The sequence below is a fragment of the Psychrobacter okhotskensis genome (assembly GCF_013248965.1).
Classification (GTDB): domain Bacteria; phylum Pseudomonadota; class Gammaproteobacteria; order Pseudomonadales; family Moraxellaceae; genus Psychrobacter; species Psychrobacter okhotskensis.
The window spans coordinates 1-57671 of the sequence record NZ_JABRVQ010000001.1; the positions used below are offsets into that span (position 1 = coordinate 1).

Genomic DNA, 57671 nt, shown 5'->3' on the forward strand with positions numbered 1-57671 from the left:
AAAAACCACCTGTACTGGTGTAGAGATGTTCCGTAAACTGCTTGACGAAGGTCGTGCAGGCGAAAACTGTGGCGTACTACTACGTGGTACTAAGCGTGAAGACGTCCAACGTGGCCAAGTACTCGCTAAGCCCGGTTCGATCACCCCGCATACCAAATTTGACGCAGAAGTATACGTACTGTCAAAAGAAGAGGGTGGTCGTCACACACCATTCCTAAACGGCTATCGTCCACAGTTCTACTTCCGTACCACTGACGTAACTGGCGCAATCCAATTACAAGACGGTACTGAAATGGTTATGCCTGGTGATAACGTTGAGATGGGCGTAGAGCTTATCCACCCAATCGCTATGGACAAAGGTCTTCGCTTCGCTATTCGTGAAGGCGGCCGTACTGTAGGCGCTGGTGTTGTTGCTAACGTATTGAACTAAGATTTAACCTATCAGAGTCATCTGAGAAAGTTGATCAGTTCGTGAAAAGCCATCCTTGAGAAAGGGTGGCTTTTTTTTGGATTTATACGACTATTCTTTATAATGGTGATAGCGTTTAAAATTAGATACGGCATCAGTTCTATCTTCTATTGTAATATGGCGCTTGCCTTGTTATATTAACGCAGCTTTGTACGAAGTCTCTTGGATGAAAGGCACACTTCTTCATCAAATAAAACTGACTAAAATGTACAATTTTACCGCTAAAGGCTTGCATTCTATGCTGAATATTGTATAATGCTGTCCTTTACACCCATAGGCGATTGGCTCAATTGGTAGAGCATCGGTCTCCAAAACCGAGGGTTGTAGGTTCGAGTCCTACATCGCCTGCCATCTTCTTATCACATCTTTGTTGTCTCCCACCATCTCCGAAGCGAGTTCTTTATGAGCAATAATCAAGATAACCTCGAGACTAAGTTATCTGATGCCAAGGCGGGTACTGGTGGAATGCTGTCTAAAGGTCAGCACATCTCAGCAGGTAATCAAACAACTGCTGTTGAAGTGGCCAAGACTGGCTCAGCAAAAGATGTGGTTTTGTGGCTACTTGCCGCAGTAGTATTAATTGGCGCGACGTTAGTTAACCAATATTTACCTGGCTATTGGCAGCCTGCCAATGATGTCTGGGTACGTATCGGTCTTATTGTCGCCCTTATCGTATTGGCATTAGTATGCTTGGCATTAACGCATCAAGGCCGCGCTTTTAAAATATTATTAAAAGACGCCGCCGTTGAGCTACGCCGAGTGACGTGGCCGGGCAAAGACGAAACCTTTCAATACACATGGCAAACCATTGTCATGATTGCGATTGTTGGGTTTTTTGTTTGGTTGCTAGATAACTTCTTTAATTGGTTCGTTGGGATATTTATTGGTTAAATAGTCTAGGATTTGGCGCATATCGTGCATTACGAATAGCGAGTATCTTGCTTGTTTAACTCAAATTTTATTTATAACGACTTACTTACAATGATCAGGAGCGTGATATGCGTTGGTATATTGTCCAAGCGTTTTCAGGATATGAAAAACAAGTACAACGTTCATTAACTGATCGTATCAATCGTAGTGACTTTGCTGAGTCATTCGGTGATGTATTGGTGCCTACGGAAGAAGTCGTCGAAATGAAAGACGGCAAAAAGCGTAAGAGCGAGCGTAAGTTTTTTCCAGGATATGTATTGATCCAAATGGAGATGAACGACAATACTTGGCACATCGTAAAAGACTGTCCACGTATTATGGGTTTCATTGGTGGTACACCTGAGACGCCAGCGCCTATTACGCAAGTAGAAGCCGATCGCATTCTAAACCGTTTGAATCAGACTGAAACTGACCCACGTCCTAAGACGCTATTTGAGCCGGGCGAAGAGTTGTTGGTTATCGATGGTCCATTTACTGACTTTAAAGGGTTGGTTGAAAAGGTGGATTATGAGAAGTCTAAATTGCATTTAACAGTAAACGTATTTAATCGACCGACTCAGGTTGAGCTTGAGTTTAGTAAAGTTGAAAAATTAGACTAAACCTGCAAAAAATTTATCAACCGGGGAGCTGTTAGTCAATAAGGGTTATACCGTATTGATTTGGCGCTATTACCCATAAAGGAGAGTATCTCATGGCTAAGAAGATTGATGGTTACATCAAACTGCAAGTGCCTGCAGGCAAAGCAAACCCTTCACCACCGATTGGTCCAGCATTGGGTCAAAAAGGCGTGAACATCATGGCGTTCTGTAAAGAATTTAACGCTGCGACCTCAAATCAAGAGCCGGGTCTACCGATTCCTACTGAGATCACTGTATACAGCGATAAGTCTTTTACCTTCATCATGAAGTCACCACCAGCGGCATACTTACTACGTAAGGCTGCTGGTATCGCTAAAGGTTCTGGTACCCCAAACACCGCTAAAGTCGGTAAAGTGGACCGTGCTCAGTTAGAAGACATCGTTAAGACTAAAGACGCAGATTTAACGGCTGCTGATCTTGATGCTGCTGTTCGTACCATCGCTGGTACTGCACGTTCAATGGGTATTACCGTGGAGGGTGTGTAAATGAGTAAACTTACTAAGCGTCAAAAATTAATCGCTGAGCGTGTAGAAAACGAAAAGTTATACACTCTTGAAGAAGCGGTTCAAATCCTAAACGATTTGCCAGCTCTTAAATTCAAAGAGTCTATCGACATCGCAGTAAACTTGGGCGTTGACCCACGTAAATCTGACCAAGTCGTTCGTGGCGCTACCAACCTACCTGCTGGTACTGGTAAAACCAAACGCGTTGCGGTATTTGCTCAAGGTGCTGCTGCTGAAGCCGCTAAAGAAGCGGGTGCTGACATCGTTGGTATGGATGATTTAGCGGATCAAATCAAAGCCGGTAACATGGACTTTGACGTGGTCATCGCGGCTCCTGATGCGATGCGTGTCGTCGGTCAGTTAGGTACTATCCTAGGCCCACGTGGTCTAATGCCTAACCCAAAAGTTGGTACGGTAACGCCTAACGTTGCTGAAGCTGTGGCTAATGCGAAAGCGGGTCAAGCACAGTATCGTGTTGATAAAGCGGGTATTATCCATACCACTATCGGTCAAGTTGGCTTTACTGCTGAGCAAGTTATAGAAAACGCTCAAGCATTGCTATCTGATCTAAAACGCGCTAAGCCTGCTACGTCTAAAGGTACTTTCATTAAGAAAATCACCTTGTCTAGCACCATGGGCCCAGGTATCACGATTGATCCTGTTCCATATCGTGTTGCTAAATAATTTTACTGCATAAAAAATTACTCATGATTCAACAGTTTTGAAGCATGAACACACTATTTTAAAGAATTAGGTCAGCGTAGCAAACGCTATGCTGTCTAAGACCGTAGGTAGAAAGCGGTTTCGCGTTATTAGTTTTAATCTTCGGATTATTAATAATAGCAACGAGCTGCTTTTGTTAATCGACGACAGATGAAAATCTCAGTTGTCCTACGCAGACGGTGACCCACCCAGTTGTTGATAAGAGCCGATAGGGCAACCTATCACTTGATGTCATTCTGATAACGGTGCCGTAATCAGTCGTTATGAGTGAATTCTTTATAGAATTTATAAATAACGTGTCGTATCAAGTCAATCTTAGTATGAATTAGATTGATAAGATTAAAGGAGTCAACTTATGGCATTAACGCTAGAGCAAAAACAACAAGTTGTGGCTGAAGTGTCTGAAGTTGCTGCTAATGCTTACTCAGCAGTAGCTGCCGAATATCACGGTATTGGTGTTGCAAAGCTTACTAAGCTGCGCGAACAAGCCCGTGAGAAAGGCGTGATTTTGAAAGTGGTAAAAAATACCCTAGCAAAACGCGCTTTTGAAGGCACTAAGTTTGAGAGCATGTCAGACCGTATGACTGGTCCACTACTTTTGGCTTTCTCTATGGAAGATTTGGGATCTGCTGCTCGAGTCGTTTACGACTTCAGCAAAGATAACAAAGCCCTAGAGACCAAATTGGTATCAGTTGGTGGTGTTGTTTATGGTCCAGAAGAGCTAGAGCGCGTATCGAAGCTACCAACTCGCGACGAAGCAATCTCTATCTTGATGGCTACTATGAATGCACCAGTGACCAAGCTTGTTCAAACTATGAACGCTGTTCCTAGTAAGCTTGTTCGCACGGTAGCGGCAATCAAAGACGCAAAAGAAGCTGCTTAATTGCTTGTTTTAACGTAACTTTGACATCGCCGATTGCACTTCATTGCCAACACTATTTAAAAATTTGGCAAGCAATCCAAGCGATATTAAAATCAATTAATTTTTATCAGATAACGGAGAGTTCTCATGGCACTATCTAAAGATGATGTGTTAAACGCAATCGCTGAAATGTCAGTAATGGATATCGTTGAGTTAATCAGCGACATGGAAGAAAAATTCGGCGTAACGGCTGCTGTTGCTGCTGCACCTGCTGCTGCTGGCCCTGCTGCTGCTGCTGCTGAAGAAAAAGACGAGTTTGACGTTGTTCTTGCCAGCTTTGGCGAGAAGAAAGTTGGCGTAATTAAAGCCGTACGTGAAGCTACTGGTCTTGGCCTGAAAGAAGCGAAAGATTTGGTTGAAAGCGCTCCAGCTCCAATCAAAGAAGGCGTTAACAAAGCTGAAGCTGAAGAGTTGAAAAAGAAACTTGAAGAAGCTGGTGCAACTGTTGAACTAAAATAAGCTGAGCTTATCTTAGTGTTGTACAAAAAAAGCTGGTAATGCCTTGCATTGCCAGCTTTTTTTTATTATAATTCGTAGCTTGACCTTTTGTGTCTGCCAACAGTCGTATGCAACATCACGGTGGATACCCATCAAAAGGACAGACGATAGCTATGCAAATAAACACAGTGCAAGCACACATACCAGTTTTTGAAATCAGTTAATATCAGCTAAACGTCCATAGATGTTTGGCATTTTTTTGTGTCTGCATGCTTTCCCATTAACACTATAGTTTATACTGATTTTAAAAGTCATTGTTCTAAAATTTATAGCTACCCCAATTATTAATCCTGAAAAGCTGTTGATCTTAGGTTGTCCATTTAGCATGGTTTTACTGTCAGTAGGTAGGCTCATAGACGGTAGATATTAGCGACGATATTGATTTTGATAGCAAGTAGTTTAGCATGACTCGAATAGAAGTTATTTCTTCTCAAGAATATTGGTAAATTTGGCCTTTTAGGCAATTGAATATAGATTGGCTGATATTGAAATTGTCGGTCTAAGGCATCATATAGAGTGGCTTAGATACCGATTATAAGATTGAATACAGTGTCATAGTGACGCACTGCTGAAGCACATACCACTGTATCACCTGTACCAATGGATAAACAGTCACTAGCTGAGTATTAACACCCGTTTTATATTATCGTTTACGTTGTCAAGTTTGCATAATATTAATATTAAATAGTATTGATGCACGCTGGCCACGCTTTCAATTCGTTTCCACGTTTACTGTAAGGACTCTCGATGGCATATTCTTATACTGAAAAAAAGCGTATTCGCAAAAGTTTTGCTGAATTGCCCACTGTGATGGACATTCCCTATTTGCTGTCTATTCAAGTAGATTCCTACGAGCAATTTTTGCAAGAGCATAAAAAACCAAAAGCTCGTGAGAATAGTGGCTTGCAAGCTGCGTATTCTTCTATTTTCCCAATTGAGAGTCACTCTGGTAACGCAGAGCTACAATTCGTTGAATATTACTTAGGTACACCTGAGTTTGACGAGCGTGAGTGTATCCTGCGTGGCTCAACGTTCGCAGCGCCTATGCGTGTCAAAATCCGTCTGATTATTAAAGATAAAGACAGCAAAGACAAAGACAGCAAAGCGGCAATCAAAGATATCCGTGAGCAAAGCGTCTATATGGGCGAGATGCCTTTGATGACCCAAAATGGTACCTTTATTATTAATGGTACTGAGCGAGTTATCGTGTCTCAGCTGCATCGCTCTCCTGGCGTTTTCTTTGATCATGATAAAGGTAAGTCACATTCAAGTGGTAAAGTACTTTATAACGCCCGTATTATCCCTTACCGTGGTTCATGGCTTGACTTTGAATTCGATGCCAAAGATCTAGTCTTTGCTCGTATTGACCGTCGTCGTAAGCTATTAGCGTCTATTATTCTTCGTGCATTGGGTTTGAGTACCTCTGAAATCTTAGATTTGTTCTTTGATAAAGTAGCCGTTTATAAGGGCGAAGAGCAGTTTGAGATTGATCTGGTTGCTGACCGCTTACGTGGTGAGATGGCACAGTTCGACATCGTATCACCTGAAGGTGAGGTTATTGTAGAGCAGGGTAAGCGTATCAACGCCCGCCGTATCCGTCAGCTTGAAGAAGCGGGTATGACTAAAATCTCTATCCCTGATGAGTACTTATATGAGCGTATCTTGGCCGAAGATATCGTCGTTAATGATGAAGTTATTGCCAAAGCCAATACGTTAATTGACCATGAATTATTGGTTAAATTAAGCGCGTTTGAAGCCAGTGAGTCTATCAAAGAGTTCAGCATTCTGTTCACCAATGATATCGATCAAGGCAGTTATATTGCCGATACGCTACGTGCAGATAGCACCTCAAGCCGTGAAGAAGCATTGATTGAGATTTATAAAGTCATGCGTCCAGGTGAGCCACCAACGGTTGAGACCGCTGAGAAGCTATTTGATAGTATGTTCTTTAACGCTGATCGTTATGATTTATCTAATGTCGGTCGTATGAAGTTCAACCGCCGTCTTGGTCTTGATTTTGTAGATACCGATGATGCTGATATTCAGCGTGAACGTAGCGTATTAACCAATGCCGATATCGTTAACGTTCTAAAAGAATTGATTGAAATTCGTAATGGTCGCGGCGAAGTCGATGATATTGACCATCTAGGTAACCGCCGTATTCGTTCAGTAGGCGAAATGGCAGAAAACCAATTCCGTGTTGGTTTAGTACGTGTTGAGCGTGCGGTCAAAGAGCGTTTAAGCTCGGCGGAATCTGATAACTTGTCGCCACAAGATTTGATTAACTCAAAGCCAGTAGCGGCTGCGGTAAAAGAATTCTTTGGTTCAAGTCAGTTGTCACAGTTTATGGATCAGAATAACCCGTTGTCAGAAGTGACCCATAAACGTCGCGTATCTGCATTAGGGCCCGGTGGTCTGACCCGTGAACGTGCAGGCTTTGAAGTACGTGACGTACATGATACCCATTATGGCCGTGTATGTCCGATTGAGACTCCTGAAGGTCCAAACATTGGTTTGATTAACTCATTAGCGACCTTTGCAAAGACCAACAGCTTTGGCTTCTTAGAAACGCCTTATCGCCGTGTGGTTGATGGTAAAGTAACGGACGTTATTGAGTATCTATCAGCGATTGAAGAAGTAGGTACGGTCATTGCACAGGCTGATTCACCAGTAACCGCAGAAGGCGCATTATCTGATGAAATGGTCAGTGTGCGTAGCTACGGTGAATTCGTCCGCATGCCGCCAGAAAAAGTGACGCATATGGATGTGTCGCCAAGTCAGGTCGTATCGGTCGCAGCAGGTTTGATTCCGTTCCTAGAGCATGATGATGCTAACCGTGCCTTGATGGGTTCGAACATGCAGCGTCAGGCTGTTCCTACGCTACGTGCTGATAAGCCGTTAGTAGGTACGGGTATGGAGCGTCACGTTGCGCGTGATTCTGGTGTTTGTGTCATCGCTAAGCGTGGCGGTGTGATCGAAGACGTTGATGCCTCACGTGTCGTTGTTCGTGTGAATGAAGATGAGATGATCGCTGGCGAAGCCGGTATTGATATCTATAACCTCGTTAAATACACGCGCTCAAACCAAAACACGTGTATCAACCAACGCGTCATCGTCAACCAAGGTGATGCTATTGCTGTAGGTGATATCTTAGCTGATGGTCCTTCTACGGATCTTGGTGAGCTTGCATTGGGTCAGAACATTCGCATCGCATTTATGCCTTGGAATGGTTACAACTTCGAAGATTCGATCTTGTTATCTGAAAAAGTGGTAAAAGAAGATCGTTTCACCACGATTCATATTCAAGAATTGACGTGTGTGGCACGTGATACCAAGCTTGGCACAGAAGAGATCACTGCGGATATTCCAAACGTCGGTGAAGCGGCGCTATCAAGTCTTGATGAAGCTGGTATCGTTTATATCGGTGCTGAAGTGGACGCTGGTGATATTTTAGTTGGTAAAGTCACGCCAAAAGGTGAGACGCAACTGACGCCAGAAGAGAAATTACTACGGGCTATCTTTGGTGAAAAAGCGGCTGATGTGAAAGACACCTCATTGCGTGTTCCAACATCAAGCAAAGGTACGGTCATCGACGTACAGGTCTTTACCCGTGATGGCGTCGAAAAAGATGCGCGCGCAAGAGCGATTGAAAAATCGCAGCTTGATAGCTATCGTAAAGATTTAAAAGAAGAGCTACGTATCTTTGAAGAAGCAGCACGTGGTCGTATTGGTAATCTATTAGATGGCCAAAAAGTCAGTGGTGGTTCGGGTCTAAAAGCTGGTACGGTTATGGCATTGGCTGATATGAAAGACATGAGCCTTGAGACCTTGCTTGATATCCAGCCGGTTGAAGAAGAAATCTCTGAGCGTCTCACGCAGATTGCCGATTACTTAGTCGATAAGCAAAAAGATATCGATGTTAAATTTGCTGAGAAAAAACGCAAATTGACCGCTGGTGATGATTTGCAACATGGCGTACAAAAAATCGTTAAGGTTTATCTAGCAGTTAAGCGTCGTATTCAGCCTGGTGATAAGATGGCTGGTCGTCATGGTAACAAAGGTGTTGTATCGCGCATTATGCCGGTTGAAGACATGCCTTATGACGAGCATGGCAACACAGTTGACATTGTACTGAACCCACTTGGTGTTCCATCGCGTATGAACATCGGTCAGGTGCTAGAGACGCATTTGGGTATGGCGGCGAAAGGTTTGGGTGAGAAGATTGATGGCATGCTGAAAGCACAAGCTGCGATGAAAGACTTACGTGAATTCTTAGACCAAATTTATAACAAAGTGGGCGGCGAGCAAGTCGATCTTGATAGCTTGTCTGACGACGATATCATGGCATTGGCAGACAACTTGCGTGGCGGTGTACCGATGGGCACAGCAGTATTTGATGGTGCGCATGAGCATCAAGTCAAAGACTTGCTAGAGCTTGCTGGTCTAGCTAGAAACGGTCAGCAGACATTGTATGATGGTCGTACCGGTCAGAAGTTTGATCGTCAAGTAACGGTCGGTTATATGTATATGCTGAAACTTAACCATTTGGTTGATGACAAAATGCATGCACGTTCTACCGGTTCTTACTCACTAGTAACGCAGCAGCCACTCGGTGGTAAAGCACAGTTTGGTGGTCAGCGCTTCGGTGAGATGGAAGTTTGGGCACTAGAAGCATATGGCGCGACTTATACCTTGCAAGAAATGCTAACGGTGAAGTCGGATGACGTTGAAGGCCGTACCCGTATGTACAAAAACATCGTCGATGGTGAGCAATATATGGATCCAGGTATGCCTGAATCGTTTAACGTCTTGACCAAAGAAATCAAATCACTGGGTATCAATATTGAGTTAAAGCAAACCCATTAAGCACGGCTGACTGAAGCTACCTTTAACATAGCTTTAGTTAATTATTATTCTTAGTGGTCAATCTAGAAGCAGTACGCGGATAGCTGCTGCTTTTAGTGATTTGTCTCAACCCTATTCATTGCCTTCATTCATCTTATTTGCGTCAATAGCACGCCATCAGATGATTATAAAGATAACGGAGAAGCAACTTGAAAGATTTACTCGATATCATGCAAAGCCCTACCGGCAACGGTAATCAAGAGTTTGATAGCATCCAAATTACGTTGGCCTCACCTGATGTGATCAAGTCATGGTCGCATGGTGAAGTGAAAAAGCCTGAAACCATTAACTATCGTACATTTAAACCTGAGCGTGATGGTCTTTTTTGTGCCAAAATCTTTGGCCCAGTAAAAGACTTTGAATGTCTATGTGGTAAGTACAAACGCCGTAAATTCCAAGGCGTTATCTGTGAAAAATGTGGCGTTGAAGTCACGACCGCCAAAGTTCGTCGCGATCGCATGGGTCATATCGACCTAGCCAGTCCTGTGGCGCATATTTGGTTCTTAAAATCATTACCAAGCCGCATCGGTCTATTGTTAGACATGACGCTGCGTGACATTGAGCGTGTGCTTTATTTTGAAAGCTATATTGTCACAGAACCTGGTCTGACTTCTCTAGAGAAGTATCAATTGCTTGATGATGAAGATTATTACAGAGCACTTGAAGAGTTTGGTGATGAGTTCACAGCCAAAATGGGTGCAGAAGCCGTTCAAGACCTATTAAAAGACATCGATTTAGATTTAGAAATCGATGAGCTGCGTGAAGCGATTCCACAAACAGGTTCTGAAACTAAGCTTAAAAAGATGTCTAAGCGTCTTAAGCTATTAGAAGCATTCCGTGATTCTAATAACAAGCCTGAGTGGATGGTAATGAATATCTTACCAGTCTTACCACCAGACTTGCGCCCGCTAGTACCACTAGAAGGCGGCCGTTTTGCGACATCAGATCTAAACGATTTATATCGCCGCGTCATCAACCGTAATAACCGTCTTAAGCGTCTATTAGAGCTAAGCGCCCCTGATATCATCGTGCGTAACGAAAAACGTATGTTGCAAGAATCAGTCGATGCGCTACTCGATAATGGTCGTCGCGGTCGTGCGATTACCGGTAGTAATAAGCGTCCATTGAAATCTTTGGCAGATATGATCAAAGGTAAGCAAGGTCGTTTCCGTCAAAACTTATTGGGTAAGCGTGTCGATTATTCTGGCCGTTCGGTCATCGTTGTCGGTCCTACGCTACGTCTACATCAGTGTGGTCTACCGAAGAAGATGGCACTTGAGCTATTCAAGCCATTTACTTATAACAAACTATTGTCTCATGGTTTGGCAACGACGATTAAAGCTGCTAAAAAGATGGTTGAGCGTGAAGAACCGCAAGTGTGGGATATGTTGGCCATGGTTATCCGTGAGCATCCAGTGCTCTTGAACCGTGCACCAACACTTCACCGTTTGGGTCTACAAGCGTTCGAGCCAGTACTAATCGAAGGTAAAGCCATCCAGCTGCATCCACTCGTTTGTACCGCATTCAACGCCGATTTCGATGGTGACCAAATGGCAGTTCACGTGCCATTGACGCTAGAAGCTCAGCTTGAGTCACGTGCTTTGATGATGTCGACCAACAACATCTTGTCGCCTGCGAACGGTGATCCAATCATCGTACCGTCACAGGATGTGGTACTTGGTTTGTATTATATTAGCCGTTCATCAGTAAATGCCAAAGGCGAAGGCATGATTTTTGCCACTGTCAATGAAGCATTGCGCGCGATTGGCTCAAACGATTTACATGTGAACGCCAAAATCAAAGTTCGTGTGACTGAAACGCATTTTGATGAAGAAGGCAACGAGACCAAAGAGATCAGTATCAAAGACACGGTTGCTGGCCGTTTGCTTATCTGGAACATCATGCCTAAAGGTATGACGTTTGATGAGTGTAACCAAGAGATGACGAAGAAAAACATCTCTAAATTGATCAACTCTTGCTATCGTAAAGTAGGTGTTAAAGACAGTGTTATGTTTGCTGACCAATTGATGTATCTAGGTTTTGCGCAAGCAACGCTATCTGGTGTGTCTATCGGTTTGGATGACATGGTTATTCCGCCAAGCAAAAAGCAAATTATCGAAGTTGCTGAAGGCGAAGTGCGCGAGATTGAAGATCAGTTCGAGCAAGGTTTTGTGACCGCTGGTGAGCGTTATAACAAAGTGGTTGATATCTGGTCACGTACCAATGACAAAGTCGCGAAAGCGATGATGGATAACTTGGCAACAGATAAAGTGATCAACGCCCAAGGTGAAGAAGAAGAGCAGAAGTCATTTAACTCTATCTTTATCATGTCAGATTCTGGTGCTCGTGGTAGTGCGGCGCAGATTCGTCAGTTGGCTGGTATGCGTGGTCTGATGGCAAAACCAGATGGCTCAATTATTGAGACCCCGATTAAAGCCAACTTCCGCGAAGGTTTGACCGTACTCCAGTACTTTATCTCTACACATGGCGCGCGTAAAGGTCTAGCAGATACCGCATTAAAAACCGCTAACTCGGGTTACCTGACTCGTCGTTTGGTTGATGTGGCACAAGATTTGGTCATTACCAGTGATGACTGTGGTACTGAGCAAGGCTTGCTCATGAAGCCGCATATTCAAGGTGGTGAGATCATCGAAAAACTCGGTGAGCTAGTACTTGGTCGTGTGACGGCTCGTGATGTGACGTACAACGATGATGCTGATAAGGTATTGATTCCAGCGGGTACGTTGATCGATGAGCATTGGGTCAATGTGCTTGACGAAAACGCAATCGATGATATCTGGGTACGCTCAGTTATTACCTGTGATATCGAACATGGCGTTTGTTCACAGTGTTATGGTCGTGATCTTGCCCGTGGTCATAAAGTCAATATCGGCGAGTCGGTCGGTGTTATGGCGGCGCAGTCTATCGGTGAGCCTGGTACTCAGTTAACCATGCGTACGTTCCACGTGGGCGGGGCAGCAAGCTCAGCATCAGTGGACAACAGCATCTCTGTACGTAATGCTGGTCAAGCGCATTTCGAAAACATGAAAACGGTTCAGCATACAGACGGTCACCTAGTTATCGTATCGCGTTCTGCTGAAATTGCGTTGACCGATGAACTTGGTCGTGAGCGTGAGCGTTATAAAGTTCCTTATGGTTCAAGCGTTCTTGTCAAACACGAAGATCAGGTCGAAGGTGGTCAAACCATCGCTAAATGGGATCCGCACACGCATCCAATTATCACTGAATTCGCAGGTACTGCACGCTTCAGCGATATCACTGATGGTATGACGGCGACTGTGAAGGTTGATGACGCGACGGGTATGAGCTCATTTGAGATTCTAGCCACTCGTGACCGTTCAAGCTCAGCCAAAGACTTACGTCCAGCGATTATCTTGAACACTGACGAAGGTAAAGAAGTGGTTTACTTCTTACCTGCTGAAACCATCATTCGCGTGAGCGACGGTGAAAAAGTAGCAGCGGGATCGATTCTAGGCCGTGTACCGCAAGCGTCTTCAGGTACTAAAGACATTACCGGTGGTCTACCACGTGTTGCTGACTTGTTCGAAGCACGGCGTCCAAAAGACCATGCGATTATGGCTGAAATGAGTGGTGTGGTTAGCTTCGGTAAAGAAACCAAAGGTAAAAACCGCTTCATTATCACCAATGAAGATGGTGAGGTTCATGAAGAGCTGATCCCGAAATGGCGTCAAATTAACGTCTTCGAAAACGAAACAGTTGCTCGTGGTGAAGTTATCGCTGATGGTCCACAAAACCCGCACGATATCTTACGTCTGAAAGGTCAAACGGCGCTTGCTGATTATATCGTAAACGAAGTACAGGACGTTTATCGCTTGCAGGGTGTAAAAATCAACGATAAGCACATCGAAGTTATTATTCGTCAGATGCTACGTAAAGTTGAAATTACTGATGGCGGCGATTCAAGTCACTTCAAAGGTGATCAGGTCGAGTACGCTGATATCAAAGCATTGAATGCTAAACTAGAAGCGGAAGATAAATTCCCAGTACAGTTTGAGCGTCAATTACTGGGTATCACTAAAGCCAGCTTGGCAACGGAAAGCTTTATCTCAGCAGCATCATTCCAGGAGACTACTCGTGTCCTAACAGCTGCTGCCGTCACTGGTAAAGTCGATGAGTTACGTGGTCTGAAAGAAAACGTTGTTGTTGGTCGTTTGATACCTGCTGGTACCGGTCTTGCTTATCATAAAGCACGCAAAGAGAAAGCAGATCAGAAGCTACAAGACAAAGACTTAAATGCAGCGTTTGACATGACAGCAAGCACTGATAGTAAAGACTTTGCTAGCTTTGACGAAGCCTTTGCTCAAGAGCTAAATCAAGACAACTAAGGGTCTGCTGTTAACTTTTGAATAAAAATAAAAAAGCCAGCCCAGTCGCTGGCTTTTTTATGCGTTGAAATATAGAAACATCAGAGAAAAGCAAATACTTGAAAGTCATATAATGAAAATAAATTTTTTCAGAAATATGTCTTAGAAAATAGTAAACTGGAAAAATAGCGTATTCTTTGTAAATACTGACCCTCTAACACAAGGATAATTAAAGCATGGCAGGTAAAACGCGCGTTGCCAAATATCAAGCAGATCGAACCAACCAAAAGCTGTATTTTTGTCGTCTATCTTGCCAAGCGGCAGGAAGTACCAACGATAAGCAGTTATACCAAGCACACTGTGAGACTGCTATTTTTCATTTATACGGCAGTTTTTTAGCCTTTATCCAAGAGCTTGGTCATTTTTATAGCCTAAATATGACCGCCCCAACCTTGGCAGATATCGAGCAAGCGCTGAGCGAACGTACCCAAGTGTCGCCTGAAATTCAACGCTTGCAGCAGTTACAACAACATGGCTTTTTGGCCAATGTAGAGCGGGCTTACCAACGTTGCCTGTATGCCGTATTACCCGATAATTCGACAGCTGAAAATGTTAATACGGTTGAGATAGAACCAAAAGATCTTATCGTCAATGTCGTTACTTTATCGAACCAATGGTTACCAGATGAGGCAACCATACGTGAATGGCGCCAACAGTTTCTTGAGCTGATTGAGCAGTTGCGTGCTGGTATGGTTGAGTTTTAGCAAGGTAGGACTTAACTGATTTTATAAGCAAAGTTTTAAAAGAACAGCTTTGAGAGCATGGTTTTAAAATAAAAAAAGACTGGCTCAGTGATTGCTGAACCAGCCTTTTAACGTTAAATAGCCATTATCATGACAAAGGTTTTACTCTGGCATGGGCGGCATACGCTCCACAGGAGTGACCGACAGCGGGTTTTGTGGCACGCTATCATTGTTACTATTATTTGGTTTTGCCACGGGCGCACGCTCTGCTTCTTCAACCGGCTCAGGTTCTGGTGCCTTACGTTGCTGCGCTTTGGTCTTGACAGGTTTGTTGGCTGAAGTACTGACATCAGTATCCTCGTCTTCGCTAGCAATAGTGCCATCATCCGTCATTTCTATAATTTGTTGTTTTTGCTTTTTAGATTTGGCACGGTTATTAACGGAGACCCATTGATTGGGTACACCTTTAAGCTGGGCTCTCATAAAGTCCATCCACACAGGTAATGCTGCCACACCACCATACTCACGGCGACCAAGGGTCGATGGTTGATCAAAACCCATCCATACGACGGTCGCGTTGGTCGGATGGAATCCGGCAAACCAAGCATCTTTCGCATCGTTAGTCGTACCGGTCTTACCACCGATATCGTTGCGTCCTAAGGCTTTTGCCCGAACGGCTGTACCGCGTTGTACCACATCACGTAAGATATCAGCCATATCATAAGCCACTCTTGGCTTTAAAATACGTGGTGCTTGCGTTGCCATAACGTACTGCACAACAGGCGCTTTTAAGCGATCTGAAGCTGGACTTGCATCATAAACATTTAAATCAAGCGCCTTTTCATCTTTTACCGTATTGTCACTATTTTCTGCATTTAGCTCAGCAGCTGATCCATTCTCTGATGCTTTGTCTTTAGTGTTAGCCTTTTCCTGTTTTTTAGCAGCAAGCGCTTCATTCTCTTTTTCTGTTTTTGCCTGATAATCTTCAAGCAGCTTTTTATTAGCATCTTCCAGTTGTTCGTTAAAGCATAAAGCACAAGCTTGCTGCGGATTGGCTTGGAATAATAGCTTGTTGTCATAATTATAGATTTGTTCGATAAAGTAAGGCTGAATGCGATGACCGCCATTGGCGAAGGTAGAGTAGGCGGTTGCCATTTGTAATGGTGTTGCTTGTCCTGCACCCAATGCCAGCGATAAGGTCGTCGGTAGCTTTTCTTTATCAAGACCAAATTCATCTAATAGGTTACGGGCGTCGGAGATACCAATCGCCTGTAATAAGCGAATGGATACCAAGTTGCGTGATAGATATAAGCCACGGCGTAAGGTGATGTCACCTAAGAAACGTTGATCGGAGTTTTTAGGTTTCCAATCGCCTACTTGAATGGGTCGATCCGAGACAATGCTGTCTGGACGGTAGCCTTTTTCTAAAGCAGTGGTATAGACCAGCGGCTTAATCGTTGAGCCCGGTTGACGCCACCCTTGCAGAGCGCGGTTGAATTTGCTGTGGTTAAAGTCAAAACCACCGACCAAGGCATTAACTGCACCCGTTTCAGGATTTAACGAAACCAAACTGCCTTGCACCTTAGGTACTTGCGCCAGTTGCCAATTACCATTAGTTGTCGGTATCAGACGAACGATGTCATTTTTATTAACAATTTGTCCGGCGTTACTCGGATAATAACCAATACGATTGGCTGAAAAATATTTGCGTGCCCAGCTCATGCCTGACCAGTTAACGGTCACGCTTTCACCTGATGGCATGGTTGCCTCGAAACTACGCGAATTAACCTTGGTAACTTTGGCAGGGGACATGTTGCTGTAACGACGGAAATTCTCAAGTGGCTCATCATTGGCTTCCGCACCGCGCCAGCCATGACGATGATCATAAGCTACTAGACCTGTCAGCACGGCAGCTTCTGCATCGGTCTGGGCTTTGCTATCAACAGTAAGACGCACACGCCAGCCACCATTCATGACTTGCTCACCATAACGCTCAACCAAGGTAGAGCGAGTCATTTCTGCCAGATACGGCATATTAACGTCTAGCTTTTCTTGGTATAAATTGATAGCTACCGGTGAGCTTACCGCTTCATCGTGTTGCGCTTTGCTGATATAGCCAAGCTCAAGCATACGACCAATGATCCAATTACGGCGAGTAAGAGCGCGGCTAGGATTAGCAACTGGATTGTATTTAGAGGGGGCTTTTGGCAGACCTGCTAACATGGCCATCTCAGCGATAGAGAGATGCTCTAAAGATTTACTGTAATATTTTTTGGCAGCGGCGCGGATACCATAAGCACCTTCGCCGAGATAAATTTTATTGACATAAAGAGTCAAAATATCGTTTTTGCTGAGCTCGTCTTCAATTTTGCGAGCTAAAAACAATTCCGTCAGTTTACGATTTAAGGTGCGCTCTGGGCTGAGAAAGTAGTTTTTGGCAACCTGCATAGTAATGGTAGAGCCACCAGTTTGGCTGTCATCATCAGTCACCACTTCGGTGACCGCGCGACCAAGACCTTTAATACTAATACCACTGTGCTGAAAGAATGCCGCGTCTTCTGCTGCTAAAAAAGCATGAGTAAGATCTTCAGGGATTTCATCAAAAGTAACCGGTAGCGAGAGACGGTTACCATACTGACCGATTAATTTGTCATCACTACTATAGATCTGTAAGGGCATCTCTAAATTGGCAGTTTTGATTTCTTGAATACTAGGTAGGGTGGGCAACAAATACATCGCCATACCATAGAAGCCAATAGGCACGGCCAGCGCTAAAATAAGCGCTAACGCTAAGCAGGCAATGAAAAGCCCCACCAAAAAGTGAATGAGACGAACGGTAGCATTTTTTTTGGTCATAATCAGACTTATCAATTAAAATTCGCAACAGATAGACTATTATACCTTGAACAAAATAGGTAGGTCATAATAAATGTGTAAGCTACCCTTAATAACTTATTTAAATGCTTGAATCTATCTGGTAAGTAAAGTATTGTACTAAATTATTACAAATAACTATCAGATTGTACATTTAATATAAGGTATAGAGTTTGTGAGGCTATTTACTTCCAAAAGTCGACATTTGATTGGCATAGATATCTGTGCCACTTCAGTCAAATTGGTCGACATACAGCGCCAACAAGGGATATTTCATCTGAAATCCTATGGTATTGAAAGACTACCGGAAGGCGTAGTCGTCGACAAACTCATTGTAGATACTGAGGCAGTGGGTAACATTATAGCTGGTTTGGCGAGACGCTGTCAGGTAGCTGGCAGCGACGCCGCTGCCGCCGTCTCAGGGTCAGCAGTGATTACCAAAATCATTGATATGGATATGGTGCTAAACGATGTCGAGCGCGAAGCACAAATTCGTTTGGATGCGGATCAATATGTGCCTTATCCATTAGAAGATGTCAATTTGGACTTTGAAGTCTTGGGCCCGTCTTTGATCAATGATGAGATGGTGCAAGTACTGCTTGCGGCCTCACGCTCGGAAAATGTTGACCAAAGAGTAGATGCTTTGACCTTTGGTGGCCTGCAAACCAAGGTAATGGATATTGAAACCCACGCTATCGAACGCGCTTTTGGCCTAATGGCGGATAACCTACCAAACATGCCAGAATTGGTCGCTTTGGTCGACATCGGTCATAATCAAACCACTTTATATATTGCTAAGAATGGTGAGTTTATCTATAGTCGCGAGCAATTGTTTGGGGGCTCTCAACTCACAGAGGCGATACAAAATCGCTATGGACTATCAGCTGAAGAAGCAAATATCAGCAAACGTGAACGTACCTTGCCAGATGACTATTATCCTGATGTGTTGACTCCTTTTATAGAAAATACCATCCAACAAATCACCCGCTCCCTACAGTTTTACTTTTCCTCGAGCCAATACAGCAGTATTGATCATATCGTGCTCGCCGGTGGTAGTAGCTCTATTGCCGGTCTTGCTGGTATGGCGCAACAAAAACTGGGTGTGACGGTCAGTATCGCCAATCCATTTACCAATATGACCATTGCGCCGCACATTGATAATGAGCAGTTGGTCATTGATGCACCGAGTTTAATGGCCGCGTGCGGTCTTGCGTTAAGGAGCTTCGACTAATGGCTCGTATTAATCTATTGCCCTGGCGGCAAGAAGAGCGCGAACGTCGTAACAAAGAATTTCTTACCCTAGTAGTGGCGGTAACTTTACTCGCCTTGTTAGCAGCGTTCGCTTCGTGGAGCTATTTTAATAATGAGCTTGATGAACAACGCAATGCCAATGCCCTGATTGAGCAAGAGAACGCCCGCTTAGACAAAGCGTTGACTGAAATTGATAGCCTAGAGCAACGCCGCGAAGATATCATATCGCGTATGCAGGTGATTCAAGATTTGCAAGGTAGACGTCCCGTCCCTGTACGCCTGTGGGATGATTTGGCCAAAGCCATTCCTCCTGCGCTTTATCTAAATAATCTAAAACGTGAAGGTGACACCCTTACCTTGACAGGTCTTGCGGACAATCCAAATGTCGTATCAAGTTTGATTCGTAATCTTGATAGCAGCAAATGGATGGGCAATTCAGCGGTCAGTAATATTCAGCAAAATATCAGCGCTTATGCACCAGCACCTGCGCTCAATGAAACGGTTACGACTGGTGAACAGCCACGCCCTGTTTATCCTGAAGACAGTTATGTGCAGTTTGTCGTAACGACCAAGGTACAATCAGAGACGGCGGTACCTGCAGATGCTAATGCAACTACTGGGCTTGGAGGTGAGTTATGAAACTTAGCCGTAAAAAAAGCCTAATTAAAACCAAAAAGACGGCTGTCAATCCTAAAAAACAGTTTGACTTGAATGAGTTTCGCCGCAGTTTTGAGTCTTTAGATTCTGAAAACTACGGCAGCTGGCCTCTTCCAGTAAAGATAACGGTGATTGGATTTATTGTTGCTCTGATAGCCGCGCTATCGTGGGCGCTACCGATTAGCAGCAAAATTGATGAGATTACTGCAGCTGAAAGTCAGCAGCAAACCTTACTTGACAGCTACCGTGAAAAAGAATCACGGGCGCGTCATTTAAAGGCTTATCAAGCACAGGTTGTCCAGATGGAAACGGAGTTTAACACCTTACTTGACCAACTGCCAAAAGACACGCGTGTGTCAGAGCTGGTAGAGGGTATCAATATGACGGGCGTTGGCAGTAATATACGTTTCCAAGATATTTCTGTAGAGCCTGAAATTGAAAATGAGTTCTTTATTGAGCAGCCTATTCGCATTGCAGCGTTAGGGGAATATCATCAGTTTGGTAGCTTTCTCAGTGGACTTGCTGCTTTACCACGTATTATTACCATGCACGATTTTGAAGTCAGTAATCCACAACCTACTTTGGATGTGTTGCCGGAGCTGAATTTGGTATTACAAACCAAAACCTATCGCTCAAAAGAGGCGGCACCTGAAGGTGAAGAAGCCGTCGCGACTGATGCTGCTACAACTGATGCTGCAGGAGGCAACTAATGACTATTCAAAAATTGCCCATGCTACTGATTTTAAGCACCGCTGTTTTATCAATGACAGGTTGTAGTGACCGTATTGGTATGGCAGAGCAAGCGATGACAGATATTCGCAATCAGCCCGCGCAGCCTATCGAGCCACCGCCAAAAGCTGAACTGGTAGAAGATTTTGTCTATAGTGCCAGTACGCAGCGCAGCCCGTTTTTGCCACCAAGCTTAGTCAATGTACAAGGTCCTAGTACCTCTATCGATGGCGTACGCCCTGATATCACTAGAGTCAAAGAACCACTTGAGCAATATGAGCTGTCACAGCTGACTTTTCGCGGCGTCGTAATTTCGCCTGAAGGTCAGCAATATGCACTCGTACAACGTCCTGATGGTTCAGTGGCTAGTGTGAGAGTAGGTGATTATCTTGGATTAAATGACGGCCGTATTGTTGAAATCACGCCGACCCAAATTAATTTGATTGAAATTGTGCCAGACAGTCGCGCCGGGTTTATTGAAAAGCCCCAGTCGTTGGTCTCCCCTATAAGTTAAGTCGGCAGATTTTTTGAGGAATAAATAATGACAGTACGCAACAACAAGGTAATGATGATGAGCAACCGCGTCTCTTCTGCTTTTGCCATCTCTGCATTGGCAATCAGCATGGTAGCAGTTAATAGCAGCGCCCATGCCGCCCAGCGCATCAATAATGTGTCTGTGGTACAGACTGCACCCGCAGTGACACAAATGCGTTTAGGCTTTGCAGGCTTGCCAGTATTACCTGCCGCTTACCAGCTGGATGATCCTAGCCGTTTGGTATTGGATTTTGAGCAAGTACAAAACGGACTTGCCAGTCGTTTTAACGAATACAATATCGGTATGGTCAATGATGTTACGACGTTAAGTAGTGACAGTACCACGCGTCTGATTGTTGGGCTTAAACAAGCGGGCAACTATACGACGGCGATTGACGGCAATGATCTGCTGTTGACCCTGACCGATCCCAGTCGCCCAGTCATTACCAATGACCCGATCCAAGACGTACTCAATGACAACAATGCCATTACCACGACGGCAGTAGTCACACCGATTGTAGAAACCAGTAGTGTACCCGTTGCCCCAGTTAGAACAACGTCAACTAGCACGACCGTGATCAATAACCAAGCGCCAACGGATACGATGGTCGTACGCGTAAATCCACTATTAAATCCACAGCTTGCTGCCTCTCAAGTTAGCAAGCAGTATAGCTATGACGGCTTAACGGCTGTGAATTTTTCGGCAGGAAATAACGGCGGCGGCAACGTCAGTATTGCACTTGCCAATGAAGCGATTCCGGTGGATGTGCAGCGCCAAGGTAACAAGCTGGTCGTACGCCTAACGGGTAGCACGGTGCCTAGAAACCTATTACGTCGCTTGAATATTAATAGTGGTCTCGTGAGTAGTATCGATACCAAAAACCAAGGTCAAAATGGCGTTATCACCATCAACATGACTGAGGATTATGAGTATCAAGCTTACCAATCGGGTAACCAGTTAAACGTGAGTATCAGTAAGCCTGAGCTACTAAGAGAGCCAACCCTAGAAGAAAGAGTCTATAGTGGTGAAGCGCTATCTATGGAGTTCCAAGACGTGGAAATTCGTAGCGTCTTAGATATTTTAGCGCAGTTCACTGATATGAATATCGTCGCTAGTGATTCGGTGGCGGGTAACATCACTTTGCGCCTGATCAATGTGCCTTGGGATCAAGCGCTTGATATTATTCTAAAAAGTAAAAATCTGGGCAAACGCGAGAATGGTAGGGTGATCTTAGTCGCGCCTGCTACAGAACTTGCTGAACAAGAAGCGCGTGAGCTTGAAGCGCAGCAAGCAGTTGAGTCTTATGCGCCACTACGCACCGAGTACATTCGCTTAAGCTACGCTAAAGCGGCAGATGTATTAACCCTTATCTCACAAGGTAGTGGCTCATCTGGTGGTAGCAGCGCTAGCAACTCTAACTCTAGCGACAACAATACTTTACTATCCAATCGTGGAACGGTCACGGTCGACGAACGTACCAATACTCTGATTATCAAAGATGTGGCGGACAGTATTGAGAATATCCATAAGCTTATCAGCAAAATTGATATTCCGGTCCGCCAAGTAATGATTGAAGCGCGTATCGTTAGTGCGACTGATAGCTTTAGTAAAGAGATTGGCGTTCGTTGGGGCATCCTATCGAATGGTGCGGCGAATAACCGTAGCCTACTCGTTGGTGGTAGTAATCAGACTTTGGCAGATCTTAAGGATTTTGATATCGAAACCACGACTGTCAATGGTCAAACGGTTTCTTATCCTTCTTACGATATCAGCCGTCCTGATAACTTAAACGTTGACTTAGGCGTGGCCAATCCAGCGGGTAGTATTGCTTTTGGCTTGCTAAGTATGTCGGATGTGATGCTCGATCTTGAGTTGTCAGCTTTGCAAGCCGACAATCGCGGTGAAGTTATTTCAACGCCAAAGATTTTGACAGCGGACAAACAAACGGCCAAAGTATCATCGGGTACGCAGATTCCTTATCAAGAAGCATCGGCCAGTGGCGCAACCACGACCAGCTTTAAAGAAGCGGCACTAAGCTTAGAAGCAACGCCGAACATTACACCTGATGGTAAAATTGGTTTGCAACTGGTCATTACCAATGGCACGCCAACGATTATTAATGATCAGGTAGCGATCGCTGAAGATTCAATCTCGACTAACGTTATCGTTGAAGATGGTCAAACCATCGTACTAGGCGGTGTCTTCAAAAATCGTACTACTAATGAGGTATCTAAAGTGCCTTTCTTAGGAGACTTGCCTTATGTTGGCCGAGCTTTCCGTAAGGATGTACGTAATAACTCTAAAGAAGAGCTACTGATATTTGTCACGCCAAAGCTGATCAACGATGGTGTAAGCCGTTTAAATTAATAATCTTACTATCAATTATCAATCGAAAAAAGCAAGCCTTAGTGCTTGCTTTTTTTATGGATAAATTTAGGTTGATTTGACCATAGCAAGACACTGTCAATCGTATTTTTTGAATTTGGTACAACAATAATCATGGCTCATTACTAGCCAGAATATCAATGACGTTGTATCATACCTAATTTAGCTGAGTGAGTACTATGATGGAGGAATTACCGTCGGTGTTTTTAGTGGGACCGATGGGAGCGGGGAAGACCACCATTGGTCGATTGCTTGCCAAACAATTGGGGCGGACGTTTGTAGATAGTGATTGGTATATCGAGTCGCAAACCGGCGCTGATATTGCTTGGATATTCGCTAAAGAAGGCGAAGCGGGCTTTCGTGAGCGTGAGACACGTGCCATCGATGAGCTGAGCCAACAACAGCAGATAGTATTGGCAACGGGTGGTGGTGCCGTTATGTCTGCTGAAAACCGCGAGTTTTTAAAGCAGCGCGGTATCGTGGTTTATCTTAATGCGCCAGTCGATGTACAAATGGCACGCACCGCGAAAGATAAGTCGCGACCTTTACTACAACAGCCCAACCCTAGAAAAATCTTGCAAGATTTATACAGCACCCGCGACCCATTATATCGGCAAGTGGCTCATATCATCATGCCTACCGGTCATACTTACCCTCGTCATATGGTCAGTCAATTATTACAGCAACTCGAATCGTTCTATTGCACGCCTTCTATAACGCCAGAATCTAAAGAAGATTGATGGCAAAAATAATAGAACATAAATATAACGATACTCAGTCAACTAACGTTCCCTCATTAAAAATGCTCAAGGAGACTTTCATGGCAACGCCACTGTTTCATGATGGCTTAACCGTACACACGCACAGTCATGATTATCCTATTGTCATTACTGAACAAAGTAGCACTGAGCAAAACAGCACTGAGCAAAGCGCTATGGCTCAGCAAATCATGCCCTATATTACTGGTCGGCAAGTATTAATTGTCACCAACGAGACGATTGCACCGCTTTACTTGGCAGCGCTAGAGGCACCATTGGCAAAGCAGTTCATCGTGAAGGTATGTATACTCCCAGATGGCGAACAATATAAGAATCAGACGAGCATTAACCAGATTTATGATGCGCTCATGGCCGAGCATTTCAATCGGGATGTGACATTGATTGCTCTCGGCGGCGGCGTCATTGGTGATATGACTGGGTTTGCAGCAGCCAGTTTTATGCGCGGTGTCAACTTTATCCAAATTCCAACCACACTATTATCACAAGTGGATTCAAGCGTTGGCGGCAAAACAGGCATTAATCACGCACAAGGCAAAAACATGATCGGGGCTTTTTGGCAGCCGCAAATGGTGCTTGCTGAGATGAGTACATTAAAAACCTTGCCAGCGCGTGAGCTATCAGCAGGTCTTGCAGAGGTCATTAAATACGCACTTATTATGGATGCGGAATTTTTAACGTGGCTTGAGCACAATTTACCAGCGATGATGGCGTTAGATTTGGCAGTACTTGGCGAGGCGGTCAAACGCTGCTGTCAATACAAAGCCGATGTCGTGGCGCAAGATGAAAGAGAGTCGGGTGTACGGGCGCTATTAAACTTCGGTCATACTTTTGGTCATGTGATCGAAACCCACGAAGGCTATGGTAATTGGCTGCATGGTGAGGCGGTTGCCGTTGGTATGGTACAAGCAGCCGAGCTGTCTCAAAAAATTGGCTGGTTAACGAGCGAAGACGTGGCTCGTATTAAACGCGTTTTGACATTGGCCAATTTACCTATCACTCCACCTGCTATTGATGTTCAGACGGCTTTAGACTTGATGGGGCATGATAAAAAAGTGAAACACGGACAAATCCGCCTTATTTTGTTAAAATCACTGGGTGACGCGGTATTAACCAATGATTTCGATGCTGAGCTTCTTACTGACGTATTGTCACAGCACAGCTCATCAGAACGTCAAATTTAGTGATATCACTAAACCCTTGCAAGCGAACCATTGCAATGGAGCTGTTAGTCACTACTGTATTGGCATGAGCACAGGTTTAAAGCGTTTAACTCTATTTCACCAAGGACATCCTCATGGCAGCATCTAGCTCGTCGACTCGTAACGCTGGCCAATCATATCGCCGTCAAGCACTGATTTGGTTGTTGGTGACCCTGTTGCTAGGCGTCGTCACCGCTTTGGTTTGGATGTTTAGTCAAACGCCAGCGATGGGTGCCAAGATTGAAAATGCGCCGATATCTGCGCCGCAAACAACGAGCACCGAACTTGAGCAGCCATTGGCCATTGAATCATTGCATGAGCTGGATACGGACGTGCAGCCGATCAATTTTGATGCGACCGTTCGTGATTTACGCAGTTATCCTGATGAGTTTAAAGACAAGCGTTATCTGCTGGCTAATAAAGGCAAATGGACTGTACAGGTCATGAATGTTGCGGAAAACGAGGTGATCGTCAGTTATTTAGAAGGTCGGGAAGACCGTGCGAAGTTTTCCTACTTTCGCTACCTTGATGACAACAATCAAGTCCGTTATATGCTGACTTATGGTTTGATGAGCAGCCTGCAAGAGGCCGTTGGTGCTGCCAAATTGATTGACTTTAGGCTGCCTGCCAATGTGCGTGTCTTACCTGAAGAGATCAATCGCTACGTCAGTATCATCGACAATTATGAGCGCCCTGATCCGGTGAAAGACTTGAGTGCGAGACGCACGCGCTCTGTAAATTTGCGCCCGACCAAACGTGAAGTGCCAGTCCGTCAGAAAGTGCAAGCTAATGATAGTGATGGTGCTAATGAGCAAGCAGCAAGCAATAATACCAGTCGTAGTGGTCAAGAAGCGGCTAACAATAGTAATGATGAAAGCATTCGTCAATCGGTCGATACCTCTGCGACCCTATCGGTCAATGAAGAGCGTACCGTCGGCAATGAAGAGCAAACACTGACTGCTTCGAGCGCTAAAAATGATGATACTCGTAAGCCTGAGCAAGCTGCCAAAAAACCTGCAATTGATAATAGCACGCTAAAAAAACCGCCGGTTGTACCAACGCCTAAGCCGCCAAGTTCGACTAATAGTACAAATAATGGCTCGAATGCCGCTAATAAAAACAGCAATAGTAGTGCGCCTAAAGCCAATAATGACAGTATAAAAGAGCTGATCGAAGAAAAAAGCAATTAATTTTTGGTTAGTGCTATGCCCTAAAAAAACCTCACTAAAACGTTTGTTTAGTGAGGTTTTTTTATGTTTGTCTATCTGCTCATTTACATACTTGCCTATTTTGTTAGACAACTAACCAATATAGAGGTTAAAAGAACTTCGTCAAAGCAGCTTTAAAAACCCTCGTATCCTATAGCTGTAAAAGCCATTGCAGTGAGTTATTGACTGTTTATTAGCAACTCATAATATAAGCTCTTACAAAATCTGGCTGATGAATCGACAGAAAAGACTAGATTTTTTGTCCGTCATTAACTAAGATGACTATGGGCAACGCTCTGTATAGTTATCGTAAATAACGATTTAACGCACAGTCATTTAGTTACGTACTATTAGTGATAACATAGTTGCGTACTAAGCGATTGTTGTCTCAAGCGCAGCGATTTGCCATCGACAGTAAGCTTATTGCAAATCGCAAAATCCCTCTTATTGTCACTGCTATTAGGGTCATTAAGGCGCTTGAATATAGAGCGTCTGATATTCAAAATTAGTCAAATGTCATATTTTCGCATGCTCAACTAGCCGTCGACTAAGCCGCGCTAGTAGGATATAACGCCAAACGTTAAGGTACGTGCTGACGAGTGAGTAACTGGTATACGGGGTATTTTTTATCCAGTTGCCATGGGCGGTTACTGACTATTTATTGGTGCATTTTGTTATAACACCGTTTGTCTGTTATCAGACTATCAAGCGACTGTGAGAGTCAGGGGGTTATCTCACGCTCACAACATAACTATCTACTGAGCTGCACGTCATTTATTAATTCGGATATACGAATATTTACCTACCAGCCCGTTCTGCCTGCGGTCACCAGTTTATGTTCCGCATTGGATATATAAGCTGCCCGTTTACTTAAAAGGACAAGCTATGTCAATGATTTCTTCCCATACGCATTTGGCCACGCCGGATGACTTTTCTGATAACTGTGGCTTTGGTTTGATTGCTCATATTGAGGGACAAGCCAGTCATGATTTGGTAAAAACGGCTATTCATAGTCTCAGCTGTATGACCCATCGCGGTGGTGTTGCTGCTGACGGCAAGACGGGTGATGGTTGTGGCTTGCTACTGGCAACGCCGACCGCTTTTTTTAAAGACATTGCTAGCGAGCAACAGTTAACAGTGACGGATAACTTTGCTGTGGGTATGGTGTTCGTCAATTTAGATGAGACCAAAGCACAGCACAGCCAGCAGGTACTCGCCGAAGAGATTATCGCTGAAGGCTTAGAGGTTGCTGGCTGGCGTGATGTGCCACTTGATTTGAGTATCGTTGGTGAGATTGGTCGTGAGACCTTGCCAGACTTTAAGCAAGTGTTTGTCAATGCGCCTGATAATTTAGATGCGGATGATTTTAACCGTAAGCTGTTTGTCGCGCGTAAAAAAGCAGAGCAACGTCTGGTCGATGACGAGCTGTTTTATGTTTGTTCGCTGAACTGTCAGACTATTATTTATAAAGGTCTGGTGATGCCATCAGATCTACCAGCGTTTTTTCTAGATCTCCAAGATCAACGTTTGGCATCACATATTGTGGTATTTCATCAACGTTTTTCAACCAATACGCTACCACGCTGGCCATTGGCACAGCCGTTTCGCTATCTTGCGCACAATGGCGAATTAAACACCATTACCGGTAACCGTAACTGGTCTGAGGCACGCACACCAAAATTAAAATCTGCCAAATTACCCAATCTGAATGAGCTAACGCCGCTGGTTAATAGTACGGGCTCTGATTCGTCAAGCTTAGATAACATGCTTGAAGTACTTATGTCTGGGGGCATGAATCTGTTCCATGCGATGTCTATTCTAGTGCCACCAGCATGGCAAAATGTCGATAGCATGGATATGGACTTGCGGGCGTTTTACGAGTTTTACTCGCAGCATATGGAAGCATGGGATGGCCCAGCAGGTCTTGTGATTCAAGATGGACGCTATGCTGTCTGTATGCTTGACCGTAATGGTCTACGCCCCTCGCGTTGGGTGACGACTAAAAATGGCTATATCACTGTGGCGTCAGAAGTAGGCGTTTGGGACTATGCGCCAAAGGATGTACTGGCAAAAGGTCGGGTAGGACCAGGTCAGATGCTAGTCATTGATACTTTAACTGGTCAAATCTTAGATACCAAAGCGATTGCGACCTTATTGAAAAAAGCCCATCCCTATCGTAAATGGTTACGCGAAGAAGCCACTCGTATCCGCGATGATGAGCGCTTAGAAGAAGAGTTGGCAGCACAAGCTTGCCGCGGTGATAAGCTAAAAGCGCTGCAAAAAATGTATCACATTACCAATGAAGAGCGCACAGAAATCATTCGGCCTAATGCCGAAAATGCGCAAGAGCCAGTCGGTTCGATGGGTGATGATACGCCCATGGCAGTACTGTCACAGCAGATTCGCCATGTCGGGGACTTTTTCCGTCAGCAGTTTGCTCAGGTGACCAATCCACCGATTGATCCACTGCGTGAGTCGATCGTGATGTCGCTACAGACTTGCTTGGGCGCTGAAACCAATGTGTTTGCGCCATCTGCGCGAGATGCACACCGTATTATCTTATCGTCGCCTGTATTGTCCGCTAGCAAAATGCAGCAGCTTGAAACTTTGGATGATCCAGCGTTTAAGGTTGCCCGTATTGACCTAAACTATGATCGCACCCTAGAGCTATCAGCGGCCATCACTGCTATCTGTGAGCAAGTGGCCAGCAGCATTCGGGCAGGGCAGACGTTGATTGTGTTGTCTGATAAAGACATCGATGCGGAAAAAGTACCGGCCAATGCCATTATGGTAACGGGTGCGGTGCATCATTACCTCATTGGTCAAGGTATTCGTACTGATGCCAATTTAATCATTGAGACGGGTCTCGCGCGCGATTCGCATCAAATAGCCGTATTGATTGGCTTTGGCGCGACTTGTGTCTATCCATATCTGGCTTATGATGTCATTGATGATTTGGTTGCAACCGGTGAGCTATTGGGCGATCCGATTCAAGCGCGGGTTAATTTCCGTAAGGGCTTAGATAAAGGTTTGCTAAAAATCTTATCAAAAATGGGTATTTCTACCATTGTCTCTTATCGCGGTGCACAGTTATTTGAAGCCGTTGGTCTCTCTGAAGAAGTCGTGAGCTTGTGTTTTAAAGGCGTACAAAGCCGTATTAAAGGCGCTACCTTTGCAGACTTGGCTGCTGATCAAGCACAGCTAGCCGCCAATGCCTTTAAACGTCGTGCGCCACTGGATCAAGGTGGTTTATTGAAGTTTGTCTTTAATAAAGAATATCATGCCTTTAATCCAGATGTGATTAATAGCCTGCATACCGCTGTACGTACGGGTGATTATGACAATTATCGTCATTATGCCGATTTGGTCAATAGTCGTCCGGTTGCCACCTTGCGTGACTTATTGCAGTTGAAGACGGACAACCCGATCGATGTTAATGAAGTCGAAGATATCTCCAAAATTTTAACCCGTTTTGATTCGGCTGGTATGTCGTTAGGGGCGTTGTCTCCTGAAGCTCATGAAGCCATCGCGATGGCAATGAACACCATTGGTGGGCGCTCAAATTCTGGTGAGGGCGGCGAAGATCCTGTACGTTATGGCACGCTGCGTAACTCAAAAATTAAGCAAGTTGCCTCGGGTCGTTTTGGTGTGACCCCAGCGTATTTACGCTCAGCAGAAGTCATGCAGATTAAAGTCGCGCAGGGCGCCAAGCCGGGTGAGGGTGGTCAGCTGCCGGGTGGTAAGGTCAATGCTTTGATTGCTCGTCTGCGCTATTCTGTGCCGGGGGTGACGCTCATATCACCGCCGCCGCATCATGACATTTATTCTATCGAAGATTTGGCACAGCTTATTTTTGACTTAAAACAAGTCAATCCAGACGCCTTGGTTTCGGTCAAGTTGGTCTCACGTCCGGGCGTTGGTACTATTGCTACTGGTGTGGCAAAAGCTTATGCCGACTTGATTACCATCTCAGGGTATGATGGCGGTACGGCAGCGTCACCGTTGTCCTCTATTCACCATGCTGGCTCGCCGTGGGAATTGGGTCTTGCCGAGACCCATCAGTCATTACGCGTCAATGGGTTGCGCGACAAAGTACGTATCCAGACCGATGGTGGTCTAAAAACTGGTCTTGATGTGGTTAAAGCCGCTATCCTTGGTGCCGAAAGCTTTGGCTTTGGTACGACGCCGATGATTGCTGTTGGTTGTAAGTATTTACGTATTTGCCATCTCAATAACTGTCCGACGGGCGTTGCCACCCAAAAAGCCCAACTGCGTGACGAGCATTTCATTGGCGAAGCAGAAATGCTGATTAACTTCTTTAAGTTTGTCGCCACCGAAACGCGTGAGTGGCTTGCTGCATTGGGTGTGCGTAGCATGGAGGAGTTGGTCGGACGTACAGACTTGCTTGATGTGCTAGAGGGTAATACCGATAAGCAGCGTCATTTAGATTTGTCGCCGCTGTTATTTAGCCATCCAGCCAGTAGCGGCAAAGCGCAGACTTGTCAGGTAGAACGTAATGAGCCGTTTGATAAAGGCTTGCTTGCGGAGCAAATGATTAGCGATATGCTGCTCAATATTCGTCAAGGTAATGGCGGCGATTATAGCTATTACGTCGGTAACTGTGATCGTTCCATTGGCGCACGTATCTCAGGTGAGATTGCGCAAGTATGGGGCAATCTGGGCATGAATGAGAAGCCAATCAAACTGCATCTGACGGGTACTGCTGGGCAGAGTTTGGGCGTCTGGAATGCTGGTGGCTTACATATTGAGCTAGAAGGCGATGCCAATGACTATGTGGGCAAAGGCATGGCAGGTGGCGAGATTGTCATTTATCCACCCAAAGACTCTAGCTTTACCGCGCAAGATACTGCCATTATCGGCAATACCTGTCTATATGGCGCAACCGGTGGTAAGTTGTACGCAGCGGGCACAGCAGGCGAGCGCTTCGGGGTGCGCAACTCTGGCGCGCATGCGGTCATCGAAGGCACGGGTGATCATTGCTGTGAGTATATGACGGGCGGCATCATGACTATTCTTGGTCGTACTGGTCTTAACTTCGGCGCGGGTATGACGGGCGGCTTCGCTTATGTGCTCGATATGGAAGGGGACTTCTTTGATCGTTGTAATCATGAATTGATTGACTTAAACCGTATCTCAAGCGAGCAGACGGAAGGTCATCGTATTCACTTACAACAAGTGCTTGAGACTCATGTGGATAAAACTGGTAGCGCGTGGGGTCAGACTATTTTGGCTGACTTTGAGCATTACGTGCGCAAGTTTTACTTGGTGAAGCCAAAAGCGGCGAACATTGCAAGTTTGCTTAAGACCACGATGGCTGACCCACAGTAGCTCAGTCAGTAATAGGTTTACGAGCATCTTAACTCATAGGTTTTGAGCAGGTAAATGACAGCCCTTATCCGTAAATTTGCCTCATTGAGGCTGCAGATATTGGCTGTTATCACCCACTATAAAAGAGATAACACCATGGCAAAACGCTTAGAAAATAGTTTTCAGTTTTTAGATGTGCCTCGGCTTGAGCCGACTAAAAAAGACATCGCAACGCGCTCAACGGAGTTTGTCGAGATTTATAAACCATTCGAGAGTGAGCCAGTGGCGCAGCAGTCACATCGCTGTCTTGAGTGTGGTAACCCGTACTGCGAGTGGAAGTGTCCTGTACACAATTACATTCCTAACTGGCTCAAATTGGCCGCCGAAGGGCAGATATTTCAAGCCGCTGAGTTGTGCCACCGTACCAATACTTTGCCTGAGGTTTGCGGCCGTGTCTGTCCCCAAGATCGCCTATGTGAAGGTGCTTGTACCCTGAACGATGGCTTTGGCGCGGTCACTATTGGTAATGTTGAGAAGTATATTAACGATACCGCCTTTGCGCTTGGCTGGCGACCTGATATGTCTGACGTGGTTTGGACGGACAAAAAAGTCGCTATCATTGGCGCAGGACCTGCAGGTTTGGGCTGTGCAGATATCTTGGTGAGAAATGGCGTTAAACCAGTTGTCTTTGACAAACGTCCTGAAATCGGCGGCTTATTAACCTTTGGTATTCCAGAGTTTAAGATGGAAAAAGACGTCATGCGCAATCGCCGGGTCATCTTTGAAGACATGGGTATCGAGTTTCGTCTAGAGACAGAAATCGGTACCGACGTTAGTATCGATGAGCTATTAGGCGAGTACGATGCGGTGTTTATGGGTATGGGCACTTACACTTATATGCGTGGCGGCTTCGCTGGCGAGGAGTTAGACGGTGTCTATGATGCGCTAGATTACCTGATTGCCAACGTGAACCGTTGTAACGATTGGGAAAAAAATCCCGAAGAGTATATCGATTTTAAAGGCAAAAGAGTGGTGGTGCTCGGTGGCGGTGATACAGCAATGGATTGCAATCGCACCAGTATCCGCCAAGGCGCTGAGCAAGTCGTCTGCGCTTATCGCCGTGATGAAGAAAATATGCCAGGCTCGCGCCGCGAAGTAGTCAATGCCCGCGAGGAAGGTGTTGAGTTCTTATTTAACCGTCAGCCAACCGAAATCATTGGCTTAAATGGTAAGGTCAAAGGCGTAAAAGTCGTGACCACCCATTTAGGCGCACCTGACAACCGTGGTCGTCAGCGTCCAGAGCCAATTGTAAATTCTGAAGAGATTATCCCTTGTGATGCAGTGATTATGGCCTTTGGCTTCCGTCCTAGTCCTGCCGATTGGTTCGAGTCACAGCAAGTGGCGATGGACAGCTCTGGTCGTGTTTTGGCTCTCGAAAAGCAAACCTTTAAATTCCAAACCAAAAACCCCAAAATCTTCGCTGGTGGCGATATGGTACGTGGTTCTGATTTGGTCGTAACCGCCATTTGGGAAGGGCGTGAAGCCGCTGAAGGTATTTTGGACTTCTTAGAGGTTTAATGGGTTTGATTTACATCCAGTGACTGATTGCTTTGCTTTGCTTTGTTCTCAAACGTCTTTTACCTTTTAACAGGCAAAAGACGTTTTTTTTGATAGCTGGTTATGCTGCTAATGTCTAAGTAACGCTTAGTCTTTTACGTCTAATGCCATTCACGAAAATTAGAGTAGCAAGAAAAATCGATATCAGCACTGCGTGATGGTTCGATATTACTTTTTACTGATTATATATTCTTCAATTAATAAGAGTACCTGTACGTGAAACCAAAAATTTGGCAACGCTTTATCGCACCATTTATTGAGCCTTATGCGCGCTATCAGCACGCTGATATCTTGCATGCCATACGTATAGGTGCAGCTATTGTACTTGCGCTGTTAGCCAATCAAATAAGCCGTTTTCCGCACGGAGAATGGACGACGATCACCGTCTTTATTATTTTAGGATTGCTACAGTATCAAGGCGCTATTTATACTAAGGCCAAAGAGCGAGTACTGGGTACAGTTTTGGGTATTGTCGTGGCATTTTCGATCTTATGGTTTAATAAAGCGACGGGTGCTTGGTTAGGGGTAGAGTACTTGCTGATTGGAATCAGCAGTGGGGTTATTGGTTATTTTTCGGTTAGGCGGCTAGGCTATACCGGATTACTGACTGGCATTACTATGCTAATGATCGTCTCTAACTTAAATCAAATTAACATAGCGCAAGATGGCGTTTATCGGGCACTCAATATCTTAATCGGTACGGGTATCGCAGTCATGGTGACAGTGGTCTTGCCTCTCAAATCTACCTTGATGTGGCGCTTTTTATTGGCAAATAATTTGGAGGCCTGTAGCACTCTTTATGCTGGTGTCGGACATCATATCGATGCTGAAATAGTGGCTCCTAAGTCGATTGTTTATACTAAAGCGACAAGCTCAGCGAGCCTGAATAATGCCAAAAATAGCGCTACTCTAGATACCCCTGTCAATAAAGCATTGATAAAATCGCTGCAGCAAATAAACAAGCGACTACTCGCAGTACGGCCCCATATCGCTGCCACTGCAAGCGAATCAGGCATTGATAAAGAAACCATAGAAACGATTCAGCGTACCCACCGCAATATCATCGGTACCATCGATTTATTGCTCAGTGCGGCGCCGCACTTGGCGAATATCGATATCGATGATGAAAACCATACGCTACTGATTCACTATCAGCACGAGTTGACACAAGCCATGCAGCATATCGCAGCAGTACTACGCAGTCCAAGCGATCAAACCTTTCGACCGATTACGCGTATTGCGCTATCAGAATATCCTAGCGTACAGACTGCAACGTTTGAGTGGCAGGGCTATTTTTGGCTGACGCAAACGTTGCAAACCCAACTGCGACAGCTAAGTGATCTGCTACAAGTGACCAAACCGCAGTGGTATGCTGCTTCTGGTCTGCGCTATCAAAGGCGCGAGCAGCGTAGAATGAAAGAGCAGGGTGGCGAGTCAGACTTACACTTGTAAGTAACAGAGATACTGACACCCACTTGCAACTACTTGTCAGCGTCTCTTAGTGTTATCAATAGCCAAATGCTATCTTCTTCGGATGTTTTTTTGTCGTTATGTGCTAGCATGTTTTGACCTTTGACGTCTTTTATCTTTTAATAGGTAAAAGGCGTTATTTTTTGACCATCGCTTTATTCGTGGTTAAGCCAGTAGCTAGGATTTAACCAATTTTTTATTCCTTTATTATAAGAGATACCCTGCGTGAAACCGACTGTTTGGCAACGATTTACGGCACCGTTTGTAGAGCCTTATGCCCGCTACCAGCATGCGGATGTTTTGCATGCCATACGTTTGGGTGTGGCCGTACTTATTGCACTGTTGTTAAATGAGTTTACGCACTTGCCGCATGGCGAGTGGACGACCATTACCGTATTTGTGATTTTGGGTTTGTTGCAATATCAGGGAGCGATTTATACCAAGGCCAAAGAGCGGATATTGGGTACTTTGCTTGGAGTGCTGGTCGGGCTTAGCTTCTTATGGTTGATTAAAGATATCGGTGGTTGGCTGTGGTTGTATTATGGGCTGATTGGCATTATCAGTGGCATCATCGGTTATGTGGCGGTCAAGCAATTGGGTTATATTGGGCTGCTAACAGGCATTACCATGCTGATGATTGTATCGAGTCCTGACCACAGCAGTATTGCCCAAGATGGCTTATATCGCGCGTTTAATATTTTGCTTGGCGCAGGGGTGGCGGTCGCAGCAACATTAATTTTACCGCTGAAGTCGACGTTGATGTGGCGGTTTTTGTTGGCCAGCAATCTTGAGACGTGCAGCAATTTGTATGCAGGAGTGGGCAATCATATTGATGCCGATGTACTAGTACCCAAGCCGTTTAAATATAGTAAGGCGACCAGTTCAGCCAGTATTATTTATCCATCGAGCAGTTCTATACCGGATACACCCGTCAATAAAGCCTTGGTGAAGGCGTTACAAAAGATTAATAAGCGCTTGCTTGCCGTGCGTCCGCATATCGCAGCGACTGCCAGTGAATCGGGCATTGATAAAGAAACGCTAGAAACCATTCAGCGTACCCATCGTAATATTATCGGTACCATTGATTTGCTGTTAAGTGCCGCACCGCGCTTGGCAAATATCGAGATTGACGATGAAAATCATATTTTGCTTATCCATTATCAGCACGAATTAACGCAGGCAATGCAGCATATGGCTGCGGTATTACGTAGCCCAAACGATGAGGTATTTCGCCCCATTACTCGCATCGCGGTATCAGAGTATCCGAGCGTGCAGAATTTAGGTTTTGAGTGGCAGGGCTATTTTTGGTTGACCCAAACTCTGCAAGTACAGTTGCAGCGATTAAGTGATTTATTACAAAAGACCAAGCCGCAATGGTTTGCTGCTTCTGGCCTGCGTTATCAGCGCCGTGAACAGCGCCGTATTGAGCATAAAGGCAGCGAGACAGATTTACATTTATGAAGAAAACAAATAAAAACGCTGACTCTCACAAGTCAGCGTTTTTATTTAAACAATATTTTTAGGGCGTGTTTTTCTAGCCTTCTGTATTAACGACCCGTTTTTAGCTTATCCCAATACTGCTGGTACACTTGCAGGGCTTCATCACCGACGTCTTCTTGGAATTCAGCTTTGGCCAACACCTCTTTGCTAGGATAAATGGTTGGGTTATTACGCACGCTTTCCTCCATCAGCTCACGCGCTGCCAAGTTCGGCGAGGCATAACCAATCTCTTCACTGACAATCTTGGCGTTCTCAGGACGCAGTAGGTAGTCGATAAATTTGTGCGCGGCATCCACCTGCTTGGCGTTCTTCGGAATGACAAAGTTGTCCATCCAGAGTATCGCGCCCTCGCTTGGGTACTTATAGACCAAGCTGGTCAAGCCTTCGTCATTGGCCATGACGGCTTCGCCATTCCACGTCATACCGAGTGACGTTTCGCCTTCGATATAAGGCATGCGTGTCGCATCTGAGTTAAAGGTTTTGACGTTTGGCATCAAGGTAGTGAGCTTGTCATAAGCGGCTTTGATCTCGTCAGGATTGCTGCTGTTACCCGAATAGCCAAGGGTGAGGAGCGCCATACCAAACACTTCGCGTACATCATTGGTCAGCATCACTTGACCTTTATACTCAGGTTTCCACAGATCGTTCCAGCTATTGACCGTCGCAGGATCGACCGAATCGCCATTGATGGCCAAACCAGTGCTGCCCCACATATAAGGAATTGAGTATTTGTTCTCAGGGTCAACCTTGGTATTGGTAAATGAGGTATCGAGGTTTTTAAAGTTACTCAGTTTAGATTTATCAAGCTCTTGCAATAGCCCTTCTTTGGCCATTTTTTCGACATAATACGTCGATGGAATCGCTAAGTCATACTGACTAGAATCATCGAGTAGTTTGAGCTTGGCGTACATGGCTTCGTTAGAGTCAAAGGTGGTGTAATTGACCGAAATGCCCGTCTCTTCTTCAAACCCATCTAGAATCTCTTGCGGCATGTACTCTGACCAGTTATACAGATTTAGCGTCTCATTGCTAGCAGTAGCGTTGCCATCAGCGGCATTGTCAGCGTTGCTACAGCTGGCCAGTGCTAGGCCGACTGCCATGGCTAATAAGGCTTTTGGTACTAAACGACCATTACGCGCCGCTGTGTTGGCAGTGGCATGGGGCGATGATAAGTGAGTCAAAATATCTCTCCTAGATAAAGGTAAGGCAAATCGATAAAAATAAATAAAGGCGGCTAATGATTACAGGCTCAGCACCGATAGTTGCCCTGTTATGGTTATTATACCCAGTAATTTAAAGGGCAATCGCGAATAGATATTACGATAGGCAATGCCTTACAAGTCGAAGGCAGTGTCAGAATAGCCCAGCCTAGGTAAAGCAATCAAGGGAAGCAATCATGCTATGATGAGCTGGTTTATTTTTATACCGTATTTTCAATAACGTGAATAGACCAACCATACCATAATAATAAAGGATGCAACATCATGACCCAGAATAACACTGTTATACCGGCGTTATTGCCTGAGAAAGTCGCCATCGTCACTGGTGCCAGTCGTGGACTAGGCGCACAAATTGCCCAGCAAATGGCAGCGGCAGGGGCAAGCATTTGTGTCAATTATCTCAATAGTAAAGAGGCTGCTGAGGCAGTCGTTGCCGACATCGTCGCTGCTGGCGGGCAAGCATTTGCTTATCAAGCTGATGTCACTGAACTTGAGCAAGTACAAGCGCTGGCAAAGGCGGTCGTTGCGCGCTACGGGCGCATTGACATAGTGGTCAATAACGCCTTGCCAAGCTACCAATTTAATCCTAGTGCCGACTATACCAGTATTGAAACCGTTAAATGGGCGCACTTCTCCCAGCAAATGGATGGCATCGTCAAAGGCGCAGTTAATACCGTACAAGCAGTACTACCACAAATGAAAACGCAAAAAATGGGCAAGATTATCAATATCTCAACCAACCTTGTTTATAATCCTGTGGTCACTTATTACGACTATACGACTGCCAAATCGGCGTTGATTGGACTGACGCGTAATTTAGCCGCTGAGCTTGGTCAACATGGTATCCGCGTGAATTTGTTGGCAGGTGGCTTGCTTAAAACCACGGACGCAAGCCGCTCAACCACCGAAGAAGTATTTGATTATATCGCCAGCACCACACCGTTACGTCAAGCAACCTCAGTGGATGACTTTGCCAATGCTGTATTGCTCATGGCATCGGATTTGAGTGCGGCTATTACTGGTCAATCCATTGCTGTGGATGGTGGTTTGACGATGCCTTAACGAGGCCTCAACGATGAATCAACAATGCTTTAAGCGGTTAGTGGCATAGATTAAGACACTAAAAAATGTATAGGTTTTCAAAATTAAAAGATGAATCACTTGATAAGCAACTTGATTGAATTAAGAAGAGGAATGAGATGAATAATCGTAAACGTGCTGCAATAATCACGGCTGTGCTTGGTATCGTCGCCTTTATGACGCTGTTTAACGCGGGCTCACCGACCGCTATTATTAATTGGCCAGTTGAGACCTATATGGGTTTGGCATTTACGATTGGCTGGTTGAGTAGTGTGCCCAACTGGCTGGCTTATATATTGGCGGCAGTGGTACTTGTTTTGATTATGGTCGGGTTTTATAAAATTGGTGGTTGGGTTTATGGATTGATTGCAGGCAAGAATTGAGTTGGTTTATTATACTCGACTTTTGTCTTACTGAATTATATAATCGCTGTTCATAGGGTGAATCAAAACGTTACGCGCTTTCCAAAGCCATAATGCGCAAACGCCCTGTCTATAACTTAATAATAGCGTACATATATCATGAACGAACCAATAGATCCATTTGCCAAATCTAAAAGTATGGCGCGATTAGCAGGAATAGGTATAGCGGTAATATCGGCGGCTACTTTGTTTTATATCTTCACGGGCAATGCGCAATCGGTGCCAAGAATATATGTGATATTACCTTTTATGTTTATGTTGGGAGTAGGCTTAGCGTTATTTCCTATCAGCAAAGCTGAAACGCTTCACCTTTATGGCACGACTCAAATACCGTTCAAGCATATGCCACTTGGAATGAAAATTTGCTTTGGAATTGGAATTGTCTTGACGCTGATGTTACTAATACTTCAGATACTATAGTTTAGTCGAGTAGGGCGCGCCCGACAAAGACATCTAGGTTTTAGTACTTTAGCTACTATGCTGGGTTAAAAGCCCAGCCCATAAAAGCAAACAAGTTTAGCACTCTACTAAGAAGCAATATCCAAACGTTCAAGCACTGACTGAATACCGCGCTCTTCAATCGTGCCTGTGACAAAATCTGCACGCGCAATCAAATCCGGTTGCGCGTCACCCATCGCTACGGCAAAGCCTACCAAATCAAACATCTCCAAATCATTCATGCCATCGCCAAACGCCATGCAGTCGCTAGCGTCGATGCCATAATATTTACAAACATCGAGAATGCCACGCGCTTTTGAGGCGTCACTCGGTAGAATATCCGCGCCAATATGATGCCAATGCACTAATTTCAATCCATCCGAGGCAAAATCGATATCTTGCATTTTATCGACCTGATTATTAAAAAATACCGAGCACTGATAGACTTCATGACTTTGGTAATAACAGGGATCAACGATTGAGTTCGGCGTCCGCGCATTAAACTCTCGCAGACGATCGTTTTCATCTGACCACGCGATATGCGTCGCAGAATCGAATTTATGAATAAGTTGACTGGCTTGGCACAGCGTTACGATTTTAGCCGTTTGCATATCTGATAATGGATAGTGACTGATTCTGCTATGGTTATCAAAGCTATATTGACCATTCATACAAATAATAGCGTCGAGGACATTTGCCTCTAGTAACGCTAAAATGTCAGGCGGCAATATTGCTTTTGAGCGACCTGTGGAGATGACTAATTTAACATCGCTGTCGGCTAAGGCTTCTAAAGTGGCTTGATTGTGTTCTGCGATAATTCCTGCACGACTTAGCGTATCATCAATATCAAAAAAGATGATCTTTGGCGTTGGAATTTTATTGGTACTTGAGGCACCATTAGCTTTGTATTCGGTAAACATAAATATCCTTTATAGTTTTATACTTTATTTTTTATTGCAAGTGTTATTTTATAGATACTAGCTTAAGCTTCTTTATCAAGTTTTTTTAAGAAATCATTAGCATTTTTTAGATGCTCTTTTTGTTGAGCTTTATCCATCTTATCCCACATCGATAGTAGCATACCAATACGCGGATTCTTTTCAAAAAAGTCACGATGGACATGCATAAAGCGCCAAAACAAGCCATCCCATATCGCCGCCCATTCTAGTGTCTCGCCTTTGGATTTGACGGGATAATCACTCATTTTATTAATATAATTACTACCACTGATATACGGCTTAGTCGCCATTAGACCACCATCGGCAAATTGACTCATGCCATAGATATTGGGCACCATGACCCAGTCATAGGAGTCAATAAATAGCTCCATAAACCATTGATAAACCTCATCAGGATCAAACTCACACAGCAGCATAAAGTTGCCAAATATCATTAGGCGCTCGATATGATGCGCGTAACCTGTCTTTAGCAGCTTTTTAATCGTGGTATCAATCGGCTCAATGCCGGTATCACCGGTATAAAAGCTTGGCGGTATCTTACGTTTAAAACCCCAAAAATTACTCGTGCGCTGCTTACGTCCAATAGACTCATAGAGCCCATACATAAACTCGCGCCAGCCGATAATTTGGCGTATAAAGCCTTCTAAGGAATTAATAGGAATGTCATATGCTTCGCTAATCTCAAGCGTGCGCGTGATGACTTGTTCAGGCGTTAACAGTCCCGTATTCAGCATTGGTGTTAAAATACTATGATGCAAAACGTGCTCGTCGGCAACGATAGCGTCCTCGTATTTACCAAAGTCTTTGAAGCGTTTCGATAAAAAATTCTCTAGCCAAGCTTCGGCCTCAATATGACTAGTCGGATAGCGAAAGTCAGGATTGGCCTCACCGTAGTGCGTGCTAAAGTTGTCCTCAACATACGCTATTGCTTCTTCGTAATATACGGTTAATTCAGGGAATTCGACCGCAGGCGGCGTCTGCTTACGTGGATACTTTTTGCGATTGTTTTCATCGAATGACCATTGCCCACCGATAGGTTTTTGCTCGTCATCGATAAGGATGTTTTCACGTTTTCGCGCTTGGATATAGAAGTCATGATGAAACAGTCGATTGTTTTTAAAGAAGTCACAATAGATAGGTAGCGGGTTCAAAAACATTGGCGTTGGCGAAACATCAAACTCAATATCAGCTTTTACTATGGCTTCTTGAATGTGTATCCGTAACCAGTCATCGACGACATCAATGCAGTATATTTTTGCAATGGCATCGCTATTATTAATGTCAGTATCAGGCTCATGCTTAATACTGACAAAGCTAGCAATGAGCTGGCGGCAGTCACTATGCTCATGTGATGAGTCAATATAATGTACGGTTTTGCCAGCATCTATTAGCGTTTGCTCATAAGCTTTCATACTCGCGCGATGCAGGACTAGCTTTTGCTTGTGAAAAGGAAACTGGGTAAAGTATAAATCTTCCTCAATCAGATAGCATTCCTCTTGCCAAAGCGAAGTATCAGCAAACAGTTGATGTGGGAAAATTAGGCTGATACGTTTACTCATGGCGTAAGCTTATATTCACTAAGACAAGCCATTATAAATGAGCGGTTATGAGGTTGTAATGGTGGGTTATGTTACTGGGTTCGCGCCAAAACAACGTCCTTAATACTATTGTTGCGAAGATTAGAAAAGTGTTTTGCTTGGTTGCCACTATAAATCAGATAGCAAAACCACCATATATACATGCATCAATAATAAAAATTAGGACTACCAAATGACCATAGCTGCCAACGACAAAAGCCAACAAGATATAGACGATGATCTATTTAGCTTGTCACCGCGTCATCCTGACAGTCGGTTGGAAGCGGATTGGCTGTTCTTATTCAATAAGCTACCGCCAGACCAATGGTTTAGCGCCGACTATGCTTATAAGACGTCGGGCTGGCTCAAGGTGCATACCAATATTCGTAAACGCCAACGCATCCTCACTCAAATTAGCGAGGCTTATATTGATGGCGAGTATGACTGGGCGGAATATCGCTCACAAATCCTCAAACGTATCAATATGCATGTGCTTAAACTGCATCAACATCATGGCGTAGAGGATGACGGGTTTTTCCCAGAATTTGTGAGGATGTATCCGCAGCTACAGGCAGGGTTTGAGGTATTAGGTCATGACCATGAGTATCTCAATGCGCTACTGGATAAATTGCAAATTCAAAACGATGCGCTGGCGAAAAGTGAGGGTGAGGATAAGGCGCTCGCCGAACAATTGCATGAAACGCTGGTAAAAGTGACGGATTTGCTACAGCAGCATCTGACTGATGAAGAGGATTTGGTCATTCCGATTTTGGGGTTACGGCAGAGTTAGGGATTGGATTTTATGTTTGATCGAAAAGCTAAACCGTAGGCTGGGCTTTTAGCCCAGCATTCTATCTCTGCAAACAAACTCAAGGTCAAAAATATGCGATCTTATATTAGAGATAAGACAAAAGGTGGCACCTATTTTCTGACGATGACCTTATCGAACCGCAAAAGTAGGCTTCTCACAAAGCACGTTAATGAATTTCGCCATGCCTATCGACTGACCAAACAGAACCACGATTTTGAACTTAACGCGATGGTATTGTTGCCCGATCATATTCATATGCTCATCACTTTAGCAGAGGATAGCGACAACTACGCTGTGATCATCGCCAGTATCAAAACGCATTTTTCTCGTCAAATTAAAAAGTCTGCGAGTGAAATCATCACCCATTCTAGAGTGAGAAGCAGAGAGCGCGGTATTTGGCAACGGCGGTTTTGGGAACATAGAATTAGAGATGACTTAGATTACCAGCATCATATGGATTATATCCATTACAACGCGGTCAAACATGGTTATGTCACGCGTCCCATTGATTGGTCGTATTCGACGTTTCAAAAGTGCGTAGAAGATGGGTTTTATTCGACAGATTGGGGCGGGGTAGGTATCGATGGGATTGAAGTTGATTATGATTAATTGTTTAAGGTTTGGTTTTTTGGCATGATTTGCTGGGCTAAAAGCCCAGCCTACAGCACTTTTTTCGTTTACTTAAAATTTCAATTAGAAATTTATTCTATTGATGCTACCAACTTCCCATCCCGAAAAACTGATACCATCATCAACCAATAAATCATTTCGACTATGTTCAAATGGAACTATTCCCGACATTATTAAACTATTTATTTTATCTTTTTGTTCATTCGATAGGCTATTCCACCACAAAGGAGAGATAAAAAAGTTTTCAGCAACTCCAAAAAAGAACTGTATTAGTGCACTAAAAATTTTACTTGATTCTAAAGCTAATAGCGAGTTGATAAATTCTAATACTTTGGTAGAAGTTTTTGCCCAACTAAAGACTACATAACCTTTACCATCACTAGAGAATGAATTAAAAGCTAAGTGCTCAGCAACAACGCTTAAATCACCCAAATCTTGAATTAAATTGCCATTAAAGTCGGTTGTAGGAGAAACAACTGATGAAACAGCGACAGGCATAGGTAAGCTTGATTCAATAATAAGATGGCTTAAATTATCAACTGATTTTCCTAGAAGTTGATCATCAAGTTGAGATTTAAACTCTGATAATTCTGCAAGAGCAGCTTTAGTTCCTTCTTGATGGTCTGTAGCAAAATTTTGAATAAAAATTTGATCTAATAGGTTCTTACCTTTATCACCCTTTTTAACAAATTCAGAAATGTTAAGTCCGCCTTCTTTAGCATAAATTTCTTTTGCTACTGAGCGGTACACTAGAGCTAAACACTGCTCACTATCTCCAACAAACTCTCTATCTTCAACACAAGAAAAAAGGGACTTGTCATGTTTTGAGCAGAAACCTGTAAAGGTGGAAGCTTGATTGATTCCTATTTTTTCTGGAATTAGCTTCCCTTTGTTTTTGATTATATTCGCTGAGTTTATTTTTAATCCTAAAACATGGTTACTTTTATCTGCAATTTCCTTAAGGCTGCTACTCTTTGAGACAGTATGAGCATTGATAATTTTTTGACTACATTCATGTTTTAAATCATCAGAGACATAACAACATTTTCTAGAAGCGTTCTTCTGACTATGACTAATAGCTTCGCCTTTATTTACAGGAGACTCATTCTCACGTCCAAGATGACAACGTTTAAATTTCTTTCCTGAGCCGCACCAACATTTCTCATTGCGTTCAATTTTCATAGATAGTCACTTATCTTTAGTTTGCTGACAAAATACTTAATAGTAGATCTAAATTTTAACGCCTTGCTCAGCGGAAAGTGAGAGTACGTGAGCAAGCCACCGTAGGCTGGGCTTTTAGCCCAGCTCTCTAAACCAAAACTACCCAACCTCAACCCCAGTCACATTCTGAAAGCCCCTCGGCAACTGTCCACCGCGATTACCGCGACTACCTTTATAATTTGCCAAATCCATCGGCTTTAAGGTCACATGACGCTTGCCAGCAGTAATAATCAAGCTGTCTTGTAAGCTCATTGGGGTGACAGCCAATACCTCTTCATCGCCTTTGAGTGTAATCATTTTGTTGCCTTTACCGCGTGCTTGCTCAGGCAAGTCCTCTAACGCAAAGATGAGCAGATATCCGGCATTGGTCACGACGGCGACGTGGTCAGGCGTATGCTTAATCGTATTTTCATTATCTTCACTATTGGCAGTGTTCTCGACTGGCGCATCGATCCGAGCGACGGGAAGCAAGCTTTTATCACTAGCGAAGTTAATGATATTTTTGCCCGCTTTTTGATTGCTATCGAGATTGCCAATGGTGTTGATAAAGCCATAACCTGCTGAGCTAGCAAGGATGATACGTTGATCGTCAGCACCGGTTAATAACTGCTCAAAGCTGGCACCTGCTGGCGGTTTGAGTACGCTGGTCAGCGGATCGCCTTGACCACGGGCGGATGCGAGGCTATGCGCATCGATACTATAACTGCGCCCAGTGCTATCGAGCACGTATATTCTCTCATTGGATTTACCGCGCACGTGGGCTTGATAGCTATCACCTGAGCGATAGGTCATGCCAGCGGCATCGACGTCATGGCCTTTGGCAGCGCGAATCCAGCCCGCTTTCGATAGAATGGCGGTGACAGGCTCGCTTGGTACGAGGTCAGACTCTTTGAGTGCTTGCGCTTCTTCGCGTTCTGCCAATTGTGATACGCGCTCGTTGCCGTGTTCTTTCATATCGGCGGTAAGCTCATCAATCATCAGATTGGTCAAGCTGTCTGGATTGTCCAAGTACTCTTGAATGATGGCGCGTTCGGCTGCCAGCTCATCTTGCTCGCGGCGCAGCTCAATCTCTTCTAGTTTAGCGAGCTGACGCAGACGAATGTCCAAGATAGCATTGGCTTGTATCTCAGTCAGGTCATAGTCTTGCATCAATGATAATTTTGGATCGTCTTCTTCACGAATGATACGAATGACTTCATCGATATTCAGATAAGCAATCAGCAAACCTGCAAGGATATGCAAGCGCTTATCGATTTTATCGAGGCGATATTGCAAACGACGCGTAACCACTGAGCGGCGACAGACGAGCCATTCTTCAAGGATTTCTTTGAGGTTTTTGACCTGCGGCTTACCATTGAGGCCAATCATGTTCATATTGACGCGATAATTGCTTTCAAGATCAGTACTGGCAAACAAATGACTCATTACTCGCTGCACATCGACCCGCGTAGATTTTAGCTCTAAGACGATACGGCAAGCGTTTTCATGGTCTGATTCATCGTGAATATCAGTAATCCACGGCAGCTTTTTATCCGTCATGAGCTTAGCGATTTGCTCTTGAATCTTATTGCCTGACACTTGGTAAGGAAGCGCATCGATGATGACTAAATTCTTCTCTTTTGGGTCAATATGAAAGGTGGCGCGCATTTTATAGCTGCCGCGACCAGTCTCATACATCGACTGCAAGTCTTTTTTACTGGTAATGATTTCAGCGGGCGTTGGCAAATCAGGCGCTGGTATCGATTGGGTTAATTGTTTAACTGATAGCTCAGGATTTTTCAGCAAACGAATAGCGGCGCGTACCACTTCATTAAGGTTATGCGGCGGGATATCGGTTGCCATACCGACTGCAATACCAGTCGTACCGTTTAATAAAATATTCGGCAGGCGGGCAGGTAGGGTGGTTGGCTCTTGCATGGTGCCATCGAAGTTATCTTGCCAATCGACCGTGCCTTGTCCGAGTTCTGCAAGCAAGGTATTGGCATAAGCAGACATTTTAGCTTCGGTATAGCGCATCGCGGCAAAGGATTTGGGATCATCTGGGCTACCCCAGTTACCTTGACCCGTGATCAGTGGATAGCGATAACTAAACGGCTGCGCCATCAGCACCATGGCCTCATAACAGGCGCTATCACCATGCGGATGGTATTTACCCAAGACGTCACCGACGGTACGCGCAGACTTTTTCGCCTTCGCCGTCGATTTTAGCCCAAGCTCGCTCATGGCATAGACGATACGGCGCTGGACAGGTTTTAGACCGTCAGCAATATTGGGCAGCGCCCGATCCATGATGACGTACATGGCATAGTTGAGATAGGCTTGTTCGGTGAATTCCGCCACGGAGCGGGTATCCATCACATCATCAGATAGAATCGCAGGACTGTTATCAATAATATCAGGCATAAAATAGGGTTCACTTATCAGTTTTAATAGATATAAATAATTGGTGCAAGTGTGCAAATAGGATAGTGCTATCGTAAAGGATATTGGCAAAATTAAAAAGGTATAAGTCAGAATAGACGACAGGTCATGACGTGCCAGATAGATGTACTGATGGCACTTTGGCTGATAGCTTTTACAAAATAAGATAAGTATAGTGAATTAGACGCACATGGTTTGCCTTTTTACTAAGCGCCTGTTTCATAAGGCACTATGCAATAGTGCTCAGCAATAATTATTATAAAGGCTGTAACACGGAACCGTTATCATCGAACTGTCTATCCAAGCCGTCTATCATATGGAGTAGCTATTATGTCATCGTCATCTATATCACCTGTCTATTTATCACGAACGCATGCTCATTCTTTAACCAAAAATGCGCTATTAGTCAGTGCTGTCGCCAGTATGATGGGACTGACGGCGTGTAGCTCATCACAGGTAAGTAAACCGATGACGGAGACATCGAGCAGTACCGTCACGCAAGATGCAACAGCGTCAAACCAAAATATTACGTCACCTGTCATAGTGGTAGAAACATCAGCACAATCAGAGATGATAGCGCCAAGTAGTTTCTATACGAAAAGCGCCAATACTAGAATGATAAACGCTGCACCGCAGTTGAGTGTACGACCATTATCAGGAATCATTGTACAGCCAAAAGACCGTGATAATTATCAAAAAAACGACGCCAATCCGGTACACCGCACTACTGAGATGGCGGTTGCCACTCTATCCATCGATACCGATACTGGCAGCTACGCCAATGTGCGCCGCTATCTTAATGACGGGCAGCTGCCACCTGTCGATGCCGTGCGCGTAGAGGAGTTGATTAACTATTTTAATTATCAATTTGATGATGGCAAACGTATCGCCAATGCACCTTTTGTGGTCGCAACAGAAGTGGTTGATTCGCCGTGGGACAAGGCCGATCAGGATAATAAAATTGTCAAAGTTGGGATTAAAGCAGTTGATAATAGCTGGTCTAATAAAAGCACCAATCAAGTTATGCCGCCCGCCAACTTAGTGTTTTTGGTCGATGTGTCAGGCTCCATGTCATCACGCGATAAACTGCCATTAGCACAGTCGTCATTGAAGTTGCTCACCGAGCAGATGCGCGCGCAAGACAGTATTAGCATTGTCACGTATTCGGGCAGTACAAGTGTGGCATTGCCTGCGACCAAGGGCAATCAAAAAGCCAAAATACTTACTGCCATAGAGAGCTTAAATGCTGCTGGCTCGACCAATGGCGAAGACGCCTTAAAACTGGCCTATAGACAAGCGCAACAAGCGCTGAAAAAAGACGGTATCAATCGTATTATCATGCTCACCGATGGCGATTTCAATGTCGGTATTAGTGACGTCGACGAGATGTTGGACTTGGTCAAAGCCAATCGTGATCGTGGTATCTCCTTGTCGACCGTCGGTTTTGGTCGTGGCAATCTCAACGATTATATGATGGAGCAGATGGCGGACAACGGTAATGGTAATTACAGCTATATCGACAGTTTGACTGAAGCCAAAAAAGTCTTTGGCGATGAGCTGGCAGCGACCTTTAACACTGTTGCCAAAGACGTCAAGGTACAAGTGGAGTTCAATCCAAATGTGGTTAGCGAGTGGCGTTTAATCGGTTATGAAAACCGTGTACTGAACGAGCAGGATTTTAATAATGATAAAATCGATGCCGGCGAGTTGGGAGCAGGTAAGGCAGTCATTGCATTGTTTGAAGTGACATCAACTGGTGCAAAAGGATTGTTTAGCGACCGCCGTTATAGTGATAGCGATAGCAAATCTAGCGTCAAAAACAGTCAGGCACTAAATGAGCTTGGCTATCTAAAAATTCGCTATAAAGCGCCAAAAGGTGGCAGCTCTAAGCTCATTAATCAACCGATTAATAAGCGTAGCCAGTCTTTAGAAAGTGCCAATGTAGATACCCAGTTTGCCATCGCCGTTGCAGGATTTGGTCAACGCTTAAGTCAGAGTGACTATATCAATGATTGGCAATATAGTGGCAGCTCTAAACTGGCGACAAATACCTTTACCAAGCAACCAAATAGCGATAAAGAGGGCACGCGCCGTAACTTTGTGACCTTAACAGAACTTGCTAGTGCGCTCGACAGCAAACGCTAATGAAACGGCTATTAGGCTACGATGGCTGATATAAATGGATAAATGTTCAGTAATTAGATATGGTAATAGTTGCTGTTAACTGCTATCAATTATCAGGTAAGCTATTGATATAAAAAATAATATAGTGCGTCAAGGTACTTTGCGAACTCAGGTAGCAATCTTTTGTATTGAGTAGTTTGTATAAAGTGTGTATGTTAAAGAACAAAGGGCTATTTAACGCTATATTGTTTACTCATCGCCAGACGCCCACTTCGTCAGCCTCGCCATCCTGAAGAGGATTTGCCTGCGCTCCGAGTTTTCGTATGTTTATCACCCTGTGATTGATATGGGTGAACGATAGCGCACTATTTACTAGGAGAGATAAGATTATGGAAAATCAAGGCAACCTCATTCGTCGTAATGACAAAGTATGGGTCAAAACTTACGAAAAACTTGGTATTCAGTATAATATTGAGATGCCACCTGCCAACACTTCTTTAATCGACATACTTGAGCAAAACTTCATTAACCATGCGGGTAGAACTGCATTTGTCTGCATGAATGTCGAGCTCTCTTACGAAGATTTAGACCGTTATAGCAAACAAATTGCCGCTTACTTACAGTCACTTGGGCTGAAAAAAGGCGATAAAGTCGCGGTTATGATGCCAAACATCTTGCAGCTACCCGTTGCTGTATTGGGTGTATTGCGCGCTGGTATGACCTTAGTGAATGTCAATCCGCTTTATACGACAAAGGAGCTTGAGCATCAGTTAGAAGACTCTGATACCAAAGCTTTGATTCTGTTAGAGAACTTTGCCAAAACCTATGAAGACATTGGCAAAAACTTGGTTGATCATGTAGTCGTGACCTCTATGGGTGATTTGATGAGTCCACTAAAAGGCCTCATTGTGAACACAGTGGTGCGTCATGTCAAAAAAATGGTACCTGCATTCCATATCAAAGGTAGCGTAAAATTCAAAAAAGCGCTAAACCGCTTCCCAGCCAAGAGCTATAAACGCCCTAATAACATTGGTCTCGACGATGTCGCGGTACTTCAGTATACCGGTGGTACCACGGGTGTTGCTAAAGGCGCGATGTTAACGCATGGCAACTTAGTCGCCAACCTGATTCAGTGTGATACTTATCTTGGCGATGCGTTTGATAAGTTTGAAAAAATGAATGAGCAGCCGGTTATCATGACGGCCTTGCCGCTATATCATATTTTCTCGTTTACCGTTTGTGGTATGTATGGCTTATATCGCGGTTGTATCGGTTCACTGGTACCCAATCCACGTGATGGTGCCAGCTTGATTAAAGCTTACAAAGACTATCCACCAGCGTTTTTCCCAGCGGTCAATACCCTGTTCAATGCCCTTGCTAACAGCGAAGTTTTTCAAGCGCTAGATCATAGCAAGCTTGAGATGTCGATGGGTGGCGGTATGGCAGTATTAAAAGATACGGCAGAGAAGTGGCAGAAGATTACCGGTAACGTGATCGTACAAGGTTATGGTTTATCAGAGACGTCTCCTGTTGCTTCAGCAAACCCACAAGGTACTGGCGAGTTCTCAGGTAACATCGGTTTGCCAATGCCAGCAACGGATATGGCCATCTTGGATGAAGAAGGCAATGAAGTGGCCCTTGGTGAGCGCGGTGAAATTTGTGTTCGTGGTCCGCAGGTTATGAAAGGCTACTGGAAACGTGATGATGCGACTGCTGAAGTCATGACATCTGACGGTTATTTCCGTACCGGTGATATTGGTGTTATGGACGAAGAAGGCTACTTTAAGATCGTCGATCGCAAAAAAGACATGATCTTGGTGTCAGGCTTTAACGTGTATCCAAACGAAGTGGAAGATGCTATGTCAGGTCATCCAAAGATTTTGGAATGTGGCGTCATCGGCATCGATGATGAAAAGAGTGGAGAAGTGCCGAAGATTTATGTGGTGCGTAGTGATGAGAGCCTTACCGCTGAAGACGTCATCGCCTATGGCAAAGAGAATTTAACGGGCTATAAACGTCCTCGCTATGTTGAGTTTATCGATGAGCTACCAAAATCTAACGTCGGTAAAATCCTACGTAAAGATCTGCGTGCGCTTGAAGAAAAAAATCATGCTAAAGGATAAAAAGGTAGACGGTAAACAATCTATTCTAGATAGATTGTTATCAGTGACTTTCGCAGTTGTTTGCTAAGTGACTTTTTACGAGCACTGGTAACCATTGTCGCACTATGAGACATTGTGATGACCAAAAATGATAAGGCCGTTTGGATACGGTCTTATCATTTTTTTTGTTTCTAGCAGCGTGTTTTGCCAGTATTCATAGAGAATTATGAGTAAAACTGCTATAGTGCCTGCCGATATATTTTCTTATTTAGCGATAGAATAGCATGGGTTTGGCGCTATAGAGCTGGCATGATTATCGTCGTAAAAGCGTATTAGCGGCTTAACTTTTTTGCTCGATTTGTAGTAGGCTTAGTAATGAGCGTCAGGATTGTTTGTCTATTTGAAGGCATAAATAAGTCTCTGACGACCAAGGTGTTTCATCAGATTATTCTATCTTTTTAACGGTAATATTTAGGGAAAGTTATGACGGACAATATCAATAAAGAGACAACCAACGACAATGTGGCGAAAGATACTCAGTCAGCAACCGAGACAAACACCTTTCCTACGATGCCGACGATAGCCAGCGACAGTCCTTGGCTGAATGCTTATGAGCGTTATGGTATCGATGCGACTATCGACATGCCAGATGACAGTACCTCTTTACTTGAAGTGTTCGAGCGTAACTTTAGCCGTTATGGACAAAAACCTGCCTATATCTGCATGGGTTCGTCTATTAGCTTTAAGCAATTAGACCTATACAGTCGCCAAATTGCTAGTTATTTACAGTCGTTAGGACTGGTCAAAGGCGACAAAGTGGCAGTAATGATGCCCAATGTCCTGCAATATCCGATTGTGATGCTAGGTATCATTCGGGCAGGTATGGTATTGGTCAATGTCAACCCGTTGTATACCAGCCGCGAGCTGTCGCATCAGTTGCACGACAGCGGTGCCAAAGCGTTATTCATCGTCGAAAACTTTGCCAAGACTTATGAAGAGGCGCAAGATAAAGGTCAGGTCAAGCACGTCATCGTCTGTAAGCTTGGTGATATGCTTGGCACGGTAAAAGGCACTGTGATTAATCTCGTCGCTCGCCATGTCAAAAAGATGATTCCTTCTTATAGTCTGCCAGAGAGCACCAGCTTTAAGCATGCGCTAAATGCGGTCTCAGCCAGCAAATATAAGCGCCCTGATATGAATCTAAGCGATGTGGCGTTGTTGCAATATACTGGCGGTACCACTGGGGTGGCCAAGGGTGCGATGTTGTCGCACGGCAACTTAGTCGCCAATATGCTACAGATCAGCGCCTTGATGAACAGCGCCTTTGAAGACGATGCTGAAGCGAATGATGTCATCCTGACTGCGCTACCGCTATATCATGTGTTCTCATTTATGGTGTGCGGTATGTATGGTATGTATCAAGGTTATGCGGGACTACTGATTCCTAATCCTCGCGACCTTGACGGCCTGATCAAAGAGATGGCCAAATATAAACCGTCTTTTATTCCTGCAGTCAATACCTTGTTTAATGGCTTAGTACACAAAGAGAGCTTTGCAGACTTAGATTTCTCTAACCTAAAAGCAGCTATCGGTGGCGGTATGTCTGTCTTGCCAAGCGTGGCAAAAGAGTGGCATAAAATCACTGGTTTGCCTATCGTTGAAGGTTATGGCTTATCTGAGACCTCGCCTGTGGTGGCCTTTAACCCCATGACCATCGCTGAATTCACGGGTAAAATTGGTATTCCGGCCTCTAGCACCGATGTGATTCTTATCGATGATGACGAAAAAGAAGTGTCTATTGGTGATCGTGGTGAGATTTGTGTCAAAGGTCCACAGGTAATGATTGGTTATCAAAATCGCCCAGAAGAAACCGCTGAGAGCTTTACAGCCAATGGTTACCTAAAAACAGGTGATATCGGTATCATGGACGAAAAAGGCTTTATCAAAATCGTTGATCGCAAAAAAGACATGATTTTGGTCTCTGGCTTTAACGTCTATCCGAACGAAATCGAAGAAGCCATGAGTGAGCATCCAGCAGTTGTAGAGTGCGGTGCTATTGGGGTGCCAAGTGACAAGCGCGGCGAAGAACCAAAAATATTCGTGGTCAAAAAAGGCGACGTGACCGAGCAAGAGCTGCTTGATTTTGGCAAAAAGCAATTAACTGGTTACAAGCGTCCGCGTCATGTTCAGTTCGTCGATGAATTACCAAAATCAAACGTGGGCAAAATCCTGCGTAAAGAATTGCGTAAGATGGAAGGGTTAGAATAAATGTAGCATTACAACTGACCAAAGCAGCGGCGTAATGGCTTGAGCGAATCTTGCTATTGCGCCGCTGCCACGTTAGGATATCTTAAGATTTGGGTTCGCTAAGGCGTTCAGTTAGCTTCTATTTGATCATAGAATTCTATTTGACGATATAAACACAGTGCTAGATAAAGTTTGGCTAGTCAGTTGACCCTCTATTTATTATTTTTATGACATTGCTTTTATAACACCGTACTAGGGATTTTTATGCGTATTGACAATCGTGAGCTTGACCAACTTCGCTCGATCAGCTTTGAGCGCCATTATACTAAGCATGCTGAAGGGTCTGTATTAGTCAGCTTTGGCGATACTAAAGTACTGTGTACGGCTAGTGTCGAATCAGGCGTACCGCGTTGGCTCAAAGGTAAAGGTAAAGGCTGGATCACAGCAGAATATGGTATGTTGCCACGCGCGACCAATACCCGTAACCAACGCGAAGCGGCACGTGGCAAACAGTCAGGTCGTACCCAAGAAATCCAGCGTTTGATTGGTCGTAGCTTACGGGCGATGATTGACTTGAGCAAGCTGGGTGAAAATACCATTTATCTTGATTGTGACGTGCTACAAGCTGATGGCGGTACTCGTACTGCAAGTGTGACCGGTGCAGCGATTGCACTTATTGATGCGTTAGAAAGTATCCAAAAAACTAAAAAGCTAAAAGCGGATCCCCTGATTGGTTTGGTCGCTGCGGTCTCTGTTGGTATGAAAGATGGCAAAGCGTATCTAGATTTAAACTACGAAGAAGATGCCAGCTGTGATACCGATTTGAATGTGGTTATGACCCAAAAAGGCGAGTTTATCGAGTTGCAAGGAACGGCGGAAGAAAAGCCATTTACTCGTGCGCAAGCCGACGATATGCTGATTCTCGCTGAAAAAGGCATCGCTGAGCTTATTGCCATGCAAAAAACAGCCTTAGGTTGGTAACTTGCTATTAATGCTTAAGAGACTTTAATAGTCTATTTTGATTTTATCGTTATTCTACAACAGGTAGTACTGCATGCTTAAGCTGACTGATGATGGCGCCAAAATTACCTTACAGGATCAGCCACCAATGGCTGATAATGGCCTGTTTTGGTTTGGGGCAGCATTATTGATCGGTGCAGTTGCCGTAGCGATGGCGATGAGTATACTCTCTGAGCGCTGGGCTATTGGTGCGCTGGCGTTACTTATTATCGGCAGTTTTATTTTTAATAAACAACGCCAGCAGCGTAAAAAAGCCATGAGTGGCGTTATCAATAGCGGCATCTTGTGGGTGCGTGTCGGCGAGCTGGTTCATGATAATCACGGTAAGCGTGCGCATATCCAACTGCTTGATAGTGATAAAGTGAATCTCATCGGCGAACAGCTACAAATTTTCGATAGCGACAATGCTCGTAAGTACCATATTAGCGGCTTCGATACGCTCCAAGAAGCAAGCGCTGCCAAAGCTATCTTGCAGGGTCAAACGCTAACAAAGCGCCATGTGAATATCAAGATGGATGATGATACGCCCTAGCATTAAAAATTTAGCATGGTATTTAGACATCATAATATGTAATGACGTAACGCAATCACTTAAACCTCACCGAATATCTGAAATACTCAGCGAGTTACTTTATTTTTTGGCTTTAATTTATTAAGGTAGCTTCTCTATAAGAATAGATTCTTTCGTTTTTTTATTGAAAATGAATTTTTGCTTATCGCCTACAAAGTGTAATTCATCCTTATAGCCGTAATCGAGCGGCTCGTCTTCAAAGTCTATAGGAATGATGATTTCTCCTTTAGCGTCAATTAATCCCCATTTTTCTTCTGACTGAACGACAATGCTGTCATTATTTAATGCTGTGATTTTAGAGAACCGCTTATCAGGATGAAGGCGCTTGCCTTGAGCATCATATAGGCGCCAGTCTCCTGGGTCAGAAAACCCTACCATTGTGGTCGTCATACTATCTGTCGTTGCACTATCAAATATACTAAACTCTTTTATATCATGGTATTTGATAGGCACTATGGTCTTATTGGTGGAACTTATCATACCCCATGCGTTTGGTTTTGCCGCAAAGTAGGTCTGCGCCCCAATTTGCATCAGTCTATTGTACATGGGCGGTATAAGCACGTTGCCTTTCACATCTATCATGCCAGTCTTACCGTTTTTACTGACCCTATAGCGGTTAGGATTATTATAAGTAATCCTGTCAAAGGGTAGCGGTAAAACCTTACGACCTTGTTTATCAATAAACCAGTTTTTATTGTCTATTTTGACAACCGCAATACCGTCATGAAATGCTTGTGCACGCTTATAAATGTTTTTAATGACCAGCGTTCCAGCAGTATTTATATATCCCAATTTGCCGTCTTTTTGAACTGCTGATAGGCCATCACTAAATGGAGATATATCTTCATATACGATAGGAGTCATGAGCTGTTCTTCTTTATTAGCCAAACCTTGTAGATCATCACGTGCCACTAAAAATAGCCCATTGAGTGAGACGCCTTCATAATCATAGTCATCGGACAAATATATCTTCCCAGACGAATCAATGACTCCTTGATTATGGCCTTTTGCGATAGAGCCATAGCCATTTGCATAACAGCAAATTAGCATATCATATTCAGGGGGTATCAGGATGCTGCCGTGACGATCGATAAGCCCGTACTTGTCCTCTTTCCTGATCGTTCGAACACCTGATTCATCATCTGGATATCCCAATTTATCGTATTCTACTGCTAAAATGATTTCGCCAGCACCATTAATGAGACCGTATTTTTTGTTTTTTTCAACCACTCTCAAATCTTGTTCATCGGCGGTACTAATATCAGCGTATTCAACTGGAGCGATAAGTTGACCCGCGGAGTTGGCAAGGCCGTAAAGATTGTCGTTTTTTAATTCGTATTTTTTATCGTCAAAAACGGAGATGTTATCGTAGTTGGCTGACGATACAATCTTACCTTCGTTATTAATAAAGCCAACCTTGCCATCCTTTTTGAATGTTTCTATTCCAACCTCATCGGGATAGAAGCTAGGCAGTTGGTCAAACTCAAAGGGATGTAGAATATTGCCTTTTAAATCTAGGAGCCCCCATTTGTCCTCCTTCTTTGCTTTTAGCATCATAGGACGATGCGAAAACGTTTTAATCTCTTGATACTCAATTGGGCTCAGTAGATTTCCTAGTTCGTTGGTTAGACCATATCGGTTACCTATAGCAACTTTGCCGTAATAAGGCTCTCTACAACAAAATAAGCGGTCGTATTTTGCAGGTAAGACAATATGACCTTTTTCGTCAATTAACCCTTTTTTCTCCTGTTTTGAAATCAAGGCTCGATTGTGATTGTGGTCATTATCTAGACTGTCAACCCAATCATACTCCAAGGGCAATACGATGTTTCCAAGAGGATCAGCCACTCCATACTTTCCGTCTTGATTTAGACGAAAGTAGTGATTGTCATAGAGCGTAATGCCATCATAAACGGTCGGTAAAATCTGTTTTCCTTGTTTGTTGATGATACCTTTTTTACTGCCACTAGCCACCCCTAATAGCGTGTCATTAATATCAATAAAGTTGTCGAACGTATAATCTGTTAACAGCGCCCCTTTTTCATTGACTAAAGCCCATAAGGTGTTATCAAGCGTTGCCACCGTTAATTTATCTTCGCGTAAACAGCCTACGTAGGTAGCACCATTCACTGACGGTTTGACGCACTCTTCATTGGCATGAACCATAGAAGTGGGTATAAAAATACAAACAATAATCAGTTTTTTAATCGATAACACGCTATTTCCTAAGTTTTTTATCGTTTGGATGAATAATAACTCAACTAAATTTAAATGGTAAGGTGGTCTTAAGGTTTTCTTATAATGTATTTGGGTTTGAGAATGTATTCACAAAGCTTGCAGACGCATAGCGAAATAGTTTATAAGTAAGCCTGCAATGTTCGATTGTCATTTATGCGATGACTTATATTTTATTGGCAAGGAGTTAGCCCATGTCGTGTTTGCCCATATCGTTGGTTTCAGCGTCGTGTAGCTTATTTTTATTAACTTTTGGCGTTGTCAGCCAAGCTCAAGCAGATAATATGAGCGCACTCATTGCCCAAAAGTCCGTCCAGTCTGATTATGCTTCACCTTCATACTCTTCCGTGCCCTCTGCCAAAGTGAGCACACGCTCCACGATTC

At 44.2% G+C, this 57671-nt stretch carries 40 protein-coding genes and 1 tRNA gene (1 of these 41 running past the window's edge); 34 read left to right on the forward strand and 7 right to left on the reverse strand.

The window, feature by feature from the left end; all coding sequences use genetic code 11:
* The 11 genes from HQR03_RS00005 to HQR03_RS00055 form a co-directional block, all read left to right on the forward strand.
* Positions 1 to 430, forward strand: a 430-nt coding sequence (locus HQR03_RS00005; protein ID WP_244951942.1) for an EF-Tu C-terminal domain-related protein, incomplete at its 5' end; no start/stop codon positions are given.
* Between the two features lie 314 nt (positions 431 to 744).
* Positions 745 to 820, forward strand: a tRNA-Trp gene (locus HQR03_RS00010).
* A gap of 51 nt (positions 821 to 871) precedes the next feature.
* Positions 872 to 1360 (forward strand): preprotein translocase subunit SecE, encoded by a 489-nt coding sequence (gene secE / locus HQR03_RS00015; protein ID WP_025652242.1) that lies wholly within the window; start codon positions 872 to 874, stop codon positions 1358 to 1360.
* Positions 1361 to 1467: 107 nt separating this feature from the next.
* Entirely contained in the window at positions 1468 to 1998 is a 531-nt protein-coding gene (gene nusG / locus HQR03_RS00020; RefSeq protein ID WP_010201718.1) for a transcription termination/antitermination protein NusG, read from the forward strand.
* Positions 1999 to 2090: 92 nt separating this feature from the next.
* On the forward strand, positions 2091 to 2522 hold the full coding sequence (gene rplK, locus HQR03_RS00025) for a 50S ribosomal protein L11 (protein ID WP_010201717.1): 432 nt from the start codon (positions 2091 to 2093) through the stop codon (positions 2520 to 2522).
* A complete protein-coding gene (gene rplA, locus HQR03_RS00030; protein WP_025652243.1) occupies positions 2523 to 3224 on the forward strand; it encodes a 50S ribosomal protein L1 in 702 nt (233 codons plus the stop codon). It begins immediately after the preceding gene.
* Between the two features lie 394 nt (positions 3225 to 3618).
* Entirely contained in the window at positions 3619 to 4146 is a 528-nt protein-coding gene (rplJ, locus tag HQR03_RS00035; protein ID WP_173238722.1) for a 50S ribosomal protein L10, read from the forward strand.
* Between the two features lie 126 nt (positions 4147 to 4272).
* On the forward strand, positions 4273 to 4644 hold the full coding sequence (gene rplL, locus HQR03_RS00040) for a 50S ribosomal protein L7/L12 (RefSeq protein ID WP_010201714.1): 372 nt from the start codon (positions 4273 to 4275) through the stop codon (positions 4642 to 4644).
* Positions 4645 to 5430: 786 nt separating this feature from the next.
* Complete coding sequence (gene rpoB / locus HQR03_RS00045) at positions 5431 to 9549, forward strand: DNA-directed RNA polymerase subunit beta (RefSeq protein ID WP_025652246.1); 4119 nt, start codon at positions 5431 to 5433, stop codon at positions 9547 to 9549.
* A gap of 188 nt (positions 9550 to 9737) precedes the next feature.
* A complete protein-coding gene (gene rpoC, locus HQR03_RS00050) occupies positions 9738 to 13955 on the forward strand; it encodes a DNA-directed RNA polymerase subunit beta' (protein WP_025652247.1) in 4218 nt (1405 codons plus the stop codon).
* A 215-nt stretch (positions 13956 to 14170) separates the two neighbouring features.
* Positions 14171 to 14698, forward strand: a complete 528-nt coding sequence (locus HQR03_RS00055; RefSeq protein ID WP_025652248.1) for a DUF6586 family protein — start codon at positions 14171 to 14173, stop codon at positions 14696 to 14698.
* Between the two features lie 141 nt (positions 14699 to 14839).
* Here HQR03_RS00055 and HQR03_RS00060 read toward each other — a convergent pair whose 3' ends face one another.
* Positions 14840 to 17533 carry a penicillin-binding protein 1A gene (locus tag HQR03_RS00060; RefSeq protein WP_173238723.1) on the reverse strand — a complete coding sequence of 898 codons (2694 nt, stop codon included), beginning with the start codon at positions 17531 to 17533 and terminating at the stop codon, positions 14840 to 14842.
* A gap of 193 nt (positions 17534 to 17726) precedes the next feature.
* Here HQR03_RS00060 and pilM point away from each other — a divergent pair, with 193 nt between their 5' ends.
* The 12 genes from pilM (at position 17727) to HQR03_RS00120 (ending at position 36170) form a co-directional block, all read left to right on the forward strand.
* On the forward strand, positions 17727 to 18782 hold the full coding sequence (gene pilM / locus HQR03_RS00065; protein ID WP_101212191.1) for a type IV pilus assembly protein PilM: 1056 nt from the start codon (positions 17727 to 17729) through the stop codon (positions 18780 to 18782).
* The gene (locus tag HQR03_RS00070; RefSeq protein WP_025652251.1) at positions 18782 to 19441 is read left to right on the forward strand and encodes a PilN domain-containing protein; all 660 of its coding nucleotides are present in this window, start codon (positions 18782 to 18784) and stop codon (positions 19439 to 19441) included. Before pilM ends, HQR03_RS00070 begins: the two co-directional genes overlap by 1 nt.
* Entirely contained in the window at positions 19438 to 20169 is a 732-nt protein-coding gene (locus tag HQR03_RS00075; RefSeq protein WP_173238724.1) for a type IV pilus inner membrane component PilO, read from the forward strand. Before HQR03_RS00070 ends, HQR03_RS00075 begins: the two co-directional genes overlap by 4 nt.
* Positions 20169 to 20702, forward strand: a complete 534-nt coding sequence (locus tag HQR03_RS00080; RefSeq protein ID WP_173238725.1) for a pilus assembly protein PilP — start codon at positions 20169 to 20171, stop codon at positions 20700 to 20702. The genes HQR03_RS00075 and HQR03_RS00080 overlap by 1 nt, the downstream gene beginning before the upstream one ends.
* 27 nt (positions 20703 to 20729) lie before the next feature.
* The gene (gene pilQ, locus HQR03_RS00085; RefSeq protein WP_173238726.1) at positions 20730 to 23090 is read left to right on the forward strand and encodes a type IV pilus secretin PilQ; all 2361 of its coding nucleotides are present in this window, start codon (positions 20730 to 20732) and stop codon (positions 23088 to 23090) included.
* A 197-nt stretch (positions 23091 to 23287) separates the two neighbouring features.
* The gene (aroK, locus tag HQR03_RS00090) at positions 23288 to 23848 is read left to right on the forward strand and encodes a shikimate kinase AroK (RefSeq protein WP_101212195.1); all 561 of its coding nucleotides are present in this window, start codon (positions 23288 to 23290) and stop codon (positions 23846 to 23848) included.
* Between the two features lie 80 nt (positions 23849 to 23928).
* Complete coding sequence (gene aroB, locus HQR03_RS00095) at positions 23929 to 25068, forward strand: 3-dehydroquinate synthase (protein WP_101212196.1); 1140 nt, start codon at positions 23929 to 23931, stop codon at positions 25066 to 25068.
* A 113-nt stretch (positions 25069 to 25181) separates the two neighbouring features.
* Positions 25182 to 26276, forward strand: a complete 1095-nt coding sequence (locus HQR03_RS00100; RefSeq protein WP_173238727.1) for a hypothetical protein — start codon at positions 25182 to 25184, stop codon at positions 26274 to 26276.
* A 903-nt stretch (positions 26277 to 27179) separates the two neighbouring features.
* Entirely contained in the window at positions 27180 to 31643 is a 4464-nt protein-coding gene (gene gltB, locus HQR03_RS00105) for a glutamate synthase large subunit (RefSeq protein ID WP_101212197.1), read from the forward strand.
* A 135-nt stretch (positions 31644 to 31778) separates the two neighbouring features.
* Positions 31779 to 33200 carry a glutamate synthase subunit beta gene (locus HQR03_RS00110; protein ID WP_025652259.1) on the forward strand — a complete coding sequence of 474 codons (1422 nt, stop codon included), beginning with the start codon at positions 31779 to 31781 and terminating at the stop codon, positions 33198 to 33200.
* Between the two features lie 255 nt (positions 33201 to 33455).
* Entirely contained in the window at positions 33456 to 34691 is a 1236-nt protein-coding gene (locus HQR03_RS00115; RefSeq protein ID WP_173238728.1) for an FUSC family protein, read from the forward strand.
* 243 nt (positions 34692 to 34934) lie between these two features.
* The gene (locus HQR03_RS00120; RefSeq protein WP_173238729.1) at positions 34935 to 36170 is read left to right on the forward strand and encodes an FUSC family protein; all 1236 of its coding nucleotides are present in this window, start codon (positions 34935 to 34937) and stop codon (positions 36168 to 36170) included.
* Positions 36171 to 36256: 86 nt separating this feature from the next.
* Here the strand turns inward: HQR03_RS00120 and HQR03_RS00125 are convergent, their stop codons facing one another.
* Positions 36257 to 37390, reverse strand: a complete 1134-nt coding sequence (locus tag HQR03_RS00125; RefSeq protein ID WP_025652262.1) for an ABC transporter substrate-binding protein — start codon at positions 37388 to 37390, stop codon at positions 36257 to 36259.
* 303 nt (positions 37391 to 37693) lie between these two features.
* Here HQR03_RS00125 and HQR03_RS00130 point away from each other — a divergent pair, with 303 nt between their 5' ends.
* From HQR03_RS00130 to HQR03_RS00140, 3 genes are all read left to right on the forward strand, one after another.
* A complete protein-coding gene (locus HQR03_RS00130; protein ID WP_173238730.1) occupies positions 37694 to 38491 on the forward strand; it encodes a 3-oxoacyl-ACP reductase in 798 nt (265 codons plus the stop codon).
* Between the two features lie 137 nt (positions 38492 to 38628).
* Complete coding sequence (locus HQR03_RS00135; protein ID WP_217271504.1) at positions 38629 to 38892, forward strand: hypothetical protein; 264 nt, start codon at positions 38629 to 38631, stop codon at positions 38890 to 38892.
* 138 nt (positions 38893 to 39030) lie between these two features.
* Positions 39031 to 39351, forward strand: a complete 321-nt coding sequence (locus HQR03_RS00140; protein WP_173238731.1) for a hypothetical protein — start codon at positions 39031 to 39033, stop codon at positions 39349 to 39351.
* 107 nt (positions 39352 to 39458) lie between these two features.
* On the opposite strand, the gene HQR03_RS00145 is transcribed toward HQR03_RS00140, so the two are convergent.
* Both HQR03_RS00145 and HQR03_RS00150 read right to left on the reverse strand, forming a co-directional pair.
* Positions 39459 to 40289 (reverse strand): Cof-type HAD-IIB family hydrolase, encoded by an 831-nt coding sequence (locus HQR03_RS00145; RefSeq protein ID WP_173238732.1) that lies wholly within the window; start codon positions 40287 to 40289, stop codon positions 39459 to 39461.
* A 62-nt stretch (positions 40290 to 40351) separates the two neighbouring features.
* Positions 40352 to 41887, reverse strand: coding sequence for a cryptochrome/photolyase family protein (locus HQR03_RS00150; RefSeq protein WP_173238733.1), 1536 nt, complete (start codon positions 41885 to 41887; stop codon positions 40352 to 40354).
* Between the two features lie 211 nt (positions 41888 to 42098).
* Here HQR03_RS00150 and HQR03_RS00155 point away from each other — a divergent pair, with 211 nt between their 5' ends.
* Both HQR03_RS00155 and HQR03_RS00160 read left to right on the forward strand, forming a co-directional pair.
* Positions 42099 to 42695, forward strand: coding sequence for a hemerythrin domain-containing protein (locus tag HQR03_RS00155; protein WP_173238734.1), 597 nt, complete (start codon positions 42099 to 42101; stop codon positions 42693 to 42695).
* Between the two features lie 93 nt (positions 42696 to 42788).
* On the forward strand, positions 42789 to 43325 hold the full coding sequence (locus tag HQR03_RS00160) for an REP-associated tyrosine transposase (RefSeq protein ID WP_173238735.1): 537 nt from the start codon (positions 42789 to 42791) through the stop codon (positions 43323 to 43325).
* Positions 43326 to 43409: 84 nt separating this feature from the next.
* Here HQR03_RS00160 and HQR03_RS00165 read toward each other — a convergent pair whose 3' ends face one another.
* Together HQR03_RS00165 and parC are read right to left on the reverse strand one after the other, a co-directional pair.
* Positions 43410 to 44528, reverse strand: coding sequence for a YecA family protein (locus HQR03_RS00165; protein WP_173238736.1), 1119 nt, complete (start codon positions 44526 to 44528; stop codon positions 43410 to 43412).
* 138 nt (positions 44529 to 44666) lie between these two features.
* Positions 44667 to 46970: a DNA topoisomerase IV subunit A gene (gene parC, locus HQR03_RS00170; protein ID WP_173238737.1), complete on the reverse strand. Its 2304-nt coding sequence runs from the start codon at positions 46968 to 46970 to the stop codon at positions 44667 to 44669.
* Between the two features lie 348 nt (positions 46971 to 47318).
* On the opposite strand from parC, the gene HQR03_RS00175 reads away from it, so the two are divergent.
* The 5 genes from HQR03_RS00175 to HQR03_RS00195 all read left to right on the forward strand — a co-directional run bounded on the left by HQR03_RS00175 (position 47319) and on the right by HQR03_RS00195 (position 55013).
* Positions 47319 to 49133: a vWA domain-containing protein gene (locus HQR03_RS00175; RefSeq protein ID WP_244951943.1), complete on the forward strand. Its 1815-nt coding sequence runs from the start codon at positions 47319 to 47321 to the stop codon at positions 49131 to 49133.
* Positions 49134 to 49501: 368 nt separating this feature from the next.
* Positions 49502 to 51235: an AMP-binding protein gene (locus HQR03_RS00180; protein ID WP_025652274.1), complete on the forward strand. Its 1734-nt coding sequence runs from the start codon at positions 49502 to 49504 to the stop codon at positions 51233 to 51235.
* A gap of 462 nt (positions 51236 to 51697) precedes the next feature.
* Positions 51698 to 53482, forward strand: a complete 1785-nt coding sequence (locus tag HQR03_RS00185; RefSeq protein WP_025652275.1) for an AMP-binding protein — start codon at positions 51698 to 51700, stop codon at positions 53480 to 53482.
* A 243-nt stretch (positions 53483 to 53725) separates the two neighbouring features.
* Entirely contained in the window at positions 53726 to 54442 is a 717-nt protein-coding gene (gene rph / locus HQR03_RS00190) for a ribonuclease PH (RefSeq protein WP_025652276.1), read from the forward strand.
* Between the two features lie 73 nt (positions 54443 to 54515).
* The gene (locus tag HQR03_RS00195) at positions 54516 to 55013 is read left to right on the forward strand and encodes a hypothetical protein (RefSeq protein ID WP_173238738.1); all 498 of its coding nucleotides are present in this window, start codon (positions 54516 to 54518) and stop codon (positions 55011 to 55013) included.
* A 120-nt stretch (positions 55014 to 55133) separates the two neighbouring features.
* Here the strand turns inward: HQR03_RS00195 and HQR03_RS00200 are convergent, their stop codons facing one another.
* A complete protein-coding gene (locus tag HQR03_RS00200; protein ID WP_173238739.1) occupies positions 55134 to 57269 on the reverse strand; it encodes a WG repeat-containing protein in 2136 nt (711 codons plus the stop codon).
* Between the two features lie 212 nt (positions 57270 to 57481).
* On the opposite strand from HQR03_RS00200, the gene HQR03_RS00205 reads away from it, so the two are divergent.
* Positions 57482 to 57671: the 5' end (the start) of a hypothetical protein gene (locus tag HQR03_RS00205; RefSeq protein WP_173238740.1), read on the forward strand. It continues 620 nt past the right edge of the window; only the first 190 of its 810 coding nucleotides appear in the window; the start codon lies at positions 57482 to 57484; its stop codon lies beyond the right edge, outside the window.

Coding starts and splice junctions, on each gene's coding strand:
- secE (WP_025652242.1), top strand. CDS start 872: ATGAGCAATAATCAAGATAACCTCGAGACTAAGTTATCTGATGCCAAG.
- HQR03_RS00195 (WP_173238738.1), top strand. CDS start 54,516: ATGCTTAAGCTGACTGATGATGGCGCCAAAATTACCTTACAGGATCAG.
- aroK (WP_101212195.1), top strand. CDS start 23,288: ATGATGGAGGAATTACCGTCGGTGTTTTTAGTGGGACCGATGGGAGCG.
- HQR03_RS00150 (WP_173238733.1), bottom strand. CDS start 41,887: ATGAGTAAACGTATCAGCCTAATTTTCCCACATCAACTGTTTGCTGAT.
- HQR03_RS00165 (WP_173238736.1), bottom strand. CDS start 44,528: ATGAAAATTGAACGCAATGAGAAATGTTGGTGCGGCTCAGGAAAGAAA.
- HQR03_RS00155 (WP_173238734.1), top strand. CDS start 42,099: ATGACCATAGCTGCCAACGACAAAAGCCAACAAGATATAGACGATGAT.
- HQR03_RS00100 (WP_173238727.1), top strand. CDS start 25,182: ATGGCAGCATCTAGCTCGTCGACTCGTAACGCTGGCCAATCATATCGC.
- rplL (WP_010201714.1), top strand. CDS start 4,273: ATGGCACTATCTAAAGATGATGTGTTAAACGCAATCGCTGAAATGTCA.
- HQR03_RS00140 (WP_173238731.1), top strand. CDS start 39,031: ATGAACGAACCAATAGATCCATTTGCCAAATCTAAAAGTATGGCGCGA.
- HQR03_RS00180 (WP_025652274.1), top strand. CDS start 49,502: ATGGAAAATCAAGGCAACCTCATTCGTCGTAATGACAAAGTATGGGTC.
- HQR03_RS00080 (WP_173238725.1), top strand. CDS start 20,169: ATGACTATTCAAAAATTGCCCATGCTACTGATTTTAAGCACCGCTGTT.
- rph (WP_025652276.1), top strand. CDS start 53,726: ATGCGTATTGACAATCGTGAGCTTGACCAACTTCGCTCGATCAGCTTT.
- rplK (WP_010201717.1), top strand. CDS start 2,091: ATGGCTAAGAAGATTGATGGTTACATCAAACTGCAAGTGCCTGCAGGC.
- HQR03_RS00175 (WP_244951943.1), top strand. CDS start 47,319: ATGTCATCGTCATCTATATCACCTGTCTATTTATCACGAACGCATGCT.
- HQR03_RS00130 (WP_173238730.1), top strand. CDS start 37,694: ATGACCCAGAATAACACTGTTATACCGGCGTTATTGCCTGAGAAAGTC.
- rplA (WP_025652243.1), top strand. CDS start 2,523: ATGAGTAAACTTACTAAGCGTCAAAAATTAATCGCTGAGCGTGTAGAA.
- HQR03_RS00145 (WP_173238732.1), bottom strand. CDS start 40,289: ATGTTTACCGAATACAAAGCTAATGGTGCCTCAAGTACCAATAAAATT.
- nusG (WP_010201718.1), top strand. CDS start 1,468: ATGCGTTGGTATATTGTCCAAGCGTTTTCAGGATATGAAAAACAAGTA.
- gltB (WP_101212197.1), top strand. CDS start 27,180: ATGTCAATGATTTCTTCCCATACGCATTTGGCCACGCCGGATGACTTT.
- HQR03_RS00075 (WP_173238724.1), top strand. CDS start 19,438: ATGAAACTTAGCCGTAAAAAAAGCCTAATTAAAACCAAAAAGACGGCT.
- HQR03_RS00135 (WP_217271504.1), top strand. CDS start 38,629: ATGAATAATCGTAAACGTGCTGCAATAATCACGGCTGTGCTTGGTATC.
- HQR03_RS00070 (WP_025652251.1), top strand. CDS start 18,782: ATGGCTCGTATTAATCTATTGCCCTGGCGGCAAGAAGAGCGCGAACGT.
- HQR03_RS00160 (WP_173238735.1), top strand. CDS start 42,789: ATGCGATCTTATATTAGAGATAAGACAAAAGGTGGCACCTATTTTCTG.
- rplJ (WP_173238722.1), top strand. CDS start 3,619: ATGGCATTAACGCTAGAGCAAAAACAACAAGTTGTGGCTGAAGTGTCT.
- pilQ (WP_173238726.1), top strand. CDS start 20,730: ATGACAGTACGCAACAACAAGGTAATGATGATGAGCAACCGCGTCTCT.
- HQR03_RS00110 (WP_025652259.1), top strand. CDS start 31,779: ATGGCAAAACGCTTAGAAAATAGTTTTCAGTTTTTAGATGTGCCTCGG.
- parC (WP_173238737.1), bottom strand. CDS start 46,970: ATGCCTGATATTATTGATAACAGTCCTGCGATTCTATCTGATGATGTG.
- HQR03_RS00185 (WP_025652275.1), top strand. CDS start 51,698: ATGACGGACAATATCAATAAAGAGACAACCAACGACAATGTGGCGAAA.
- HQR03_RS00055 (WP_025652248.1), top strand. CDS start 14,171: ATGGCAGGTAAAACGCGCGTTGCCAAATATCAAGCAGATCGAACCAAC.
- HQR03_RS00060 (WP_173238723.1), bottom strand. CDS start 17,533: ATGACCAAAAAAAATGCTACCGTTCGTCTCATTCACTTTTTGGTGGGG.
- aroB (WP_101212196.1), top strand. CDS start 23,929: ATGGCAACGCCACTGTTTCATGATGGCTTAACCGTACACACGCACAGT.
- rpoB (WP_025652246.1), top strand. CDS start 5,431: ATGGCATATTCTTATACTGAAAAAAAGCGTATTCGCAAAAGTTTTGCT.